This is a genomic window from Shewanella sp. MBTL60-112-B2, from assembly GCF_019655055.1.
In the GTDB taxonomy this organism is placed as follows: Bacteria; Pseudomonadota; Gammaproteobacteria; order Enterobacterales; family Shewanellaceae; genus Shewanella.
This window is the reverse complement of record NZ_BPFA01000041.1, coordinates 1-44,492: the sequence shown is the minus strand read 5'-3', so window position 1 is coordinate 44,492 and position 44,492 is coordinate 1. Positions and strand designations below refer to the sequence as shown.

General features: G+C 42.2%; 38 protein-coding genes. 21 read left to right on the top strand and 17 right to left on the bottom strand.

Annotated features, from left to right (window positions below; all coding sequences use genetic code 11):
• The 16 genes from K5Q73_RS19490 to K5Q73_RS19415 form a co-directional block, all read left to right on the top strand.
• Positions 1–1,112 (top strand): L,D-transpeptidase family protein (locus K5Q73_RS19490; RefSeq protein WP_220766167.1); only part of this gene is annotated, 1,112 nt, incomplete at its 5' end.
• 9 nt (positions 1,113–1,121) lie between these two features.
• Entirely contained in the window at positions 1,122–1,523 is a 402-nt protein-coding gene (locus tag K5Q73_RS19485; protein ID WP_220765725.1) for a helix-turn-helix domain-containing protein, read from the top strand.
• Positions 1,524–2,059: 536 nt separating this feature from the next.
• The gene (locus K5Q73_RS19480) at positions 2,060–2,254 is read left to right on the top strand and encodes a Flp family type IVb pilin (RefSeq protein WP_220765734.1); all 195 of its coding nucleotides are present in this window, start codon (positions 2,060–2,062) and stop codon (positions 2,252–2,254) included.
• A gap of 71 nt (positions 2,255–2,325) precedes the next feature.
• Entirely contained in the window at positions 2,326–2,892 is a 567-nt protein-coding gene (locus K5Q73_RS19475; RefSeq protein WP_220765724.1) for a prepilin peptidase, read from the top strand.
• A gap of 10 nt (positions 2,893–2,902) precedes the next feature.
• On the top strand, positions 2,903–4,225 hold the full coding sequence (locus K5Q73_RS19470) for an AAA family ATPase (RefSeq protein ID WP_220765723.1): 1,323 nt from the start codon (positions 2,903–2,905) through the stop codon (positions 4,223–4,225).
• A gap of 28 nt (positions 4,226–4,253) precedes the next feature.
• The gene (gene cpaB, locus K5Q73_RS19465; RefSeq protein ID WP_220765722.1) at positions 4,254–5,069 is read left to right on the top strand and encodes a Flp pilus assembly protein CpaB; all 816 of its coding nucleotides are present in this window, start codon (positions 4,254–4,256) and stop codon (positions 5,067–5,069) included.
• Between the two features lie 45 nt (positions 5,070–5,114).
• A complete protein-coding gene (locus K5Q73_RS19460; RefSeq protein WP_220765721.1) occupies positions 5,115–6,554 on the top strand; it encodes a type II and III secretion system protein family protein in 1,440 nt (479 codons plus the stop codon).
• Between the two features lie 107 nt (positions 6,555–6,661).
• Positions 6,662–6,853 carry a hypothetical protein gene (locus tag K5Q73_RS19455; protein ID WP_259650857.1) on the top strand — a complete coding sequence of 64 codons (192 nt, stop codon included), beginning with the start codon at positions 6,662–6,664 and terminating at the stop codon, positions 6,851–6,853.
• Positions 6,854–6,868: 15 nt separating this feature from the next.
• Entirely contained in the window at positions 6,869–8,182 is a 1,314-nt protein-coding gene (locus K5Q73_RS19450) for a Tad domain-containing protein (protein WP_220765720.1), read from the top strand.
• An 8-nt stretch (positions 8,183–8,190) separates the two neighbouring features.
• Positions 8,191–8,661, top strand: coding sequence for a TadE/TadG family type IV pilus assembly protein (locus K5Q73_RS19445; RefSeq protein WP_220765719.1), 471 nt, complete (start codon positions 8,191–8,193; stop codon positions 8,659–8,661).
• Positions 8,658–9,110 carry a TadE/TadG family type IV pilus assembly protein gene (locus K5Q73_RS19440; RefSeq protein WP_259650856.1) on the top strand — a complete coding sequence of 151 codons (453 nt, stop codon included), beginning with the start codon at positions 8,658–8,660 and terminating at the stop codon, positions 9,108–9,110. The genes K5Q73_RS19445 and K5Q73_RS19440 overlap by 4 nt, the downstream gene beginning before the upstream one ends.
• Positions 9,111–9,186: 76 nt before the next feature.
• Entirely contained in the window at positions 9,187–10,419 is a 1,233-nt protein-coding gene (locus tag K5Q73_RS19435) for a pilus assembly protein CpaE (protein ID WP_220765718.1), read from the top strand.
• Position 10,420: 1 nt separating this feature from the next.
• Complete coding sequence (locus K5Q73_RS19430; protein WP_220765717.1) at positions 10,421–11,758, top strand: CpaF family protein; 1,338 nt, start codon at positions 10,421–10,423, stop codon at positions 11,756–11,758.
• A gap of 10 nt (positions 11,759–11,768) precedes the next feature.
• Complete coding sequence (locus tag K5Q73_RS19425; protein ID WP_220766166.1) at positions 11,769–12,746, top strand: type II secretion system F family protein; 978 nt, start codon at positions 11,769–11,771, stop codon at positions 12,744–12,746.
• A 1-nt stretch (position 12,747) separates the two neighbouring features.
• Entirely contained in the window at positions 12,748–13,713 is a 966-nt protein-coding gene (locus K5Q73_RS19420) for a type II secretion system F family protein (RefSeq protein ID WP_220760728.1), read from the top strand.
• 23 nt (positions 13,714–13,736) lie between these two features.
• Positions 13,737–14,792, top strand: a complete 1,056-nt coding sequence (locus K5Q73_RS19415; protein ID WP_220760726.1) for a lipopolysaccharide assembly protein LapB — start codon at positions 13,737–13,739, stop codon at positions 14,790–14,792.
• A 176-nt stretch (positions 14,793–14,968) separates the two neighbouring features.
• Here K5Q73_RS19415 and K5Q73_RS19410 read toward each other — a convergent pair whose 3' ends face one another.
• The 12 genes from K5Q73_RS19410 to asnS all read right to left on the bottom strand — a co-directional run bounded on the left by K5Q73_RS19410 (position 14,969) and on the right by asnS (position 28,692).
• Positions 14,969–15,316 (bottom strand): hydrogenase maturation nickel metallochaperone HypA, encoded by a 348-nt coding sequence (locus tag K5Q73_RS19410; RefSeq protein WP_220760724.1) that lies wholly within the window; start codon positions 15,314–15,316, stop codon positions 14,969–14,971.
• Positions 15,316–16,332: a hydrogenase expression/formation protein HypE gene (gene hypE, locus K5Q73_RS19405; RefSeq protein ID WP_220760722.1), complete on the bottom strand. Its 1,017-nt coding sequence runs from the start codon at positions 16,330–16,332 to the stop codon at positions 15,316–15,318. Before hypE ends, K5Q73_RS19410 begins: the two co-directional genes overlap by 1 nt.
• The gene (gene hypD, locus K5Q73_RS19400; RefSeq protein WP_220760720.1) at positions 16,329–17,450 is read right to left on the bottom strand and encodes a hydrogenase formation protein HypD; all 1,122 of its coding nucleotides are present in this window, start codon (positions 17,448–17,450) and stop codon (positions 16,329–16,331) included. The genes hypE and hypD overlap by 4 nt, the downstream gene beginning before the upstream one ends.
• Positions 17,450–17,698 carry a HypC/HybG/HupF family hydrogenase formation chaperone gene (locus K5Q73_RS19395; protein ID WP_220760718.1) on the bottom strand — a complete coding sequence of 83 codons (249 nt, stop codon included), beginning with the start codon at positions 17,696–17,698 and terminating at the stop codon, positions 17,450–17,452. The genes hypD and K5Q73_RS19395 overlap by 1 nt, the downstream gene beginning before the upstream one ends.
• Positions 17,698–18,459 (bottom strand): hydrogenase nickel incorporation protein HypB, encoded by a 762-nt coding sequence (gene hypB / locus K5Q73_RS19390; protein WP_220760716.1) that lies wholly within the window; start codon positions 18,457–18,459, stop codon positions 17,698–17,700. Before hypB ends, K5Q73_RS19395 begins: the two co-directional genes overlap by 1 nt.
• A gap of 99 nt (positions 18,460–18,558) precedes the next feature.
• Complete coding sequence (locus K5Q73_RS19385) at positions 18,559–21,003, bottom strand: carbamoyltransferase HypF (RefSeq protein ID WP_220760714.1); 2,445 nt, start codon at positions 21,001–21,003, stop codon at positions 18,559–18,561.
• A 6-nt stretch (positions 21,004–21,009) separates the two neighbouring features.
• Positions 21,010–22,773 (bottom strand): NiFe hydrogenase, encoded by a 1,764-nt coding sequence (locus K5Q73_RS19380; protein WP_220760712.1) that lies wholly within the window; start codon positions 22,771–22,773, stop codon positions 21,010–21,012.
• Positions 22,760–23,317, bottom strand: coding sequence for a HyaD/HybD family hydrogenase maturation endopeptidase (locus K5Q73_RS19375; protein ID WP_220760710.1), 558 nt, complete (start codon positions 23,315–23,317; stop codon positions 22,760–22,762). Before K5Q73_RS19375 ends, K5Q73_RS19380 begins: the two co-directional genes overlap by 14 nt.
• Before the next feature lie 9 nt (positions 23,318–23,326).
• Positions 23,327–23,995 carry a Ni/Fe-hydrogenase, b-type cytochrome subunit gene (cybH, locus tag K5Q73_RS19370; RefSeq protein WP_220760708.1) on the bottom strand — a complete coding sequence of 223 codons (669 nt, stop codon included), beginning with the start codon at positions 23,993–23,995 and terminating at the stop codon, positions 23,327–23,329.
• 14 nt (positions 23,996–24,009) lie between these two features.
• Positions 24,010–25,713 carry a nickel-dependent hydrogenase large subunit gene (hyaB, locus tag K5Q73_RS19365; protein WP_220760706.1) on the bottom strand — a complete coding sequence of 568 codons (1,704 nt, stop codon included), beginning with the start codon at positions 25,711–25,713 and terminating at the stop codon, positions 24,010–24,012.
• A 2-nt stretch (positions 25,714–25,715) separates the two neighbouring features.
• Positions 25,716–26,852 (bottom strand): hydrogenase small subunit, encoded by a 1,137-nt coding sequence (gene hyaA, locus K5Q73_RS19360; protein WP_220760704.1) that lies wholly within the window; start codon positions 26,850–26,852, stop codon positions 25,716–25,718.
• A 439-nt stretch (positions 26,853–27,291) separates the two neighbouring features.
• Positions 27,292–28,692, bottom strand: coding sequence for an asparagine--tRNA ligase (gene asnS / locus K5Q73_RS19355; protein ID WP_220760702.1), 1,401 nt, complete (start codon positions 28,690–28,692; stop codon positions 27,292–27,294).
• Positions 28,693–28,843: 151 nt separating this feature from the next.
• On the opposite strand from asnS, the gene K5Q73_RS19350 reads away from it, so the two are divergent.
• On the top strand, positions 28,844–29,179 hold the full coding sequence (locus K5Q73_RS19350) for a hypothetical protein (RefSeq protein WP_220760700.1): 336 nt from the start codon (positions 28,844–28,846) through the stop codon (positions 29,177–29,179).
• A 45-nt stretch (positions 29,180–29,224) separates the two neighbouring features.
• Here K5Q73_RS19350 and K5Q73_RS19345 read toward each other — a convergent pair whose 3' ends face one another.
• Both K5Q73_RS19345 and pabB read right to left on the bottom strand, forming a co-directional pair.
• Positions 29,225–29,821: a CoA pyrophosphatase gene (locus tag K5Q73_RS19345; RefSeq protein ID WP_220760698.1), complete on the bottom strand. Its 597-nt coding sequence runs from the start codon at positions 29,819–29,821 to the stop codon at positions 29,225–29,227.
• Between the two features lie 64 nt (positions 29,822–29,885).
• Positions 29,886–31,358, bottom strand: coding sequence for an aminodeoxychorismate synthase component I (gene pabB, locus K5Q73_RS19340; protein WP_220760696.1), 1,473 nt, complete (start codon positions 31,356–31,358; stop codon positions 29,886–29,888).
• 177 nt (positions 31,359–31,535) lie between these two features.
• Here pabB and K5Q73_RS19335 point away from each other — a divergent pair, with 177 nt between their 5' ends.
• Together K5Q73_RS19335 and K5Q73_RS19330 are read left to right on the top strand one after the other, a co-directional pair.
• Positions 31,536–33,056, top strand: a complete 1,521-nt coding sequence (locus tag K5Q73_RS19335; RefSeq protein ID WP_374706888.1) for a fumarate hydratase — start codon at positions 31,536–31,538, stop codon at positions 33,054–33,056.
• Between the two features lie 294 nt (positions 33,057–33,350).
• Positions 33,351–35,414 (top strand): S9 family peptidase, encoded by a 2,064-nt coding sequence (locus tag K5Q73_RS19330; RefSeq protein ID WP_220760692.1) that lies wholly within the window; start codon positions 33,351–33,353, stop codon positions 35,412–35,414.
• 181 nt (positions 35,415–35,595) lie between these two features.
• On the opposite strand, the gene K5Q73_RS19325 is transcribed toward K5Q73_RS19330, so the two are convergent.
• The gene (locus K5Q73_RS19325) at positions 35,596–36,177 is read right to left on the bottom strand and encodes a prepilin-type N-terminal cleavage/methylation domain-containing protein (protein ID WP_220760690.1); all 582 of its coding nucleotides are present in this window, start codon (positions 36,175–36,177) and stop codon (positions 35,596–35,598) included.
• A 390-nt stretch (positions 36,178–36,567) separates the two neighbouring features.
• On the bottom strand, positions 36,568–38,148 hold the full coding sequence (locus K5Q73_RS19320) for an isocitrate lyase (protein WP_220760688.1): 1,581 nt from the start codon (positions 38,146–38,148) through the stop codon (positions 36,568–36,570).
• Positions 38,149–38,258: 110 nt separating this feature from the next.
• Here K5Q73_RS19320 and K5Q73_RS19315 point away from each other — a divergent pair, with 110 nt between their 5' ends.
• Both K5Q73_RS19315 and K5Q73_RS19310 read left to right on the top strand, forming a co-directional pair.
• Entirely contained in the window at positions 38,259–39,203 is a 945-nt protein-coding gene (locus tag K5Q73_RS19315) for a LysR family transcriptional regulator (protein WP_220760686.1), read from the top strand.
• A gap of 215 nt (positions 39,204–39,418) precedes the next feature.
• Positions 39,419–41,590, top strand: a complete 2,172-nt coding sequence (locus K5Q73_RS19310; RefSeq protein WP_220760684.1) for a malate synthase G — start codon at positions 39,419–39,421, stop codon at positions 41,588–41,590.
• 149 nt (positions 41,591–41,739) lie between these two features.
• On the opposite strand, the gene adhE is transcribed toward K5Q73_RS19310, so the two are convergent.
• Positions 41,740–44,355 (bottom strand): bifunctional acetaldehyde-CoA/alcohol dehydrogenase, encoded by a 2,616-nt coding sequence (adhE, locus tag K5Q73_RS19305; RefSeq protein WP_220760682.1) that lies wholly within the window; start codon positions 44,353–44,355, stop codon positions 41,740–41,742.
• Positions 44,356–44,492 lie beyond the last annotated feature (137 nt).

Below are 44,492 nucleotides of genomic sequence, written 5' to 3'. Positions count from 1 at the left end.
TAGTTAACTTACTAAATAAGAATATTTTTACATCAAAAAAAAATAATCATTCATTATCTGCTAATCAGTATATGAAGCTAGTTGAACGAAAGGATATAGAATTTTATAGGGGGAAGATTAAATATTATAAGTCGTTAGAGCGGTATCAGTGGCCTATGATAGCGCCGATCAAGCTAAGGTTAGGATTAAGAGTCAAAGAGGTTGCCAAGCTCAGGTGGCTCTTAGTCAAATTAGGAGATATAGAGCCGCATAACCTTTCTGCCTACCGAGAGAGTATTTATGATCCTAGTGTTGAAGAGGGTCTAAAACGTTTTCAAAAAAGACATGGTATCACTGTCAACGGTAAACTCGGAACTCTGACGCTGTCATCCATTAATACTGACCCTAGTGTTAGAGTAGCTCAATTACAGAGGGCGTTAAAAGAAAGCTTGAAAAGGTTTGATGAAGAGAAAGAATATGTTTCGGTTAACCTAATAGATTATACATTACGGATTAGTAAAAATGGTATAGAGCAGTTAAATATGCCAGTAATCGTGGGAAAACCTACGAGCAGAACGCCAGAATTAAGCACGGTGGTGACTAGCATTACAATAAACCCTACGTGGACACCACCGGCAAGCATCATTTATCAGGATATTATCCACCAGGTTGAAAAACAACCTAACTATCTAAAAAACAATGACTTTGTATTAAGGGATTACGAAACTGGACTTGAGGATCCTAATCTTGCAGGTATGGATATAGCTAGTTTGAAGACCAAGCTTAAAAAAAGTGCGCTAGTTCAGCGACCTGGGATTAAAAATGCCTTAGGTCAATTTCGATTTACAATCCCCAACACAGGTGCCATTTTTCTTCACGATACTCCAAATAAGAGTTTGTTTAAACGTGCGAATAGAGCCCTTAGTCACGGCTGTATTAGACTCTCTGAACCAGAACTTTTTGCTAATTACTTAATAAACAAAGAGCCTCAAGAAACCCAGCTTCTATTTAAAAAGGCACTTAAAAATAGCGAAACAATTCATTTTCGATTGACGAGCAGCCTTCCAATCAACATCGTATATCAAAGCATTTGGATTGATAAAAACGGTCGCTTGCAGATAAGAGATAGTTAGGAGTATTCAATGGACAGTTTTTGCCACGATAACATCATGTTAGCTAAGCTTATTCGTAAAGAAAAGAATGCTAGAATGAAAGTTAAGTTATTGGCAGTATTACACTTTCAAGATGGAAAGTCTCGTTACCAAATTGCAGACTTTCTCAAAGTTAGCCGTACCAGCGTAAATAGATGGATAAGCCTATATTTATCAAATGGTCTTGAGGGCTTAAAAGAAAAGCCGCATCTTGGAAGACCTAGTATTCTGAGTCAAGAACAACTGGTACAGCTGAAGAACTACATTGAAAATAAGAATTATCATGGAGAGAAAGAAAAATTAACTGGGGGAGACGTTCAACTCTATATTGAAAAGCAATTTGGCGTTAAATATGAGATATCAAGCGTATACAAACTTATAGAGCGATTTTAGAGATTTCATAAAATCTTCCTACACTACAATCTTAAAATAGACGAATAGATTATGTTTTGTACTGAAACTGTATTTATTCTTTAAATTTCTATGGTTTGCCTATTACCCTACCAAACTCGTTGGTTTTTATACGGTAACAATACTTTCACTTTTCATTTGTAGAATATTAAAGTGGCCTGATTTTACAATAATTTTACTTTTGTTTTTTTACAATTAACAGAAGTTGAATCCTAACAATCTAAGTTTGTCTAACTTCAATGAAGAATATCCATTCGAAAGTGACAAGATCAACGTGGCTATTGAGAATAAATGGACATTAATTGGAATGTTGTAAGATTTATACACGTTTTGAACGGTGTAGTTAAAATTGTCGCGAGATGGGGTAAGTGGACCAATTGATTATTCCACATGGAGACTTAAATATGCCTTTGCTACCTTTATTACTAGCGTTACTTAAGCAATTAACTGAATTTTGCGTTTGTAGCCGAACTAGTTGTAGCTCATTTTTGAGACAGGACGAATAGGTGGATAAAATTATGGATATCAAAGCATTATTAAAAGATTTTGTTGAGGATGAAAGTGGTTTAACGGCGGTTGAGTATGCTATCGCTGGAGGCCTAGTTGTTGGAGGCATGATTGCAGCATTTAACACCTTAGGTACAAACGCGACAGACAAAATCGATTGTTTAGCTTCAGCAGTTAACGGCAACTCTGCTGATTGTACTCAATAAGCTTTAAGAAAAAGGACTAAGGTTACTCACTCCAAGGTGAGTAATCTTTTGTTGAAAGCTAAGGGAATGATATGGCCAATAATCTATTGTTATTTCAATTTATTACCGCTGGAGCATTTTTTGTTTTAGCGATAGTCTTAGATTTAACAAAGGAAAAAATACCAAATTGGCTGTGTTTAGTCGCTATTTTCTGCGGGTTTTCAATAAATAGTTATTTTGCTCAATTAAATGGACTGATGCTCTCATTCATTGGTTTTAGCCTCGCATTTATTATCTTATTCCCAACCTTTATCTTCAAAATACTAGGTGCTGGTGACATTAAACTTATGATGGGTATAGGCGCATTAATGGGACCGCAGTTATTAGTTTGGAGTATTGCATACGGGATCATTGCTGGTGCGATAACAAGTTTAATACTCGTGATTTGGAAATCCGGTTTAAGCGGTTGTTTCAAAACGGTACGGCGTTATTGGGATTGCTTTTATTTGAGAACTTATTTTAAACCAGAGGATGGGGAGGCTGCAGGCCAAAGAGTCCCCTATGCCCCAGCCCTAGCAATTGGGTGGTTATGGGCGTGCTCTCTAAATCCTGACATAACAAATTTATACTCAACTATCAGTCACTCTTTATTTTCGTAGGACACGTGCCATGAATATACCTAGAGAAGAGCAGGCTCCTCAATCAAACACTTCAATTGCTTCAAGGTTGCAAATGGAACCCCAGCTTGCCCCACGTCCCAAAACAATTAAAGAAACTGGGGTATCTGAATCTTTACTGCTTGATCTCGTCACTAAGCACCTTTTGTCGGCGGGTGTACTAACTAGAGAGCAACTTGTAAATTTAATTGGTGTAACAGGTGGCATTATTCAACAACTGTTGGATACTGCAAAATCCTTAGCTTGGGTTGAAAACAGGCAGACCACTCCGGATGGTCAAATGCGTTATGCTTTGAGTGCAGGAGGTGAAATTCATGCAAAGCAGGCCTTGTCCAGAAATGGGTATCTGGGGCTAGCGCCGGTTCCCTTGAAGCAGTATTCCGAGATTTGTACAAAACAATCTAGTCGTTCCAAAGCTATCACTTTCGAAATGTTAGAAAAAGGATTGTCTGCGCTTGTTTTACCGAAAGATCTACTCTTTAAAATTGGCCCAGCGATGAACTCCAGTCGACCTGTACTTATTTATGGCCCTCCAGGTACAGGAAAAAGTTATTTGTGCCGTCATTTAAATCTGACATTAGGTGACAGCGTACTCATTCCTTATGCCCTAGCAATTGGTAATGAAGTCATCCAAGTATACGATCCTGAGTTACACCATAAAATCGAAGGGGGAGATAAGTCAAACAGTCTTAACCTTTCAGAAGGCCACGATCCCAGGTGGCTCAAATGTGAAAGACCGCTACGAATAACTGGTGGTGAATTAACGGCTGAAATGCTAGAGGTTCAGTTTGACAGTCACAGTCGTACTTATATGGCTCCACTTCAGCTTAAAGCAAATAACGGAATTTTGTTGCTGGATGATTTAGGGCGACAAAAAATTAGTGCTAAGCAACTTTTTAACCGATGGATTATCCCGATGGAAGAGCGAAGAGACTTTCTAAGCCTTCAATCAGGTGAACATTTTGAGATCCCTTTCGAACTTATTCTATTATTTTCAACTAACCTTGATCCTAAGGAACTCGTAGATGAGGCATTTTTAAGACGTTTAGGTTACAAAATTCATTTCGATGCTTTGGATGAAGAGCTGTATAGAAAAATCTGGTTTCAAGTCTGTAATGATTTAAATTTAAGTTGCACAGAAGAAGTCTTTAAGTATTTATTAATTGAATACCATAAAAGATATAGCAAGCCTTTAATCCCTTGTTACCCGCGAGACTTGCTTGGGATTATGTCAGACCAAATAAATTTCATGGAATTTGAACCTGTTGTTACGCCTTCATTGGTTGATTCTGCTTGGTCTATATATTTTGTATAAATTTTTAGAGTTGGATTAGGAGCGACAAATGAATAATAAAACAGTCTTATTTGTCATTTTGTCTTTAGTGTTTGGTGTGACAGCGGTTTATCTAGCGCAAAACTGGCTTAAAACAAACACTAAAAATGAAACGTCGGGGACAACGGCAAATGTAATCACTATGGTTACAGAAGTTCCTTTAGGGACAATTATAGAAAAAAAACATTTAGCTCTAACCGCCGTGCCTGAGAATTTGGTACCGGAAGGTGCGATTACAGATATCGCCAAAGCTGAAGGGCATGTGGTTAAGCATCGTCTTTATCAAGGTGAAGTGCTGCGTAAAGAGCGGATTACGCGCAAAGGAGAGGGCAGCACACTAGCGAGCTTAATTACCCCAACAATGAGAGCGGTAACGATAAGAGTTAATGATGTGGTAGGTGTCGCTGGATTCTTACTACCCGGAAATAGAGTGGACATAATCAATATAATAACCGACGGCGGCTTGAGAACTGATGTAGTCCTTTCAAACGTCAAGATTTTAGCTATTGATCAACGTGCTTCCAATGATGAAAATAAGCCAGTTTTAGTTCGTGCAGTAACTTTAGAGTTAAGTTTAGAGCAGGCTGAAACATTAATGATTGCCAGAAGTCGTGGCTCCTTACAATTAGCACTTAGAAACCCAAATGATATTGCAGTGATTGAACTTGCAGATATTGAAAATGAAAAACGAATCAAACCTAAAGCTTCTTCAATTGAAACTGCTCCGCCTGTAAAAGTAGCTCAGGTTGCCATTGAAAGAAAAGATAAAGAAAAAGTCTTATTACTTAAAGGTATTAACGAGCAAGAAATAAAAATTGAAAATTAATAGTTGTTAGCAACAAACATAGATTCATGTTTTAAGGAGATTAACATGTCATTTATTCGCCATTGTATAATTGTTTGTTTGTTAGCAATGATATTTCTCCCATCAGTTTATGCTGGGGGACCTACGGCTGGAGCAAGGAATGATGTTCAACCCATCCCAATTTTTAAGTCACGAGTATTGATGCTAAATGGCCCTGTTCATCGAGTTTCTGTCGGTAACCCTAGTATTGCTGATATCAAATTACTGCCGAATAACGAGTTATATATATTAGGAAAGCAGTTAGGCAGTACAAATATTATGATTTGGGATCAAAATGAACAATTGTCAAGGATTATGGACATAGAAGTAACTCATGATTTAAACGGCTTAAAAACGCGTTTGCATCAGTTTCTACCTACTGAACAGTTAGGTGTTCAAACGTCACAAGGGCAACTTTTATTAAGTGGGCAAGCTTCTAACCTTAAAAAAATGAACACAGCAGTGGAACTAGCTCAAGGTTATGCTGAGGCAGCTGCTGGCGGACAGGCACCAAGTAAAGTTCTTAACATGATGACAATAGGTGGAGATCATCAAGTTATGCTAGAGGTTGTGGTTGCTGAAGTCCAAAGAAATGTCGCTCGGCAATTTGATTCAAAATTTTTAATTTTTAATCAAGGTTCTAACCTATCTGGTGGTGTAGTTGGTGGCGGGGGCGGCTTCGATCCTGGAAGTATTGGTGGTGTTGATGTAAAGGGAATATTTGCGCAGTATATTAACGGCGATTTAATGATGAACTTTGCCCTTGATGTTGCTAAACAGAATGGTTTGGCAAAGGTGTTAGCAGAGCCTAATGTGACAGCGATGAGCGGACAGGCTGCAGAGTTTTTATCAGGTGGTGAATTTCCGATTCCTGTACCCGGTGAAAATGGTAACACGACTATTGAATATCGAGACTATGGCGTTGGTGTTAAATTTGTTCCAACTGTCTTAGATTCAGGACAGATAAATCTTAACCTTAATGTTGTTGTAAGTGAAATCAGTAATGCTAATGGTTTTGCAATATCAGGAAATACTTCAACATCATTAGTTGTCCCCTCATTAGTTAAACGCAGTACATCAACAACGGTAGAGTTAGCAGATGGGCAGACCATTGCAATTAGTGGTTTGATCAGTGATACCTTGCGTGAAAATATAGATAAATTACCAGGATTAGGTGATGTACCGGTTCTTGGGCAGCTGTTTACCAGTAAAAGCTTCCAGAGCGGGCAAAGTGAATTAGTCATTTTAGTAACACCAAGGCTTGTTAGAGCATTTAACCGTAAAGATATTTCCTTACCAACAGATGGTTTTGTTTTACCGTCAGATGTTGAATTCTACTTACTTGGGAAGTTGTCACATAAAGAGGATGCTGATGACAGCAGCAGTGATACGCCTTATGAGCCCGCCAAATCTGATACCCAATTAGATGACACCGGAACTCAACAAAAATATGGTCATTCACTTTGATATCCGGAGAATTCCTAATGAAAAATATGAACAAATATAATTATTTTTTTACACTCTATATTTTGATAATAGGCAGCAGTGCTTGCACAAAAATCAATGACTTCCCTATGGGAGAGAGTCACTATCAGATTAAACAGGTACAAATACTTGACCCAGATGCTGCAGAACGCAATGACGGTATTATACTTAGTCTTGACGGTAACTACGGACGTAAGGTGATGCAATCCTACCGTGCAAGTTCTGTTTCACCAAAAACCGCTAACGACATAAACTCTGTTACTAGTGGTAGTTCGAATTAATTAGAGGCTACAGTAATGGCTGGTAAGAGTTCTCAAATATTTTTATCTTCATTGCTTTGTAAAAAGCAGTCTGGCGCAATAATTATCATGTTTACAATTGGATTATTTGCAATTGTGGCTGTAGCGGCTTTAGCTGTCGATAGCAGTCATATGCTGCTTAACAAAGGTCGTCTGCAAAATGCGGTTGACTCTGCTGCGTTAAGTGCAGCAAAAAAACTCCAAGACGGCGGTTCGCTATACGAAGCAAGACAAAATGTTATTTCTATTTTATCTCAAAACTTAGGTCACTCTGAGAACAATGAAATATTAGATGTAGTAACACTTTCAACTCCTGACTATAACGACTCTCAAGTGACAGAGCATGTCAGTGTTGAGTTCTCAGCTACACCGGATCCTTTTATTCCTGGAGCGGATGAAACATATGAGTATGTTCGTGTCAGTGTTGAAGATGTTGGATTAAATAACTTTTTGGCTGAAATACTTAACTTTGATAAAAAAGTAAGAGCCTCAGCAGTTGCGGGTAGGAGCACTGACATTGAGTGTCTAAACAAGGTTGTTCCGCTTCTTGTTTGTGGTGATATGTCTCAACCTGACGACTATGGTATGGGACACGGCGGTCTCTATGTAATGAAAATCGGTTCAAAACAAAAGCCTTCAGACCCAGATATTACACTTGGCCCTGGTAACTTTCAGCTTTTGGATTTAGGTGGACCAGGCGGTAAAGGTATTGAGCAAGGTTTAGCGGGTGAATATTCACCTGGTGCGTGTGTAGGTGTTGGTCAAACAGTGCCTACAGAACCGGGAAATAAAGTTGGCCCAGTAGCAAGTGGTTTAAATACCCGATTTGGGGAATGGCCAAACGGTAATTCTTTGAATTCAACTGATCACCCGAGAGATCTTAATACATGTGAAGGTGATAAATTATTAGTTGATAGCGAAGCAAGTATTACTAACCCTACTGCAGAATATTATAGCTACGCGGCTTATTACGGGCAAGACGCAAGTGAGAACCCTGTATCACACGATACATTTTGTAAAAGTGGTAATATTTTAGAACCTTCTACTACGACTAAGGCTGATAGAAGAAAGCTACCTGTTGTTATTGGTGATTGCACTGGCAAGATAAATGGTAAAAATGTGGTAACGGTTAAGTCGATCGGTTGCTTCTTTTTGACACAGAAAGTTGAGCATACTGGCAATACTTCAATCATTATTGGCGAGTACATTTCTGAGTGTGGTTCTTCAGGAAATGCTTCATTAGATCCCGATTTTGAGAGTGATAACTTCACAATTGTCTTATATCGAGACCCCGGTAGTCCTGATTCTTAGGGGGCATTATGATCGATAAGAAACAGAAGGGCATAGCTGTAATTGAGTTCACTTTAGTTTTACCAATGCTATTGTTAGTTATTTTTGTGACTGTGGAATTCGGTAGGCTATTATTTCAATACAGTGAGTTAACCAGGATGGCTAGGAGTGCTGGTCGTTTTATTTCCAATACTGCGATTGTGAATACTACGGGTAACTTACCGGATGTATTAACTGACGTAAATTGTGATTTTTGCATCTCCAAAATGAAGCGAGTATTGATAAGTGGCGACACAATTAATACGACGACTAATCTCTCAGGCCTTTCTAGCGCTGATATTACAGTTGTGGAGTACCCTGCGGATAGTGGAGTTCTAGTTGTTAACGTGAGCTATGATTGGACGCCAATGTTTGCCGAAAAACTGAATATGCTTTCATTTGGAGATGATATAGATCTCACTTTTAATTTAAATGCTAGTTATGCGGTTACTGCTTTATGAAAAATCAAGCGATAAAAAAACAAGGCGGTGTCTATGTGATTGAGTTTACTTTAGTTGCAGTCGTTTTTTTTGTACTTCTTTTCGCAGCTATAGAGTTTGGCAGATTACTATTTACCTATAATGTGCTTCATGAAGCATCAAGAAGAGCTGCCAGATTAGCCGTTGTTTGTCAGGTTAATAGTGATATTGATTCAATCTCTCTTTTTAATGATGCTGCAATCCTTCCAAACTTGAGTTCAAATAATTTAACTATTAGTTATTTAGCCTATGACGGTACTGTTGCGACTGGTATTGATATTGATTTGGTTCGAGCTGAAATTATAAATTACCAACATCAGTTTATAGTACCAGGTCTATACCGTGTAATCAGTTCTCCTACATTCTCAACTACGTTACCTCGTGAAAGTCTTGGAGTGTTTAAAGGAGGTGCAACAGATTGTAGTTTATAAAAAATAACAAAATAATGTAGGAATATTGTCTATAGTCAATATAGTGATAAAAAATTTAAGGGAGGTAAGTTGTAATATGGATAAGCCGCTTGAGCTATGTGTCTCTAATATCAACCAAGAGCAACAACATTCAATGCATATAAATTTACCTTTTCCTATTGAGGCGATAGTCATTACTAATGGCTCCCAATCTCTAGAACGGCTAAAACAAACCTTGTCATGTATTGATAATTTAAAGGCAAAAACCTCTTCTTATTGCGAACCGTATTTAGCACAAAACAATAATCCATTTAACCTAGTTATATTGGTATTGCCAAACAACGAAACTGAGGCTCAAACTGCGTTAGCTTATGCATCAAACTTTGAGTCTGATATTGTCTTAATTGGTATCAATACTCCTCAGAATATTCTACGACTTGCTTTCCAGTATGAAGTCACTGATTTTGTACCATACGACTCGCCTAGCGACGAACTTATTACATCAATAACCAAAATTTCAAATCGGTTGGTGGAGCAGGCTGACTTGGCACCAGTGGTTGCTGTACTCAATGGCAAGTCGGGTTCTGGAGCTAGTTTTATATGTGCAAGTTTAGCAGATATAGTATCTCAAAATGACGGAAATGATGTTGCCATGCTGGATTTAGATCTTCATCAAGGCACTCTGTCCCATATGTTGGGGCGTGATTCAAAATATTCGGTGTGTGATGTATTAAGTTCTATTCATGAACTAGATGAAGTTGCAATGCAAAGCACTATGACTAAAAAGGGCAATCTAAGCCTACTTGCAGCTAAGCCTTTTGAGCTTTTAATGTTAGAAAAAAAAGTCGATTTTACACAAATAAAAGAACTTATTTGGAAATATCGACATTTTTACAAACAAGTAATCTTAGACTTTTCTAGAGGACCTGAAGATTGGAACTATGAACTCCTTTCTGATGCAACAATTTTATTAATTACCCAACAAAACATAATGCACCTACGGCAAACCAAAGAGCTTGTTGTACAACTGACGAGGGAAATGGGGATTGCAAATGAGAAGATCCATTTAGTGGTGAATCGCTACGATAAACACTCAAGCATATCAATTTCAGACATTAAAGAAGCAATTGGGATAGAGAGTATTACAACCGTTGTTAATGATTATAAGTTGTCCAGTGAATGTGTAGAACTTGGAAAACCTATTACTGAATTGGCAAAAAGGCAAAAATTAATTCTTGATATTACTAGTTTGGCAGATAAATATTTACCTAGTAGTCACCAAGTTAAAGATAAAAAGAAGGGTTTTTGGAAACGGATATTAGGTGGGTAATATGGATATTAATCAGTACGATAGTAAGTTTCAAGAGTTTCAAGAGTTTCAACCTTTAACTCTTGAAGAGCAAAATATTAAAGTTACACTTTATGAGAAGTTATTGAGCGTGATGGACCTCTCTCTAATTGAAACTATATCCAAAGATCAAGCTCAACTTCAAATTAGCGAAATAAGCGAACAAATCCTAAGTGATTTGAATGTACCAATTAATTTATCTACTAGAAAGCGACTCATTAATCTTATTATTGATGAGGTGCTTGGTTTAGGCCCCCTTGAGACTCTACTTGCCGATCCATCAATTTCAGACATATTAGTGAATTCTTTTGACCGTGTTTATGTAGAGCGTCGAGGAAAACTTGAATCAGTCGATATTAAGTTTCACAGTAACGGACACCTTTTGAATATTATCGATAGGATAGTATCAAGCGTCGGTCGTCGAATTGATGAATCTTCCCCAATGGTTGATGCAAGGCTTGCAGATGGTTCCCGTGTCAATGCAATCATACCTCCACTTGCTTTAGATGGTCCCTCTCTTTCTATCAGGCGCTTTGCCGTTGATAAACTAAATGCACAGCAACTCATCAATATTGGCTCTGTCACAGAGGCAATGATTGAACTCCTGAAAGGTAGTGTTAAAGGTAAGTTGAATATCTTGGTGTCAGGCGGTACTGGTAGTGGTAAAACGACGTTACTCAACATGTTATCAGGGTTTATTCCTAGCGATGAACGGATCGTTACTATTGAGGATTCAGCAGAGCTCCAGTTACAACAACCGCATACCGTTAGGCTTGAAACTAGGCCACAAAATATTGAGGGTAAGGGGGAGGTTTCACAGCGTGATTTAGTGAAAAACTGCTTACGTATGAGGCCTGATAGGATAGTAATTGGAGAGGTTCGTGGTGGTGAGGCATTAGATATGCTCACAGCAATGAATACAGGTCATGAGGGCTCATTAACCACTCTCCATGCAAACAGCCCTAGGGATGCGCTAGGCCGATTGGAATACATGGTATGTATGGCCGGTTTTGACATGCCGGTAAGTAATATCCGTACACAGATTGCTTCTGCAATTGATCTGGTTGTTCAACTTGAACGTCAAGAAGATGGCAGAAGAAGGGTAACTAGTATCCAAGAGATCAATGGTATGGAAGGCGATATCATCACTATGTCTGAAATATTTCGTTTTGCGCGTAAAGGTATCGATGAAAAAGGCATGATTATCGGTGAGTTTGAGGCAACTGGCGTAATTCCAGGGTTCCACACTAAGTTGAAACAGCACGGAATTGAGTTGCCGTATCATCTTTTCAATTGTGGTGATCCATTTGCGGAGTTCTAGGAGCTGATTTATGTTTTCTAACCAAGTTATATTTCTTGGCCTGGTTTTTGTTGCAGTGCTTTTTTTATCTCAAGCACTTTTTTTACCAGTCTATAGTCCACAAAGAGCGAATACTGCTCTAGTTCGAAAAAGATTAAAAAAATTATCGGAAGAATCAGGGGATATTACCTACGAGACATCTCTTTTACGTAAGAGTCGTCTTGGGAAACTAGGTTCAATTGGACGTTGGTTAGAAAGTTTTGAGTTGATTGAAAGCTTAAGTTATCGACTCGAGCTGGCAGATTATAAATTGATGGGGCATCAGTTTATTGGCCTAGCTTTAGTTACTGCAAGTTTAATGGCCTGCTTTATATGGGCTTACTTTAGCGAATGGGTAGCAGCAATATTTATGTTTGTGCTGGTGCTTTTTCTATTTAATTTTAAGTTAAATAGAGATACTTCAAAACGTATGGACAAGATTGAAGAGAGCTTTCCTGATGCTTTAGACGTTTTAAGAAGAGCGCTACAAGCTGGTTACTCCTTTTCTGACGCGGTTAAATTGGTTACAGAAGAGATGGAGGGCCCTTTGGCTAAAGAGTTTAGCCTGATGTTCGCTAACATTAATTACAGTAAAGATACCAAAAGGGCACTGCTAGGTTTTATTGAACGAGTTCCAAGTGTATCCGCTATGGCATTTGCCAGTGCCGTCATGGTTCAAAAAGAAACAGGTGGTAACTTAGCTGAAAATATAAATAATTTAGCTAGAATTATTCGGCTACGTTTCACTTTTAGGCGCAGAGTAAGAACCTTATCAGCAGAAGGACGCTTATCTGCCTGGATTTTGATATTGCTACCGTTCGTTTTATTTGCGGTTATTTACATTCAAACTCCTGGGTATGTAGCAGAATTAACAGGGACTGAAGAAGGTAATGATTTATTGATGTGGGGAGCTATCGGGATGTTTGTCGGTGGTATGTGGATCAGCAAACTTATAAGGATTGATATCTGATATGGACTTCCTAATCGGTTTACTTGGCCAGTTTTTTGATGATCCCCAGCATGTAGAGTGGGCAATTTATTTAATCGCTGGAATTGCTGGAGTGATGCTTGCAATTTCGATATCTTATTTAATTAGTGGAATATACTCTCCCGTTAGAGCAAGGTTGAAATCATTAAATGCTGGGGACGTCAATAAAGCGGTAACGCATGATGTTACCGGTACCTTAGAGCACGGTATTGGAGAGATGGCCAAAAAACCATTTTTTAATTTTTCTAATCATGAAACAAGACGCTTATTGATTCATGCTGGTTTCCATTCTCAAAATGCATTAGCTGTATTTAATGCTGCTCGTTTACTGCTACTGCTGCTTGGGGGATTAATTTCAGCCTTAACCTTAAATCTGTTCCCAAATATTTCAGGACTTTGGATAATTTACGTTTTCTGTTTATTCCTCGGTGGAGCATTTATATTACCTTCAATAGTATTACAAACACTTGCGAATAGACGTATGCGAAGGCTTAGAATCGGTTTTCCGGATGCACTAGACTTATTGGTGGTGTGTTGTGAAGCTGGCTTAGGCTTAATGGCTGCAATGCAAAGGGTTGCGAAAGAATTGGCTATTAGTCACCCAAGTCTAGCAAGTGAATTAGACTTAGTCTGTAGTAAAGTTCGGGCGGGATTAACGGTCAAAGTTGCTCTACAGGAGTTTACCGAAAGAACAGGACTTGAAGATATTAAGGGACTGAACTCTGCTATCTCACAGAGCATGCGTTTAGGTACAGGTATAGCAGAAACCTTACGTGTTTTTTCTGATGAATACCGCGATAAGCGCTTACAAGCGGCTGAAGAACAGGCAGCAAAACTTGCAGTAAAGATGATATTTCCAATGATGTGCTGTATTTGGCCGTCATTTTTTATCGTCGCAGTAGGACCAGCTGTATTAAAGGTGATGAAAGTATGGGGTCAGGCTTTTTAGTAACTTATTAATAGGGGACAGAAATGGCAATCACATGGATACTCAATAGAAAGTGGCTTAAAGCTTCCTTTGTTGCATTAGTAAGAGCATGCTTTATGTTCGGTTTCTTGTCATTTCTGTCGGGTTGTAGTACTACACCAGAAGAGACACTGACACCGGTTAAAGCGCCAGAGCGACAAGACTTGATGGATGTTGGTGCTTTATCTTCAATAAGTGCTGAGTTTTCGGCACCCGTTAACGAAGAAGAAGCGTTACAAAAAGCACTTAACGAAGAACAGTCAGGCAATCTTGAAAAGGCATTGTACGCCTATATTCAAGCATTAGACTTTAACGCCAAAAATGCTGAGACTTTTTATCAAATAGGCCGTATTCATACCATAAGGGGCAATCCGGATATTGCTTTTAAAGCCTATAATGAGGCTCTGGTTATTGATCCTGACTTAATGATGGCTCATGCCGATCTTGGTGTTATTAGCATGGATAAGCGGCAGTACCGCGATGCACGTTTACACCTAGAAAAGGCTATCGAGCTAGATCAACAAAGGTTGGCCGAACTCGAAGTAAAACAAGTCATGGGAGCTTTCCTAGTGCCGAATAGAGAGTCACCGGCAAGGGTATATAACGCCATTGCGATTTTGGAGGATGTAGAAAACAACCATCAACAGGCTAGAGAATACTTTAGGTTGATCCTTGAACTGCAACCCCACTCGGCGATATTGATTACTAATCTTGGTTATTCTTACTATTTAACTGGTGAGTTGACCATGGCAGAGAAATACTTAAAGTCGGCTCTTAGAGAAGATACTCGATTTGACAGAGCTTGGACAAATTTAGGCCTTGTATATGTTCGTAAAGGTTTTTATAAGCGGGCGCTTTCGGCCTTTGAGCAGACTATGTCTCCAGCTGATGCGTTAAATGACTTAGGTTATTTTTTGATGCTTGAAGGTAAGTATGAAAAAGCAATAGCATTATTTGAGCGAGCAATTGACATGTCCCCTAGTTACTTTGAACAGGCGCAGAAGAACCTAAGAAGGGCTAAGGCCGAGATTTCTGATGAGTTTCAGCACGCAGGTTTTTAGGCTTGCATGATTTCTGTCGTAATTAGCATGCTGTGAACTAGGTCAGTAACATCAATAGATTTACAGGTTGGTAACCTGATTAGTTGCAAGATAAGTAAACGAGTAGGTAGAAAGAAGAAAGATTAATAAAGAGATTAATGAGCCCTACCAGGAGGTAGGGCTTATCATTTTTTACGCTATGGCTGCATTAACTCTAGTTGCATGAGTAACATATCCTCCCCATCGAGGACTTTTGTCTGCCCACTTTGACAATGACTACATATAACACTTCGTTCGGTATGCTCGGTCGTTTTGCCACAGGATAAACATGAAAGAACCAAGGGTTGAATGTTCATCACTAGCTGAGCATCACGGCAGATCCCCTCTAACTTAAAGGTCTCAAATGCCGTCTTGAGTAATTCAGGCTCCACTCCGCTCAAAATTCCAAGTTTGATTTCAACTCTAATAATTTCATTGGCGTTATTAGCCTGAGCATGGCGTTCACACTCTTCAATGAGTGCGGTAACGATTGAGTACTCGTGCACTAGCAGATCCTCGGTAATAGCTCACCTTGCGGTAAGTCAAGATAACGAGAGCTACCCCAAGGCGTGTTGAGAACAACTTTGCCTTTTCGGTTGTCATTAACTTGGCCAATTACAGCTGCTTGCTCACAGTGACAAAAGCGTTTCATGATCTCTAATGTCGCATCGGCACTTTCTTTTGGTACTGCTAGGATAAAGGTACCTTCATTGGCGAGATCGAGTGGCTCAAAGCCATATAACTCGCAAAGGCCTCTTACTTCATCACTAACAGGAATAGCTTGTTCGTTTACATTGATCTCGACATCAGATGCACTGGCCCATTCGTTTAGTACGGCAGAAAGACCACCACGAGTAGCATCACGCATTGCATGAACTTCAATATTTGCCGCTATCAGTTGTTCAACTATCGGCCACAATGTTGCACAATCACTTGTTAGTTCAGACTCAAGTGCTAATCCCTCTCTCGCCATTAAGATTGCGCCCCCGTGACGGCCAATATCACGAGATACAATAATGACGTCATCACATGCTAAGTTTTTAACTGATATTCCTTTTCGTAAAATACGGCCGACTCCGGAAGTATTAATGAAGATCCCGTCAGCGCAGCCTCTAGGAACCACTTTAGTATCTCCGCAAACAATACGTGCTCCCGATTGCTTTAGTTCATTTGCCATACTTTCAACTATGGTTTGCAAGTGAGCAATCTCAAAACCTTCTTCGATAATGAAGCTACAGCTTAGATATTGTGGCTCTGCCCCCATCATAGCCAAGTCGTTAACGGTCCCTGCTATGGATAATTTACCAATATCTCCTCCAGAGAAAAAAAGCGGAGAAACTGTAAAGGAATCAGTTGTAAAGGCAAGGTTACCGTCGCAATGCAAAACAGCAGCATCTTCTTCGCTACGCAAAATAGGATTATCAAACGCTTTAAAGAACAGATCTTTTATCAGGTGGTTCATCTCTTTACCACCGCCACCATGACTTAGTTGGACTATTTTACTAGCATTCTTGGTGTTCATGCTGAGACTCCCTTATAGCGATAGTATGCGTTGCAAGCACCCTCCGAGCTGACCATGCAACTGCCTAATGGTGTTTCAGGTGTGCAGCCTCGTCCAAATACCTTGCAGTCTTTGGGTTTACATAAACCACGTAGAATATCACCGCACTGACAAGCCTTATGATCGTCAATCTCATCACTTGGGAGATGCTCAGCAAAAACAAGTTCGGCGTCTCTATGGACATATTCACTTCTTAACATCAGTGCAGAAGAGGGGATTGGACCAAGACCTCGCCAGCGAAAGTTGTCTCTCACTTTGAAATAGCGGTTGACCATCTCTTGAGCTGCAAGATTGCCATCTTCGGAAACAGAGCGGCTGTATTGATTTTCAAGCTCTGCCTTTGACGCCACTTTTTGCTTCACAATCATTAAAATAGACTCCATGACATCGACAGGCTCAAAGCCTGAGACAACCACTGGAGTGTTATACTTGTTTACTGCAGGTCGATAGACTTTAGCACCACTGATCACGCTGACATGTGCTGGCCCGATAAAGGCATTCACTTTAACGTTAGGATCGGCCATTACCGCATCAATAGCAGGGGGAACAAGAACGTGGTTGATGTGGAAAAATAGATTCGCTATGCCACGCTTTTCGGCTTGATCAATAAGAACCGCAGTCATAGGTGTCGACGTTTCAAAACCAATAGCGAAGAAAACCACCGTTTTATCGGGATTATCTAAAGCGATCTTCAAAGTATCAAGGGGATCGTAAATAGGTCTGATATCACAGCCATTTGCGCGGTGCTGTGCCAAGCTGCCTTTTGAACCCGGTACGCGGATCATATCCCCAAGGGTAACCAAGATGGTATTAGGCATACCCGCCAATGCGGCCGCATGATCGATTCGCTCTTTTGGCATAACACAAACTGGGCAGCCAGGACCATGAATGAAATCAATATTGTCGGGTAAAAGCTGTGTTAGACCATACTTCATTATGGTGTGGGTATGGCCTCCGCAAACTTCCATTATATTAATCGTAGCGTCGATTAAGTTTGCTTGAGTCGCGATCTCTTTAGCTAAGGAGCGAATGACTTCAGGATCCCTAAATCCTCGGTAAAGATCAGTTAGCGCAATCATTAAGACTCCTGTTGTTCTTGCTCGAGTTTTTCTACTATCTCTCGATATAACGCTAAACTTTCCATAGCATCGGCTTTGTCAATTTTGTTCATTACAAAACCGATATGGATTAGAACATAGTCACCAATCTCTAGCGGATCTGCGATAAGGTGGCTGCTGACTTTACGTTTAACGCCCATGGTATCAACCGTAACGGCTTGCTCATCTTGATGAACAGAGACAACTTTAGAGGGAATTGATAGACACATTACGCAGTGGCTCCCTTATGCTTTAATAGCCAATCTGCGACCTGTAGAAGTGATTCTGGCTCCTTAACTGAAATCTCCATTAACTCAACATTCGGGTTAAGTTTTTTAAGCTGGGCACGCGACTCTTCAATACTAAAGTCAAAGTAGGGCATAAGATCGGATTTAGTGATAAGCACTAAATCAGCACGGCGGAACATGACTGGATATTTTTCAATTTTGTCATCGCCTTCAGGCACAGACAAAAGCACGATATTTTTATGAGTACCGACATCGTAACTGGCTGGGCAGACTAAGTTACCAACGTTTTCAACAAAGCAGATATCCAGAGGGTCTAAATCAATGTGATGCAAGCCGCTGTGCACCATAAACGCATCGAGATGGCAAGCCGCACCCGTTTGGATTTGAAAGGCATCGATACCTTTAGCTTTGAGTCTGTCAGCGTCTCTGGAGGTTTCAAGATCGCCCTCAATAACAGCATATTTAAGGTCTGTGTATTGATGTAAATGTTCTAGTAATGTGGTTTTGCCACTACCAGGACTGCTCATTAGGTTAAAGGCGGCCACCCCTTTAGCTTCAAAATGTGCTCGGTTATGCTGCGCTTCGATATCGTTTTTATCTAAAATCTTATGAATGACAGATAGGGTCTTTTTATCATTGAGTTGAGGGTTGGTTGCGATATTATCGTCAGTTTTTGAATGCGAATGACCCGAACTTAAAAGATGATCATGACGAGTGATCGAACAACCACAATCTTGGCACATAGGTAACTCCGTTATTTTGATTATAATTGATTGTCACGCAGGTCGAACACTGCGACCTTGATGCAAATCAGATTTTTGTCTGTTCAGTAGTGATGGGTGTCACACATGATTGTTGTTATGCATTGCATGCCAAAGTTGACCTAGGGCAATACCAGCATCATTGATTGGTACTTTGTCACTGAAAAGCAGTTGGTTACCTTGAGCAATTAATTGTTTTTCACTGCGCTCGAGTAGATAGCGATTTTGAAATACCCCACCACAAAGTACGATTGGGGTTTCAAGGTAGTCTTTAGCGCACTGGCATAACATATCGCTCAGGGCGTCCATAAATGCTTTGGCGATCAAACCGATGCGTTTCTGGCTAAGTGGGGCCTCAGTTATTTTTTCTATGATTTGGCGCAATAGCTCTGAGCCATCCCACTGTGAATCAATTTGTTGAATATGAAATTGAATGGATTGCATGTCATCAATATTTTTCATCTCAATGTCATTGTTAATGCTGTTAGCTGCAGTTTCAATCAAGATCCCGGCTTGCCCTTCATATTGCGTTTCACTAATAAGTCCCAGTGCAACAGCCACAGCGTCGAACAGTCTGCCAATTGAAGAAGTCTTGATAGCATTGCCAGCTGGCCAAAGTTTAACGAGGTTATTAAACATTATGGGTGAAAGCGCATTAAACGCTGGAAGATTTAAATCCTTAATTTCTTGTGGTGAATACTTTTCAAGTAAAATAGCGAGTAATAGCCTGACGGGTTGCTTAATGGCTTGTTCGCCACCAATAAGTGTAAAGGGTTTAAGGTGAGCAATACGTTGATATTGGCTAACGTCACAGTAAAGCGCCTCTCCACCCCATAAGGCATTATCATCCCCTAAACCAGTGCCATCGAAACTAAACCCTAGGACAGGCGTGGTGACTTTATTCACTGCCATGACACTCAATACATGAGCGTAGTGATGCTGAACAGAGCTTATATTAGGCACAGATTGTGACAAAGCCCATCGGCTGGTGGTGTAATCAGGGTGGCTGTCATGGACTAGCCGACTGGCGCTAAACTCATATAATCTAGAAAAGGTGTTAAGTGTGTGGTGAAAGTACTCCTCGGCTTCAATTGATACTAGATCGCCAATATGCGGGCTGAGAAATAGATTATGCTCAAAACCAAAACTGACGCTGTTCTTCTGTTGGGCGCCTAGAGCAAGAATGCTGTTAGTTAATGGAGCTTCACTATATAAACAAAGCGGTGCATAGCCTCTAGCTAAACGTAGAACTTGCAACTTATCGTTAATTAGCTGTACTACACTGTCATCACAGCTATTCAAAATTGGCCGGTCGTGATCAAGAATGTTGTCAACAACATGAACCAGTTTAGTATTGATTGTTTGGCTATCTGTGATGATTGGCTCACCGGCAAGATTAGCACTGGTCATGACTAAAGGCCGTTTAACACCACTGAGTAACAGTTGATGTAAAGGGGTATAGGGCAGAAATATACCGAGCCTGTCGATTTCAGGGGCAACTAAGTCACTGAGCTCTAAAGTAGATCTTGTTTGGCTAACATGATCTGGCAGACTGTTGGAACTAGGAACTGCTTTTGCGTTAGCTTCTGTATTAGTGTGAGGCTCAGGACTGAGTGGCGCCAACTTACGCATTAGTGTAATAGGGCGTTCGGCACTGCTTAAAATCGCCCACTCAGCTTGACTGCCACTGACTAACTTTGCCGCGGCCTCAATAGTTTCGACCATAACAGCAAAAGGTTTGGCTGGTCGACTTTTTCGCTGCCTTAAGCGTTCAACACTCATATCATTAGTGGCATCGCAAACTAGATGAAAGCCGCCAATTCCTTTAACGGCTAATATTTTTCCATCAACCAATGCGCTGATTGCATCTTCAAGTGCACTTTCTTTGTAGCTGAGTACGGTTAAGTCAGCTCGTTTAAAACTTAGCTGAGGACCGCAGTTAGGACAGCTCACAGGCTGAGCGTGGTATCGCCTGTCCATCGGGTCTAAATACGCCTGCTCACAGTCAGGGCACATAGCGAAATTAGCCATGGCAGTATTTGGTCTATCGTAGGGAAGGGCATTAATAAGCGAATATCTGGGGCCACAATTAGTACAATTGGTGAACGGGTATCTAAAGTGGCGGTTATTTGCATCGTTTATTTCATCAAAGCAATCACTACAAGTACATTTGTCGGGAGATACAGCTACAACCGCTTGGCTGACATTTTCACTATGTATAATGCCAAATACACTACAGGCGTCGATAGTTGGTAATGGGTTTACATTAACACTATCAATACGAGCGAGAGGAGGCGGTTGATCTCTAAGGCTACTTTCAAATTTAGCCAGAGCAACAGCGTGTCCCTGAACCTCTATTGTTACTCCTTGACTGTTATTAAGTACGTTACCAGTTAGGTTTAGCTCATGAGCTAAACGATAAACAAAGGGACGAAAACCGACACCTTGAACGATGCCGGTGATTTTTATACATAAACGACTTTTTGTCAGGTTTTTAGCCTTATTGTTAGTCACGGATACTGTCATCAGATCTTAGTGCCTGCGCTGCTTAAGATATAAGGCACCGGCGGCGATATTCAGTCCATCTAGATCCATCTGTGGGTTCGAGTTAAGACTAAAGTTTTTGCCAAGACGAAGAGCGACTCTTTGGGCTAGCACTTCATTAGCAAAACTATTACCAGCGATTACAACTGACTTAATACAGATATTTTGATCTAAATGCTCAATCCAGTTGCAGATATAATCAGCAAAAGAGTCATGCATACCAAAGGCAAGCTTGTCGATGTTTTCTTCTTCTGCGATTTTAAAGCTGATAATACTTCCTAAGGTCTTACACCAGTTTAGGCTTCTAAATGCCTCACCTCGAGTTAACGGAAAATCGACTCGTGGTGCATTTGCGCCTTTGTGACACATGGCGCGGGCAACTACGAAATCGCAAAGCTCTGTTTTGCTCAAAGCTCTAGTCTGGTTTGTTTGAGTTGATGCACCGAGAAAGATTGCTGCAATGGCCCACAAGCTCTCAATATTATCGGTTGGCTGAGTAAGCTTTAAAGAGAGAAGCTTTAAGTAATCCTCTGGATATTGTGCTTTAAATTTATCCAGTAGTGTTTTCTGCGGTGAGAGTTCGAGGTGATGGACTATGTCATAGCCATTATCGGGTAGACTTGGAAACTCAAAAAATAGTTCAAGCTGTTGTTTACCATCTAAAGTCACTATTTGTGTCTTACTTGTATTACTGAAATACAAGGCTGCAATATTCTTTGGTTTTGTGTCTGTAATCAAAGCGGCATGCAGTGCACACTTTGCCGCATTATTGATAGGCGCTACTGTATTGGCTTGTTGAACACTGTGCCTATCGGCAATGATCTCAATATGATTTGCTCTCCAGCTAGCCTGATAGTGTCCTGCTTGAGCATCATCGTGTAAAGGTTGGCGAATTGCATTGATAACAAATTTTTGTGTCGATAGCGGAGTATCTATCAATGACCATTTAGCTTCAACTAAAGCCATCTTAGGGTTCTGACTATTTGCAATATAAACATAATCTATGCCTTGTTGGCGTAAAATCTCGCAGATCACCAGTAATAAACGTGATTTGGCAAAACAGATCTCGTAGATGGGTTGCTTAAGTCGTGTATGGCTACTGATTGGGCGCGCTTTTATAAAAGGCTTCTCAATGCTCGAAAGGGCCAGTACTTGGTTGTCGCTAACACAGAAATGCGCGTGTAAATTATTTGGATTACAGCAAACCAACTGCTGGCGACTTTCAATAGGTTGGTTTTCAATGGGTTGGAAACTGATAATAACTGCAACGCCATTATTGCCGACGGGCAGTTCAATAGAGCCTAATTTATCGAGCTTTGTAACAAGCGCTTTGGCATCGGCTAATGAGATGGCCTGCTCATCTGCAGAGATCCTAGTATGAGCCATACAACAAGGGCATTTAAAATCAATCTCGCCAAAGTGTGCAGCTTGATTATCACCAAGTTGCGGTTGGCAATGTTGGCAATATTCAAGGTCAAGCTCAGTAGTTTCTAAAAGCTTTCTAGTACCAATAGGTATATCGATAGCCGTTATTTGTGGCTTTACTAGCCAGGTTGAAATCAAGAAGTCATTGGCTATCGCATCGGCTAGAGTCTCAAGTTGAGCTTGCTCACCCTTAGCCTCAATATAATAAAGGTTGTCGTTTTTACCTATGGTTACGTCATATTGATCATTTTGCAGGTACTGATTGCAAAGGTGAGCGTAAAAAGGAACGTCGCGGGTACAATTAAACTCAAATCTAATATTCTTCATCTAAAGTTAAACCACGTTTATAAGAGTCAGGAATGAGAATGTTTATGTCAATATTCGCAATACGTTGATGTGTAAAGCCTAAAGATCCCATATGGCTCAGTAGTGTTTTTTCCATCAAAGGTACGGCAGCTAAGATCTGTTCGGTTAACCCTAGAGTCATAGGTTCTAAGACAGTAGGGGTAACCCCTAAAACGAAGGTTTTTGGTCTATCACCAACCATCTCCATCATGATCAGGGTTTGTAGCATCTCAACTTCATGAGCGCTGCCTTGCCAATCAATCTCAGCGGGGGCTTTGTCGAAGTCAAAGAAATATACCTCCCCTGGCGCGACACCGTTAGCATTCACAGTATCTACAACAATGAGGTAGTCATATTGGCAAAGTGTAGGAATAAGACCTTGGGCAAGCGTTCCACCATCAAGCACATCAAGTTGATGTGTTTGATGATCAAAACAATAGTTTTCTTGGATGTAATTGACGAAATGTACGCCGATGCCCTCATCGGCGTACAGGACATTGCCAATACCAAGTAGCAATATCTTCATGTTTTCCTTTTATTTTTTCTTATGGTAATCATAGCCAGAGACGATAGAGTCCACTGAGTTATGCTTAAAGCGAATACCAGACCAAACCGCCATGTATACGTGGATCACCACAAAGATGATAAAGACCCAAGTCAAGTAATGGTGCCAGATCCGAACTGGTGCTAATCCACCCATCAATGCTGTTACCCAGTTAGCCATAGGTGCAAGTAAGCCACCAAGACCTTCGTGATATACATTGGCATACAAGACTAGGCCTGTAATGCAGATTAAAGCAGCAACGACGGATATTGCTAAGTAAGTCACGAACTGAAGGGGACCATAGACGCCGGCTTTGTCTAAATGTCCCATCCAAAGATAGGACTTAAGCTGGGTGATCCAACTCTTAACGCTCATTACATCTTTAAATGAACGTCGCTCGATATCACTCTTACCGAAAAAGAACAGGTAAGCGCGGACTATGGTTATTGCGACTAAAACAAATCCAAAGATCTGATGAGCCGCACGAATATAGCCTTGTACTAGAACATCGGAGTTATCAGGTGCCACCAAAAATGGCCACGAGATGTAAAACCCAGTAATGATTAATACAAGTATGGCTAAGGCTCTTAGCCAGTGAAATATTCTTATTGCAGCACCAAAGATCAGTTCCCTTTGGTAGGGCGCAGATTGAGTTGCCATGCTATCCCCCTTGATTAAAATCCGTTGGGATCAATTTTAAATTCACCTAAGTCTTGTCCTTTGTAATCCATCACGTGTACAGCACACGCCATGCAAGGGTCAAAAGAGTGAATAATTCGGATAACTTCTAAAGGCTTAGTAGGATCTTCAAGCTTAAGCCCAATCAAAGAGGCCTCATAAGGTCCCATTTTGCCTTGTGCATCCACAGGTCCGGCATTCCAGGTTGTCGGTACTACCGCTTGATAGTTCTCAACTAGGCCGCCTTTGATACGGATCCAGTGACTGAGCATGCCTCGCGGCGCTTCAATCATGGCGTGGCCAATATACTCTTTGCTAGAATCAATCTCCGGCTTCACGTATGTGGCTTCGTCCGATTGCATGTTGGTAAGCATGGCGTCAAAAGTCTTAAGACCTTCTTCGGCAACGATAACAGTTTGCAGCATGCGAGCGGCGGTGCGGCCCAACGTAGTAAATAGTGCTTCAACAGGTAAGCCAGTCGCTTCAAGTAAACCGTTTACTGAGTCGACAACTACTTGGTTACCACGTGCGTAGCTTACAAGTAAGCTGGCTAGAGGGCCTACTTCGACAGGTTCACCGTTGTAACGAGGGGATTTAACCCAAGTGTATTTACCGTCGCCATCAACAGTTGGTAACTTACCGTAAACGGTATCACGCTCAACAAAGCCGGTGTAGTCGGGAACAGTTGTACCATCGTATGGGTGCTGTGGTGCGTCGGCTTTATACCAAGCGTGCGTCGCATCCTCTTTGATCATGTCAGGATCTAAATCGCTAACGTTACCAAGATCACCGTTCATGATAACGCCTTGGTTAAACATGTACTGACCATCACTTAGCAAGAAGTCTTCAGTGGCTAAGAAGTTCTTAACGTTTACACCACCTAATACACTTGGCTCTGCGCCAAATGCTGCCGCTGCCATGACGATGTCAGCTTTATAAGCGCGGATAATAAAGTCTTGAACAATTTGATGCTTTTGCTTCCACTCTTGTAAGCGAGCAGGGCTTAGCATGTCGCGAACTGAAGTAACACCACCGACAACAATTGATTGCGGATGCGGTGACTTACCACCGAATATCGCTAGCATTTCTGCTGCAATACGCTGAACTTCTAGTGCTTTTAAGTAATGTGATAAAGCGATTAAGTTTTGTTCAGGGGTAAACTTATAGGTGCCATTGCCCCAGTATGCGTTAGCAAATGGCCCTAATTTACCGGTTGCAACAAGACCCGCTACGCGCTCTTGCACTGCTCGAAGATCGCCTTCACCTGCCGCAATTGGATTGGCAGTGTATTTAAGTGCTTCTTGAGCAGCTAGCGCAGGATCAGCACTTAATGCAGATACAACATCAACCCAATCTAAACCATGAAGGTGATAGAAGTGCACAATATGATCATGCATATAAAGCGATGTTTGCATCAAGCTTCTAAGGTACTTAGCATTAAGGGGGATCTTTACGCCTAACGCATTTTCTACCGCTTCTGTACCGCAGCGGTAGTGGGAATAAGTACACACGCCGCAAATACGCTGCACGATGAGGCCAACATCCATAGGTGTGCGGCCCTTAAGAATAACTTCAATTCCGCGCCATAAAGTCGATGATGACCAAGCTTTTTGAATAACATTATTTTCGTCGACTTCGACTTCAACTCGCAGATGGCCTTCAATACGAGTGATTGGATCTATGACTACACGTTTGCTCATGATTATTCCTCTTCAGATTTGGCAAAAATACTGGCGACAGCATGGGCGCCAATTCCGACTGCAGTTGCACCTAGAATGACAGCGCCCACAGTGTCGCTTGTCGCATCTAAACCATGCAGTAATTGCCTTCCTAAAGGTTTTTCAAAGTCAGCCATATCGTCCCAGAAGTTAGGTTCTGAGCAGCCAATACAGCCGTGACCAGCAAGCACTGGCCAACTGGTATGGTGGTTGAATCTTTCGGTTGGACAGTTGTTATAGGTATAAGGGCCCTTACAACCTACTTTATAAAGGCAGTAGCCATCTTTTGCGCCTTGGTCGCCGAATTCCTCAACAAACTCACCAGCATCAAAACGGCCACGACGTTCGCAGTTATCATGCACACGAGCACCGTATGCCCACTTAGGACGGTTAAACATATCAAGGGCAGGTAACTTGCCAAACATGATGAAATACATCAGGGTGCCGACAATGTTTTTCTCACTAGGTGGACAGCCACCTAAGTTAATTACGGTTCTATCAACAACCTCATAAACACCTTTTGCCCCAGTAGGGTTAGGTGCAGCGGCTTGAATACCACCAAAGGCGGCGCAGGTACCGACAGAAATAATTGCAGCAGCGCCTTCGGCAGCTTCTTTAACAATGTGCAGACCGGTATGGCCTTTACAGCCCACCGTTAAATAAGCGCCATTATTTGCAGTTGGGACTGCGCCCTCAACAGCAAGTAAATAGTTGCCTTTGTAAGCAGATAATGCGTGTTCAAGATTTTCTTCTGCTTGCCAGCCTGCGGCGGCCATTAAGGTTTCATGGTACTCAAGAGAGACATGATTAAAGATGAGGGTATCTAGATTAGGTGTATCGGTACGGATAAGAGATTCGCTACAGCCAGTACATTCTGCCATGTGCAGCCAAACTAACGGCACTCTGTCTGCAAGTTCAGCGGCTTCTGCGACTAAGGTACTAAATGGAAGCGGTAAGGCTAACATGGCCGTAACCGCAGCGCTCCATTTCATAAAGTCACGACGAGAAATACCATTTTGTTCCATTTTTTGCTGTAGCGTTTCACCGGTACGAGGTTGTAGCTTGCGAAGTTGTTCCATTCGCGCCAAACCTTGTTGGTAAAGGGCTTCATGTGTTTCCATGGTTAAACCTTTTTTTGTTTATAAGGATTTTGCTCAACCAAAACAGTCTAGGCCTCAAACAGCTGGGTATTATTGATATGAGTCAAGCTTTTGAGTTCTTTGGAAGATACTACACAGACCAGTATTAACTCAGTTGAGCTAGATCATTAAATGGGTTTTATGTGGGACATTGTGACCCTGTTTTTTTAGAAAGGTGATCAAGCTCACGCAATTGGGGGTCACTCAAATTTAACAAGGGCTTAACTAAGGGTTTGCTTATAAATAATTGATTTAAATAGGTAGGATGGTCTTGCCAACTTTAAGGTTGTAAGTTTGTTATCGTTCTGGCACGGATAAACTCGCGTTTTAGAGCCTATTTACATGGTGGTTAATAAAAAAGCCTCTGGCATAAAATGCGAGAGGCTTTAGTCATTAATCGTGTCGCTTAACGCTTATCCGATTAGAAGTTTGCAGACTTTGGCGAACGTGGGAATGGGATCACGTCACGGATGTTAGATACACCAGTCACATAAGAAACCAAACGTTCGAAACCTAAGCCGAAACCTGCGTGCGGCACTGTGCCGTAACGACGTAGGTCACGATACCACCAGTAGTCTTCTTGGCTTAGTTCCATTTCAGCTAGACGTGCGTCAAGTACGTCTAAACGCTCTTCACGCTGTGCACCACCGATGATTTCACCGATCCCTGGAGCTAGTACGTCCATCGCGGCAACTGTTTTACCGTCGTCATTTAAACGCATGTAGAATGCTTTAATGTCTTTCGGGTAGTTTTTAACAACGACTGGAGCTTTGAAGTGTTCTTCTGCAAGGTAACGCTCATGCTCAGAATGTAAGTCGATACCCCATTCAACGTCGTACTCAAAGTCTTTATCGCAAGCTTTAAGAATTTCGATAGCATCAGTGTAATCGATTTGTGCGAAGTCACTAGTCACGAAGTTTTCTAAACGTTCGATTGCTGTTTTCTCAACACGTTGAGCGAAGAACTCTAGGTCATCACGACGCTCTTCTAGTACGGCTTTGAAACAGTACTTCAGCATGTCTTCAGCAAGTTTGGCAGCATCATCTAGATTGGCGAAAGCCACTTCAGGCTCAACCATCCAAAATTCTGCTAAGTGACGGCTGGTGTTTGAGTTCTCTGCGCGGAATGTAGGACCAAAGGTATAAACCTTTGATAATGCACACGCATAAGTTTCAGCATTTAACTGACCAGATACTGTTAGGAAAGATTCTTTACCAAAGAAATCTTCGCCGTAATCAACCGTGCCCTTATCAGTGCGAGGTAGGTTCTCTAGATCTAAAGTCGATACACGGAACATCTCACCCGCGCCTTCAGTATCTGAAGCCGTGATAAGTGGAGTTGAAACCCAGATGTAACCCTGTTCGTTATAAAAGCGGTGAATCGCTTGAGATAAACAGTTACGAACACGTGCCACAGCGCCAATGATATTAGTGCGTGGACGTAAATGAGCTAATTCACGTAGATGCTCAATCGAGTGACGCTTGGCTGCCATTGGGTATGTGTCTGGATCTTCAACTAAGCCAGCAACCTCAACCTTAGTGACTTGCATCTCGAATGCTTGGCCTTGGCCTGGAGATTCAACAACTTCACCAGTCATTACAACAGAGCAACCAGCAGTAAGCTTTAACACTTCGTTGGTGTAATTTTCTAGATTATTTGGCACAACACCCTGGATAGGGTCGAAACATGAACCATCATAAACAGCTAGGAAAGAGATCCCAGCTTTAGAATCGCGGCGGGATCTAACCCAGCCACGCACTGTGATTTGCGAACCAATCGCAAAGTCACCTTTAAACACAGAAGCGACAGATGTAATGCTCATTGTTGCTTAGTTCTCCAACGAAACGTTTTTTTAAATAATTTGGAGGTTTATATTACCTGTATAAACGCTTTTCTCAAGTGGAAAGTAGGGTATCTTGGTACCTAAATTGTTATTCTGACGACAATCATGACAAAAATGATGGACGGCTTGCATGAATAGAACAAAATTCTTCCAATTCTTGTTATCGACCTTGTCCATTATTGGTTGGTCTTTGGCGATTTATGCCTTACTTATTTTTGATAAAGCGCGCCCTGATACTGCTATTGGTTATTATCAGAGTAAGGGAGCGTCGGTAAGATTAGAGTGGGATCCAAGCCAAACAGTATTACTGGAACATATTATTTGGGTTTGTGCGGGCTTAAGCTTTGTTAATTTAGCTTTCAATTTTTATGTCGCACATCATAGCCGTCTTGGCTGGTGGGTCAATATTCCACTTTTGTTTACCTGCTCTTTAGCGGCGGGCTTGTATATTCGCTTCGTAGTATAAAGCTGAGATTGCATAAGTATAGATAAATAGCTAGGTTAAACAGGGCTAACTTCTAACTGGATTAGCGCTGACCTGCCTGCAAAGTAAATCAATCATTGCCGCTGTTGCGCCCCATATAAAATATTCTTGATAGGGGATAAAGTGCACAGGATATTCAATTCCCTTTCGACTAAAGCGCTGTGTATGCCGATGATACTGTTTAAGTAAATATGACAGGGGCACAGTAAAGTACTCATCGACTTCGCCAGGATCTAACACTGGACGAAAAGTTTGTTTAACAATACCGACGAAAGGGGTTATCTCAAAACCCGTGAAGGTCTTGTGGGCGGGAAGGGAGCCGATTATCTCGACATTTGAGCGCTGCAAGCCAATTTCTTCTTCAGCTTCCCTTAATGCGGTGATTTGATAACTTGAGTCTGACGCTTCCACTTTACCACCGGGGAAACTAATTTGCCCCGGGTGAGCGCGAAGATGAGTCGGTCTGCGAGTCAATATCAACTCCAATTCGTTATCGACCTCATAGAGAGCGATTAACACGGCAGCCTTACGAAGCTCCTTACTCAGCTCTTGACTTAAGTTAATTAAATCCAACTCTGGCAAAGTGTTAAGATTATACCTGAGTCTAAACTCTGCCAGTTTCATTGGGTATCCTTTCTGATATTAGGTCTTAGTTTCAGTTTGTTACTTTCTAGATGCTAGCCTTAGATTACATTTGTGACAATACAGGCAAGATGCGGCTGACTTTATCGAAGCTTTCCTGATATTCGGCGTCAACTTTAGAGTCTGCAACGATCCCACCACCAGCCCAACAATAGAGGGTTCCTCCAGCGTCAGGAAGTAGCAGGTTTTTCTGACCGACCAAGGTGCGAATAGTGATGCTGGTATCCATATGGCCATCTTGGCTTATGTAGCCTATAGAACCACAATAGATACTTCTTCTAGACGGTTCAAGCTCTTCGATGATCTCCATTGCGCGGATCTTTGGAGCCCCAGTAATCGAGCCGCCAGGGAAGCAGGCCTGTAACAAATCTGTAGGACAAAGGTCTGGTTGCAGAGTGGCGGTCACAGTGCTTACGAGGTGATGCACGGCTGGAAAGCTCTCGATGTCAAAAAGGTGAGGTACTTTGACACTTCCTGGTGTGGCGACCTTTCCGATATCGTTACGCAGTAGATCAACAATCATCAAGTTTTCCGCGCGATCTTTCTCAGAGCCTTTGAGTTGCTCAGCAAGTTGTTTATCTCGTTGAGGGTCTTTATCTCTAGGCATGGTGCCCTTAATGGGTTTAGTTTGCACATTACCTTGTTGATGTTGGATAAAGCGCTCAGGGGATATCGATAATATGGCATGTTGCTCAAAGCGGATAAACGCCGAGAAGGGCGCACCATTGGTTTGACGCAATGTCTTATACGCTTGCCACTCATCACCTTTATAATTGGCACTAAAACGTTGAGTTAAGTTAATTTGATAACAATCGCCGCTATGAAGGTACTCCTGAACCTGAGCAAACCTTTGTCTATATTCTAGTGCTGACAGTTGGTTGCGCCATTGCCCATCGAGTGTAAAAGTTTTAGCTAACTTAAGTTGTGACGCTTGGGCACCAAGCACAAGAGTATTGAGCCTCTGTTCGAGTTCATCTAACGCCTGTACAGAGCGATAATGCACTAAATGCCAGCACTTGGACTGATAATCGAACACTAGAGCCCAGTCGTAACAGCCAAGGTTCATTTCAGGCAGCGATATATCTTTGTCAGCAATCGCAGGCAGCTTTTCAATATCTCGGGCGAGATCATAACTAAAGCTGCCCATAACGCCACCAGAAAACAAAAATGGGCTCTGTTTCTTTTCAGGATAGTATTCGAGCATCAGCTGCTTAACGACGTCAAAGGGCTTATCAGAAACTTTTATGATGCTAGGTTCTAGTTGCTGAACCTGCTCTCCAAGAATATGTAGCGGCGTTCTATCTTTTGAGCGCGTCACAATTGTTGATTGAGACTGAGTCACAAGCGTGGCAATAGGCTCTGCACAGATCACATCAAACTTTGCATCCACGTGATCGGCATCAGCTGAATCGAGTAAAATTGACCAAGGCAAATCTGAAAAATGCTCAAAAACTTGAGTAGTGCTTAAATTCCAATCAAGACGCTTCGAAAAAACTGCATTTTGCGTCAATCTGTTCATCTGTTAACCCTATCTAAAATGTGATGTTTAACTCAAACTCGCGAAAGAGTATCATAATGCTTACACAAGTAATAAAAACAAAACATGTGAGCTTTAAAGACGGCTGAAGTCGGTCATGCTAGTAATGCCAGCGTGAATTCAGCCAATTAATAAGTGTCTGCTAAAAAGGAAGTGTCTGTGAGCAAAGAAGTCCCTGTAATCAAGCAAGCCGATCTCATTGAAAGCGTTGCTGATGCCCTACAATATATCTCTTATTATCACCCAAAAGACTTTGTTGATTCTATGGCTGAAGCCTATGAACGCGAACAAAGCCCTGCAGCTAAAGACGCGATTGCGCAAATTCTTATCAATTCTCGTATGTCTGCCGAAGGTAAACGTCCACTTTGCCAAGATACAGGTATTGTGACCTGCTTTGTTAAGATAGGTATGGCAGTGCAATGGGATAAGACAGACTTAACCGTCCAAGAGATGGTTGATGAAGGTGTACGCCGTGCTTATACCAATCCAGATAACCCGCTTCGTGCTTCGATTGTTGCCGATCCCGCTGGTGGACGTAAAAATACCAAAGACAACACACCGTCTGTTGTACATGTTGAAATGGTTCCAGGAAACCATGTTGATGTGGCGATTGCAGCTAAAGGCGGTGGCTCTGAAAACAAGTCTAAGATGGTAATGCTTAACCCATCTGATGATATTGCAGCTTGGGTCGAGAAAACACTTCCAACTATGGGAGCGGGTTGGTGCCCGCCAGGAATGCTAGGTATAGGTATTGGCGGTACTGCTGAAAAAGCAGCAGTAATGGCTAAAGAGTCGTTAATGGATCCTGTTGATATCCATGAGCTACAAGCTCTCGGCGCCCAAACGACCGATGAGAAGTTACGTTTAGACATTTTTGAACGCTCTAATAAGCTAGGTATTGGTGCACAAGGTCTAGGTGGTGTCACTACAGTGCTGGATATCAAAATCAAGTCAGCCCCAACACATGCAGCATCTAAGCCTGTTGTGATGATCCCTAACTGCGCCGCGACTCGTCATGTACATTTTCACCTAGACGGTACAGGTCCTGCTGATTTAACGCCTCCATCACTAGAAGACTGGCCTGAAATTACTTGGGAAGTCGGTGAAAGCGTTCGCCGAGTCGACTTAAACACGGTAACACAAGCTGAAATGGAGCAGTGGAAGAGTGGTGATACCTTGTTACTGAATGGCAAGATGCTTACCGGTCGTGACGCGGCGCATAAGCGTATTCAAAGCTTAATTGAAAGCGGAGAAGGCTTACCAGAAGGTGTCGACTTCAAAGGCAAGTTTATCTACTACGTTGGCCCAGTCGATCCTGTAGGTGATGAAGTGGTAGGCCCTGCTGGCCCAACAACGGCAACCCGTATGGATAAGTTTACCGACCTTATGCTAGATAAGACGGGCTTGATGGGCATGATTGGTAAAGCTGAGCGTGGACCTGCGACCGTAGAATCAATTAAGAAACATAAATCTTGTTACTTGATGGCCGTTGGCGGCGCAGCGTACCTAGTATCTAAGGCGATTAAGCACTCTCGTGTGGTTGCTTTTGAAGAGCTTGGTATGGAAGCTATTTATGAGTTCGACGTTAAGGATATGCCCGTAACTGTCGCTGTAGACTCTGATGGCGTTAATGCCCATGAAACAGGGCCAGCCATTTGGAAGGTTAAGCTAGAAGGTTAAGCCAACGTCTTAGCGAGTCGTTTCGTCAAATGGATGCCGGTTGAAATAATTTGTTGCAGTCGGTATTGAGAGAAAGGCTTAGGCATATTGCCTAAGCCCTTTATTTTGGCTAATGTGCTGAACAACTCGTAGAAAATGCTGACTATTTTGATAAATACTTATTCCAATTACGTTGTCTTAGGGTGATATCTTAGGGTGATGTCCATGGCTGGTATTTATGTAAATTAGGCTTATGCAATCTAAAAGTCACAAATTGAATCAAGAACCATTAACTATAAAAATAAGATAATTACGATGAAAAAAACTGCAATCATAATGGCGCTTGCATCTGCTGGCGCGGTATTTAGCGCTCAGGCTGCATCTACAGCACCTTTTACCGTTCAAGACCTCGTGAAAATGAATAAGCTACATTCGGCTGCATTGTCGAATGATGGCGAAAAAATCGTATATGCCGTGAAAAATATTGATGCAGAAGGGGAGTCCACGACGGATCTCTATTTGCAACAACTTAACGGCTCTACAGCTATTAAACAGCTAACTAGCGCTGCAGGCACTGAACATAGTGTTGCGTTTGGCCCGAACGATAAAAATATCTATTTCTTAGCTGCACGTAACGGTTCAAGCCAAATCTACAAGCTTGCACTAGATGGTGGTGAAGCCATTCAGGTCACTGATTTCCCACTAGACGTTGAAGGCTTTAAGTTATCGCAAGATGGCAAACAAGCTGTTGTTAATATGCGTGTGTTCCCTGAATGTACAGATTTAGCCTGTTCAAAAGATAAGTTCACCGCAGAAGCTGAGCGTGACACCACAGGCCGTGAATATAAGCAGCTTATGGTGCGTCATTGGGATACTTGGAGTGATCACTCAAGAAGTCATTTGTTTGTTGCCCAATTAAATGGTGAGAATGTAAATGGGGCTAAAGTGACTGAAGCTGTTGATGTCACAGCGGGCCTTGATACTGAAACGCCGCCGAAGCCATTCTCTGGCATGGAAGAAGTGACTTTTACTCCTGATGGCAAGCATGTGGTTTATGCGGCTAAAGCCCCTGGCAAAGACCAAGCTTGGATCACTAACTACGATTTATGGAAAGTCAGTGTTGCTGGTGGGACGGCTGAGAACTTAACTGAAGCGAATAAAGCGTGGGATGCACATCCTACTTATTCTGCTGACGGTCGTTATTTGGCTTATTTCGCTATGAGCAAGCCTGGTTTTGAAGCTGACCGTTACCGTATAATGTTGCGAGATACAGTTACAGGCCAAGAAAAAGAAGTGGCGCCGTTATGGGATCGTAGCCCAAGTTCTTTAGCATTTGGTAAAGATAACAAGACTCTGTACGTAACGGCTCAAGATGTTGGCCAAGTGTCTATTTTTGAAGTTAACACCCAGTTTGGCGATGTAAAAACTATCTACAACGAAGGTAGCAACAGCATTGTTGGCGTGAATAACGACAAGATTATCTTTAGCCATAAATCACTGGTTGAGCCAGGCGATCTTTATAGCGTTAACCTTGATGGCCAAAACCTTAATCGTTTAACCGACGTCAACAAAGACAAGCTAGCAAAAGTTAAGTTTGGCGAATACCAGCAATTTAGCTTTAAAGGCTGGAACAACGAAGAGGTTTACGGTTACTGGATCAAGCCTGCAAACTATAAAGCGGGCGAGAAGTACCCAATTGCCTTTTTAGTGCACGGCGGCCCACAAGGCTCGTTTGGTAACTCATTTAGCAGCCGTTGGAACCCTCAGTTATGGGCAGGCGCCGGTTACGGCGTTGTGATGATTGATTTCCATGGCTCTACGGGCTATGGACAAGCCTTTACCGATTCAATTACTCAAGATTGGGGTGGTAAGCCACTTGAAGATCTTCAAAAAGGTTTAGCGGCTGTAACTAAGCAGCAGAAGTGGCTAGATGGCGATAATGCATGTGCGCTAGGTGGCTCTTACGGCGGTTACATGATGAACTGGATCCAAGGTAACTGGAATGATGGCTTTAAGTGTCTAGTCAACCATGCTGGTCTATTCGATATGCGCTCTATGTACTATGTAACGGAAGAGCTTTGGTTCCCAGAGTTTGAGTTCGGTGGAACATACGAGAAAAACAAAGAGCTGTATGAGAAGTTCAACCCAGTTAATTATGTAGAGAACTGGCAGACACCTATGCTAGTTATCCACGGTGAGAAAGATTTCCGCGTTCCTTATGGCCAGGGCTTAGCAGCCTTTACCTATATGCAGCGTAATGGGATCCCATCAGAGCTACTCATCTACCCAGATGAAAACCACTGGATCCTAAACCCAGATAACCTTGAGCAGTGGTATGCCAATGTGCTTGGTTGGATGGATCGCTGGACTGAAAAATAAACCAGCAACTGATACAAAGATAAAAGCCAGAACTTAAGTTCTGGCTTTTTGTTTCTCACGCTAATATCTATTCATTTAGTTGGAACTTAAAGAGTTACAGGTAAGCAGCGAACTTGAAACTAATAGTAATTCTATATCAATAGCTTCACAGTGCTTTGCCTCTAAACAGCTCTAATGCTCTCTAGCAGTCTCTGTCATATATTCGAACCCCATAGTCACGTATTGCGGTTGGAGAACTATATTCAACATGGCATTCAAATCTACCCGCTTTAATATCAGTCAGTTTATCTTGCCACTTGATGGGCACGATAGCCGTTGCCGATAAGTGCCTTGGCACACTGGTGAAAACAAATTCTGCTGTAGGCAAGCCAAAGGCGGTGCGATAGTTTTGGTTTACGACCTCACTAGAGGTCATTGGCGGCAATGGGTAACCTAAACTTACATAGAGCCGAGTCCCAGAAACATCGACAAAATATTCGCCCACCGATACGTCCCAGTTAAGGTGCCCACCACATTGGAAGCTACAGCCTATTAGTTTTTCAATGCTAGCAACTGAGCTCTTGCTATAAACCAATTGATTTTGGCCATTCAGATCCGCTGCAATACCATGTAACTGTGAAATTTGCGCGTCACGACTAAAGTCCACGAATTTGCTAGTGGCTATAACGGTAATAATGCTCAAAATAACGATAACCACGACTAATTCGATTAGGGTGAATCCAGCATCGTTTTTGGGGAGGGACTGTTTTCGTGTCAGTAGCATTACTTTGTCTCTTTATTTACAAAGCGCGCAAGGTTATCGACCTAATTGTTACCAAACAAGGCTGGATTGATACATTGTGATACAGCTTTCTCAAAGTGTTAACGTGCTCACGCTTTGGTGTTGTGGCTTGGTGATCTTAGGCTTGTTTTGTGTGTGCTATACAAACCTTTATTGAATTAAATTGATTGTTAATTGGTAGATTCTAAGTGAACGAGGTTATGCCTTGTGTAAACAGCAGGTTATAGAGCTATAAAGTTGAACGCTTATGGCGTGTGTAGCACTATTATGATTTTTCAAAATAAAAAGGCCTGCAATTAGCAGGCCTTTCATAATTAGCTCATTCAAGTAATAGAGTCCACTTCAAAAACTCATAACTCAATGACGACTTAGCTAAAATTGGTTCATGGTGTTGTCTTTACCTGATGCCTTCAAAGCTTGGTCACCAGAGAAGTATTCTTTGTGATCATCACCCATATCAGAACCTGCCATATTTTGGTGCTTAACACAGGCAATGCCTTGACGGATCTCTTTACGCTGAACATTTGCTACATAACCCAGCATACCTTGATCACCGAAGTACTCTTTAGCTAAGTTATCTGTTGATAGCGCAGCGGTATGGTAAGTCGGCAATGTAATCAAGTGGTGGAAAATACCCGCTTCACGTGCTGCATCAGCTTGGAAAGTACGGATCTTTTCATCAGCCTGTACCGCAAGCTCAGTATTGTCGTAATCGATGCTCATAAGCTTGTCACGATCATAGGCTGATACATCTTGCCCTGCATCGTTCATTGCATCAAATACCTGCTGACGGAAGTTTAGTGTCCAGTTAAACGAAGGCGAGTTGTTATAGACAAGCTTTGCGTTAGGCACTGTTTCTCGGATCTTATTTACCATAGCGCCAATCTGAGCGACATGAGGCTTCTCTGTTTCAATCCAAAGTAGATCTGCACCGTTTTGTAGCGAAGTAATACAATCAAGCACACAGCGCTCTTCACCTGTACCTTTACGGAACTGGAATAAACCATTTGGTAGGCGAGAAGGCTTAACAAGTTGACCATTTTGTTGGAATACAACATCGCCATTAGCAAGGTTCGCTGCATCTACTGGCTCTACCTGTAAGAATGAGTTGTATTGGTCGCCTAAGTCACCAGCTTCATTGGTTACGGCAATCTTTTGTGTAAGACCTGCGCCTAATGAGTCAGTACGCGCCACAATAACACCGTCATCGATACCAAGTTCAAGGAATGCGTAACGAACGGCGTTGATTTTAGCTAGGAACTCAACGTGCGGCACGGTAACTTTACCGTCTTGGTGACCACATTGCTTAACATCAGATACTTGGTTTTCAAGCTGAATACAACATGCTCCAGCTTCAATCATCTGCTTGGCCATTAGGTATGTCGCTTCTTCGTTACCAAAACCGGCGTCGATATCGGCAATAATTGGTACAACATGAGTTTCAAAGTTATCGATCTTCGCTTGGATTGCAGGCTTTTCAGATTCAGTTGCAGTATCTAACTGACGGAACAAACCGCCCAATTCACGTGCATCAGCTTGGCGCAGAAAGGTGTATAGCTCTTTAATAAGCGAAGCGACAGAAGTTTTCTCATGCATTGATTGGTCAGGAAGGGGACCAAATTCGCTTCTTAGCGCTGCAACCATCCAGCCAGATAGGTAAAGGTAGCGACGCTTAGTGGTAAGCAGATGCTTTTTAATAGAAATCATTTTTTGCTGGCCGATAAAACCATGCCAACAGCCCAAAGATTGCGTGTACTGCGACGAATCCTTATCGTAGTTGTCCATATCTTCGCGCATTATTTTTGCAGTGTACTTAGCAATATCAAGCCCGGTTTTGAATTTATTTTGCAGACGCATGCGTGCTACAGATTCAGGGTTAATTGCGTTCCATGCACTACCTTCAGCATTAATCAAGGTAGCAGCTGCATCGATGTTTGCTCTGTAATTTGTCATGTGTCTATTCCTTTAACAATATGATTAGCGGCGATTGATTACGTTGAAAATATTAGTAAGATTTGTTTAAATAAGTCTAATTTATAGTTTCTATATCCGGTATTTATCTTATGAATATATCTCGTATCGATCTGAATTTGTTGGTTTATCTAGATGTGCTGCTACGTGAAAAAAATGTTACAAAGGCTGCGGATCAGCTAGGGATCAGTCAACCAGCCATGAGTAATGGCTTAAAGCGGTTGAGAGTATTATTTGATGATCCACTACTGATCCGTACCAGTCAGGGCATGACACCGACTGAGCGAGCACAGGAGCTGCAGCCAACTATTAGTGAGCTCATTATAGGCCTTGAGAAAGCGGTACAACCCAGAGCTGAGTTTAATGCTGCTGAGAGTGAGCAAGTGTTTCGAGTGATGGCCAGCGATTACGCCGAAGCAACACTTATCCCGCCACTGATCGCCAGACTGCGCACCGAGGCACCTAATGTTATTCTTGATATTATGACACCCAGTGACGTGAGCTTTCCCGATGTAGAGCAAGGACGTGTCGATATGGTTATTAATCGTTTTGACAGTATCCCGCAATCATTTCATCAGAAAGTGTTGTGGAGTGATGACTTTAGCTGCTTGATTAGTAAGACCAACCCTGTACTGGATAACTTCTGTTTGGACAGTTATTTAAAAGCTAACCATGTCTGGGTAAGTAAAACAGGAATGGGAGTTGGCGTTGGCATGGATCCCGGCGATGTGCAAAGACTAGGCTGGGTTGATGAAGCGCTCACCCGAATTGGTGTACAAAGACGGATCACAGTGTTCACTCGTCATTATCAAGCGGCTTGTTTGTTAGCCGAGCAACAAGATTTGATTGCTACCATACCAAGTAAGATGGCAAAGCAGCATGAAAATAATGAACGAGTCTGTATCGTGCCGCCACCGTTTATCATTCAGCCTATTGCACTGACAATGGCATGGAGTCCACTTCTACAACACAATCCTGCTCATAAATGGATGCGGCAACTGATCACTCAAACTGCAGATAGTTTTGGCCGTAATTAAGCTTGTTGATGCTAGTGCTAAGCGTAGATTTACATTTAATGGCGTTTAATCCAAAGAATGGTTGTGTAATTAGTTTGGTGAATACTGGTAATACAGGGTATAAATTTCATAAATAAGGCAGGCTTGGTATAGGCTAGTTGAGTATGACTTAATTAGATTACGGGCAAATGGAATACCATTACTCTACATCACAAATGGATAGATAAGGGCATATTATGACTGCAAGGATCCGAGTCGGTGGTTTACAAATTGCTAAATCACTTTGGGAATTAGTTGATAGCGAGATCTGTCCTGGAACTGGGATCAGTTCACAGATTTTCTGGACAAAATTTGAAGAGATAGTCAACGAACTTGGCCCAGTCAATAGACAGTTACTCGTTAAACGTGAACAATTACAGGCTCAAATTGATGAATGGCATAAGGGGAATGCACAGCAATCCTTTGACTCGAATCAATATAAGCAGTTTCTCACCGATATAGGTTATCTAGTCAAAGAGGGCGAGCCTTTTAGCATCGCTACCGAGAATGTAGATTTAGAGATCACCACGCAAGCAGGACCTCAGTTGGTTGTGCCAGTTAAAAATGCACGTTTTGCATTGAATGCCGCTAACGCACGTTGGGGCAGCCTATACGATGCCCTATATGGTACCGATGCGATTCCTCAAACAGATGGTGCAGAGATAACAAAAGCCTACAATCCTGTGCGTGGCAAACAAGTTATAGCTTTTGCTAAAAACCTTTTAGATAGAGCAGCGCCATTAGCATCAGGGCAACACAGTCAAGTGACCCGTTACTTTATAGAAGATAATGGCTTAAAGGTTATACTAGAAAACGGTGAGCAGACAGTACTCGTTGAGCCAAATAAGTTTGTAGGTTTTAAAGGTGAGGCTCAAACACCATCGGCGCTATTACTCGTTAATAATGCTTTGCATATCGAGATCCAAATCAACCCCGATAGTTTGATCGGCAGGACAGATCCCGCTGGAGTAAAAGATCTGCTCGTCGAAGCTGCTGTCACCACCATTATGGATTGTGAAGACTCAGTTGCAGCGGTTGACGCCGAAGATAAAGTGGAAGTTTACCGTAATTGGCTTGGCTTGATGCAAGGCAATCTAACAGCTTGTTTGAATAAAAATGGCAAAGAGATCGTACGTGAGCTCAACAATGACAGAGTATACAAAGGCACTAATGGCCAGAGTATGACGCTTCCTGGGCGTAGCCTGCTGTTTAGCCGTAATGTGGGCCACTTGATGACAAACGATGCCGTGCTCGATATAAATGGTGAGCCAGTGCCTGAAGGGATCCTTGATGGTATGGTGACGGTACTTGCAGCGATGCACGACCTTAAAGGCAATAATAATCAGCGCAGTAATAGCCGAAAAGGTTCGGTTAATATCGTTAAACCAAAAATGCATGGCCCGGAAGAAGTTCAATTCACCTGTGACCTGTTTACACGCATAGAAGATGCGTTAAAGCTGTCGCGTAATACCATTAAAGTCGGGATCATGGATGAAGAGCGTAGAACGACGATTAACCTTAAAGAGTGCATTCGTGCGGCGCAGGAGCGTGTGGTCTTTATCAATACAGGTTTCTTAGATAGAACCGGTGATGAAATCCATACCTCGATGTTGGCTGGGCCATTCGTGCCCAAATCAGTGATGAAACAACAGGCGTGGATCAAGGCCTATGAAGATTGGAACGTAGATATTGGCCTAGAGTGTGGTTTACAAGGCCGTTCACAAATAGGTAAAGGCATGTGGCCAATGCCAGATGAGATGGCTGCAATGCTAGAACAGAAAATAGGTCACCCTAAAGCGGGAGCCAATACGGCTTGGGTGCCATCGCCTAACGGTGCTGTTTTGCATGCGACTCACTATCATCAGGTTAATGTTAGACAGGTTCAAGATGAGCTTAAACAGCGCAAACGTGCAAGTTTAGATGATTTACTGACTATACCACTAATGCCTGAGGGAGAGCGACTCACTGCCGAGCAAAAACAGTTTGAGCTAGATAATAACGCTCAAGGTATATTAGGCTATGTGGTGCGCTGGATTGATCAAGGTGTTGGCTGCTCAAAGGTGCCGGATATCAATAACGTAGGCTTAATGGAAGATAGAGCTACCTTACGTATCTCGTCGCAATATCTAGCTAACTGGCTACACCATGGTGTGTGCACTAAAGACGAAGTTATGGCATCACTTAAGAAGATGGCAAAAGTGGTCGACAAGCAAAATCAAGCCGATAGTGAATATATTAATATGGCGCCAAGCTTTGATGGCATCGCCTTTAAAGCTGCATGTGACTTGATATTTAAAGGGGAAGAACAGCCATCAGGCTACACTGAGCCTTTATTGCATGCCTACCGCAAACAGGCAAAAGCAAAGTAAACGTCAGATTAAAGCTGTTTAGCCAAGTAGTGTCGAGTTTTAAAGGTTTATAACCTGGAATGCTAAAGGCTTTAAAAGACAAAAACCTAGCCAATATTGGCTAGGTTTTTATTAATTAAGCTGTGAAAGGCTATGGGGTGTGCTAAGTACTACTCATCGCAGTAATCATTACCGTAGTAACTCGCTAGTAGAACCTGCTTAAGCTCGGCAATCAGCGGGTAGCGAGGGTTGGCACCTGTGCATTGATCATCAAATGCATCTTCGGCGAGTTCATCTAGTTTGGAGAGGAAGTCGGCTTCGTTAACGCCTGCGGCTTGGATTGAGCATGGAATGCCAATCGTCTCCTTGAGCTCATCAATTTTTTTAATGAGCGCTTCGACTTTTTCTTCATCACTAACACCTTCACCTAAAGTACCTTCGAGTTTCAAATATTCTGCAATTTTTGCATAACGACACAGTGCTTTGGGTCTATCGTACTGACTAAAAGCGGCCTGTTTAGTTGGCATGTCTGTAGCGTTAAAACGGATCACATTACTGATCAGTAATGCATTGGCTAAACCGTGGGCTAAATGAAACTCTGCCCCTAGTTTATGTGCCATAGAGTGACAAATCCCTAAAAAGGCATTGGCAAACGCAATACCAGCAATGGTGGCGCCGTTATGAACCTTTTCTCTTGCGACAGGCGCATTTGCGCCATGCTCGTAGGCATCAGGTAAATGCTCAAATAATAAGTCTAGTGCTTGTAGAGCTTGGCCATCTGAATATTCGTTGGCCATTACGCTAACATACGCTTCTAGTGCGTGGGTTACCGCGTCGATACCACCAAAGGCGGTGAGGGATTTTGGCATGTCCATGACCAAGTTTGGATCAACGATTGCCATATTTGGCGTTAACTCATAATCAGCAATCGGGTATTTCATTCCCGTTTTCTCATCAGTAACCACTGCAAAAGGTGTTACTTCAGAGCCCGTGCCTGAGGTTGTAGGAATAGCCACCATTTTGGCTTTGCGACCTAGCTTTGGAAACTTATAGATCCGTTTAGTGATATCCATAAAGCGTAGCGCTAAATCGGCAAAATCGACATCGGGGTGCTCATACATTACCCAGATAATCTTAGCGGCATCCATAGGTGAACCGCCACCGAGTGCGATGATCACATCAGGTTGAAAGCTATGGGCTACTTTAGCGCCTTGCTTGACTATGTGCATCGTTGGGTCAGCTTCAACTTCATAAAAGACTTCGGTTTCTAGGCCTTGAGCTTTTAGGATCTTAATGGTTTCATCACAGTAGCCGTTATTGAACAGATACTTGTCAGTAACAATGAGCGCTCGTTTTTTGTCGTTTAATTCTTCAAGCGCAATAGGTAAGCTGCCACGCCTGAAATAGATAGAAGAGGGGAGTTTGTGCCACAACATATTTTCAGCTCTCTTAGCGACCATTTTCTTGTTAATTAGGTGACTTGGGCCAACGTTTTCAGAGATAGAGTTTCCGCCCCAAGAGCCACAGCCTAATGTTAATGAGGGGGCGAGTTTAAAGTTGTAGAGATCGCCGATCCCGCCTTGAGATGCAGGTGTGTTAATTAGAATTCTGGCTGTCTTCATTCTAAAGCCGAATGCTTTGACTCTGTCTGTTTGAGTGTCTTGATTGGTATACAAGCCTGAAGTATGACCAATACCACCTAAGGTCACGAGCGCCTCAGCTTTATCTACGGCGTCTTCAAAGTCCTTGGCGCGGTACATGGCAAGTAGTGGAGACAGTTTTTCGTGGGCAAAAGCTTCAGCCTCATCGATATTAGTGACTTCACCTATCAGTACTTTTGTTGAACGGTGAACTGATATGCCTGCCATTTCAGCAATTTGAGCCGCGCTTTGGCCGACAATATCCGCATTTAATCCGCCATTTTTCAGGATCACACTCTGCATGGCTTCAGTTTCAGCGACTGATAAAACGTAGCCACCATGGCTTGCGAACCTTTCTTTTACAATGTCATAAATGTCATCGACCACCACTACCGCTTGTTCTGAGGCGCAAACAACACCGTTGTCGAAGGTTTTAGACATCAATATAGAGCTAACAGCGCGTTTAATATCGGCAGTTTCGTCAATCACAATTGGTGTATTACCTGCACCCACACCAATGGCTGGTTTTCCTGAAGAGTAGGCGGCTTTAACCATTCCAGGGCCGCCAGTGGCCAAAATGAGATTAATATCTTTATGGGTCATTAATTGGTTCGATAAAGCAACTGATGGCTCATCAATCCAGCCAATGATATCTTTCGGTGCTCCAGCTGCAACGGCGGCTTCTAATACAAGGCGAGCGGCAGTGGTAGTAGAGTTCTTGGCTCGAGGATGGGGCGAGAAAATAATTCCGTTGCGGGTTTTAAGGCTGATTAATGCTTTAAAGATTGCGGTCGATGTTGGGTTCGTTGTTGGTACGATACCGCAGATGATACCGACGGGTTCAGCAATTGTAATGGTTCCGAATGTTGGATCTTCAGACAAGATCCCGCAGGTTTTTTCGTCTTTATATTTGTTGTAGATGTATTCTGAGGCAAAGTGGTTTTTAATCACTTTATCTTCAATGACCCCCATTTGGGTTTCTGCTGCGGCCATCTTAGCGAGTGAGATCCGCGCATCAGCAGCTGCGAGAGCTGCGGCTCTGAAAATTAGGTCGACTTGCTGCTGAGAATAGTTAGCGAATTCTTGCTGAGCCGCTCGTACTTTATCAACTAGGAGATTGAGTTCTTGCTCATTTGATACTGTCATAGTTGCAATCCTGAAAAAATTTAGCCAAACCGAATTTGGCTAAACATTCTCTAGTGCTCTAAAATCCTTTTGATGAAGAAAAATTACACGCAAAAGCGTCTATGAACTGTGACCCATGGCGCAAACAAGGGCGCTTA

Bases quoted from the DNA above. Each gene is read 5' to 3' on its own strand.
- K5Q73_RS19415 (WP_220760726.1), top strand. From the start codon at position 13,737: ATGGCAATCACATGGATACTCAATAGAAAGTGGCTTAAAGCTTCCTTT.
- K5Q73_RS19385 (WP_220760714.1), bottom strand. From the start codon at position 21,003: ATGACAGTATCCGTGACTAACAATAAGGCTAAAAACCTGACAAAAAGT.
- K5Q73_RS19475 (WP_220765724.1), top strand. From the start codon at position 2,326: ATGGCCAATAATCTATTGTTATTTCAATTTATTACCGCTGGAGCATTT.
- K5Q73_RS19480 (WP_220765734.1), top strand. From the start codon at position 2,060: ATGGATATCAAAGCATTATTAAAAGATTTTGTTGAGGATGAAAGTGGT.
- K5Q73_RS19425 (WP_220766166.1), top strand. From the start codon at position 11,769: ATGTTTTCTAACCAAGTTATATTTCTTGGCCTGGTTTTTGTTGCAGTG.
- K5Q73_RS19320 (WP_220760688.1), bottom strand. From the start codon at position 38,148: ATGACAAATTACAGAGCAAACATCGATGCAGCTGCTACCTTGATTAAT.
- K5Q73_RS19310 (WP_220760684.1), top strand. From the start codon at position 39,419: ATGACTGCAAGGATCCGAGTCGGTGGTTTACAAATTGCTAAATCACTT.
- asnS (WP_220760702.1), bottom strand. From the start codon at position 28,692: ATGAGCATTACATCTGTCGCTTCTGTGTTTAAAGGTGACTTTGCGATT.
- K5Q73_RS19445 (WP_220765719.1), top strand. From the start codon at position 8,191: ATGATCGATAAGAAACAGAAGGGCATAGCTGTAATTGAGTTCACTTTA.
- K5Q73_RS19485 (WP_220765725.1), top strand. From the start codon at position 1,122: ATGGACAGTTTTTGCCACGATAACATCATGTTAGCTAAGCTTATTCGT.
- cpaB (WP_220765722.1), top strand. From the start codon at position 4,254: ATGAATAATAAAACAGTCTTATTTGTCATTTTGTCTTTAGTGTTTGGT.
- hyaA (WP_220760704.1), bottom strand. From the start codon at position 26,852: ATGGAAACACATGAAGCCCTTTACCAACAAGGTTTGGCGCGAATGGAA.
- K5Q73_RS19430 (WP_220765717.1), top strand. From the start codon at position 10,421: ATGGATATTAATCAGTACGATAGTAAGTTTCAAGAGTTTCAAGAGTTT.
- K5Q73_RS19350 (WP_220760700.1), top strand. From the start codon at position 28,844: ATGAATAGAACAAAATTCTTCCAATTCTTGTTATCGACCTTGTCCATT.
- K5Q73_RS19460 (WP_220765721.1), top strand. From the start codon at position 5,115: ATGTCATTTATTCGCCATTGTATAATTGTTTGTTTGTTAGCAATGATA.
- K5Q73_RS19470 (WP_220765723.1), top strand. From the start codon at position 2,903: ATGAATATACCTAGAGAAGAGCAGGCTCCTCAATCAAACACTTCAATT.
- hypD (WP_220760720.1), bottom strand. From the start codon at position 17,450: ATGATTGCGCTAACTGATCTTTACCGAGGATTTAGGGATCCTGAAGTC.
- K5Q73_RS19345 (WP_220760698.1), bottom strand. From the start codon at position 29,821: ATGAAACTGGCAGAGTTTAGACTCAGGTATAATCTTAACACTTTGCCA.
- K5Q73_RS19435 (WP_220765718.1), top strand. From the start codon at position 9,187: ATGGATAAGCCGCTTGAGCTATGTGTCTCTAATATCAACCAAGAGCAA.
- K5Q73_RS19375 (WP_220760710.1), bottom strand. From the start codon at position 23,317: ATGAAGATATTGCTACTTGGTATTGGCAATGTCCTGTACGCCGATGAG.
- adhE (WP_220760682.1), bottom strand. From the start codon at position 44,355: ATGACAGTATCAAATGAGCAAGAACTCAATCTCCTAGTTGATAAAGTA.
- K5Q73_RS19380 (WP_220760712.1), bottom strand. From the start codon at position 22,773: ATGAAGAATATTAGATTTGAGTTTAATTGTACCCGCGACGTTCCTTTT.
- K5Q73_RS19315 (WP_220760686.1), top strand. From the start codon at position 38,259: ATGAATATATCTCGTATCGATCTGAATTTGTTGGTTTATCTAGATGTG.
- hyaB (WP_220760706.1), bottom strand. From the start codon at position 25,713: ATGAGCAAACGTGTAGTCATAGATCCAATCACTCGTATTGAAGGCCAT.
- K5Q73_RS19325 (WP_220760690.1), bottom strand. From the start codon at position 36,177: ATGCTACTGACACGAAAACAGTCCCTCCCCAAAAACGATGCTGGATTC.
- hypE (WP_220760722.1), bottom strand. From the start codon at position 16,332: ATGAACACCAAGAATGCTAGTAAAATAGTCCAACTAAGTCATGGTGGC.
- K5Q73_RS19440 (WP_259650856.1), top strand. From the start codon at position 8,658: ATGAAAAATCAAGCGATAAAAAAACAAGGCGGTGTCTATGTGATTGAG.
- pabB (WP_220760696.1), bottom strand. From the start codon at position 31,358: ATGAACAGATTGACGCAAAATGCAGTTTTTTCGAAGCGTCTTGATTGG.
- K5Q73_RS19455 (WP_259650857.1), top strand. From the start codon at position 6,662: ATGGGAGAGAGTCACTATCAGATTAAACAGGTACAAATACTTGACCCA.
- K5Q73_RS19330 (WP_220760692.1), top strand. From the start codon at position 33,351: ATGAAAAAAACTGCAATCATAATGGCGCTTGCATCTGCTGGCGCGGTA.
- cybH (WP_220760708.1), bottom strand. From the start codon at position 23,995: ATGGCAACTCAATCTGCGCCCTACCAAAGGGAACTGATCTTTGGTGCT.
- K5Q73_RS19395 (WP_220760718.1), bottom strand. From the start codon at position 17,698: ATGTGTCTATCAATTCCCTCTAAAGTTGTCTCTGTTCATCAAGATGAG.
- K5Q73_RS19450 (WP_220765720.1), top strand. From the start codon at position 6,869: ATGGCTGGTAAGAGTTCTCAAATATTTTTATCTTCATTGCTTTGTAAA.
- hypB (WP_220760716.1), bottom strand. From the start codon at position 18,459: ATGTGCCAAGATTGTGGTTGTTCGATCACTCGTCATGATCATCTTTTA.
- K5Q73_RS19420 (WP_220760728.1), top strand. From the start codon at position 12,748: ATGGACTTCCTAATCGGTTTACTTGGCCAGTTTTTTGATGATCCCCAG.